Below are 57,671 nucleotides of genomic sequence, written 5' to 3'. Positions count from 1 at the left end.
AAAACTTCTCCGTAATATTGTGTCTGTGTGAATTTAATTTGAGCTTGAGCAAATCCCAATGTCTCTTAAGCAAACAAATTTGATTTGGGGTTAATATCCAAGAAATAAAACTTCAGTAAATTTACTGCTTATTAATCTTGGTTTATACGTAGTTTTATAGCTGTTGTCTTACAAATCACCTCCTTGTTAAATCACCCACAATTCTGTGCCGTTAGTCCCGTTCGTAGCAGTGAAGAACAGCCGTGTACCAACGACAGTGAGCTTGGCAGGGTCAGCAATTCCTGTAGTGTAAATATTGCTGAATTTCCGCGTACCAGAAACTGTGCCGTCGCTGCTCCACACTTCCCTGCTGCTACCATCAGAAGCCGCAAAATACAGGGTGCTATTGAAATTGACGAGACTAGTAGGAACACTATTATTAGGCTGGTTATTAGAATCGTTACCAGCCCAAATATCTTTAACTAGTACTGTATTGTTATCAGTACCATCTGTCTTCCAGAGTTCGAGACCACTTGTTGAGCCATAGGTCACGAAGTATAAGGTATTGCCAACGGCAGTTAAATCAGTAGGGCCAGAACCAATATTTGGTGCTTGTGTAGTGTCATTCTTAACCCTAACAGTACCGTTTGTAGTGCCGTCACTCTTCCAAAGTTCTGCCTGAAAGTTATCGTTATATTTGACAAAGTATAAGGTATTGCCAACAGGCGTTAAATATGCTGGTGCTAACTTGTTGTTATTGGGTGTAGCGTCTTTAACTAAACTAGCTGCTCCAGCCTGATACTTCCAGACTTCAAATCCACTCGTACCATCGTTGGCAGCGAAGTAAAGAGTACTGCCTATAGAAGTGAAACTGTTTGGCGATGAGCTAGCTGCTCCTGCCCTGATATCAATAACTTGTGTACCATTCTGGGTTCCATCACTTGACCAAAGCTCAGTTCCATAAGTAGGGTTATTAGCTGTGAAGAACAGCTGACCATTGACATTGGTGAGATTCAATGGGCTGGAACTATTGACACCAAGGTAGATATCTTTAACGAGCGCAAATGTTGTACCGTTATATTGCCATAATTCCTGACCATGCGTGCCATCATCAGCAGTAAAGAAGAGTTTGTTGCCGACAACAGTCAGATTGCTAGGGTTAGAACTGCCAGAATTAGGATTAATATCACTAACTATTTGGGCTTGAGTACCATCGTATACCCAAAGTTCTCTACCTTTGCTTCCATCATTAGCGCTGAAGTACAGCTTGTTGTTAAAGACAGTCAAATTAGCTGGGTTAAAATTGCCAGGATTAATATTAGTCAGCCGGGTAGTATTAGCTACAGTACCATCACTCTTCCACAGTTGAGAGCCAGTGCTACCATCGTTGGCAGTAAAGTACAAAATATTACTTCCGGCTGTTAGATTGCTGGGGTTAGAACTACCAGAACCGGAGTTGAGATCAAGCATGCTAGCTTGAGGAGATCCAGACAAGTCTAAGGTATAGTAAGTGTTGGCACCAGATATGTAAATACGAACGTAATAAGTTCCAGCCCCCAAATTGGCGTTTATAGTTTCATTCGTATTCCCTGATTGAGCAGATGTTTGAATTACACTAGAGTTGCTATTCAACAGTTGCACATCGGCATTGTCAATCAATCCGCTGAGGGTGAGATTGAATGTACTATTGGTAGTACAATTGAAAGTGTAGTAATCAATGGTGTCAATATTACCCACAAAATCGTTGAAATTTTGGGAACCATTTAAAGTACCAATATTTTTCGCTGTAGGTAAAGAATTGGGAGCTTGATCTGCTGCTATGGCTTGAGCAGAGGTAGTAAGAGTGTAGTTTGTTGCTACCCCTGTACCAGGAGTAACTAGAGCATAATAAGTACCTGCATTCAAGCTGCGCCGAATGCTATCTATAGCAGTTCCTGCTTGATTGGAACTTTGAATATTATTACCGTTGCTATCTACTAACTGTAAATCTGCATTTCCTGTTGCTGGCGTTAAGCTGAAGTTAACTAAAGCAGCAGAAGTTAAATCAAAGCGGTAATAATCTTTGTTGTCAGATGAATTAACAAAATCTGAGTAGCTGTTAGTAGTTAATGGATTAATATTGCGAGCGGTTGCTAAAGTGTTACCCGCGTTATCTACTGGGTCTGAAACCAGCGAAATCTGCAAATTATAATTAGTAAAGCCTGATGTTGCTTGAACTACACGAATGTAGTACGTTCCCTGGTTAATATTGGTGTTGATTGACTCTGAAGCAGTGCCAGATTGAACAGAACTGGACAAGGTTGTTCCAGAAGAGGTAAGTAAGTATACATCGGCATTAGCCCCTAAGTTATTTAGGTTAATGCTGAGGTTCCCGTTGTTATTTAATTGAAATTTGTAATAGTCATTATCATCTGCAACTGCACCAGTACTACCTACAAAATCAGCAGTGTTATAACTGGTGATTGTACCAATATCAAATGCGGTTCCAAATGAATTATCAGAGCGGTTACTTTCTAAGATGGTTTCAGATGAGAGACTGAGATTATAGTTTGTATTACTCGGACTGAAATTATTTGAGTAAACTTGGGCATAGTAAGTGCCAGCTGCTAAGTTAGAACGAATTGATTCTGGGGTAGTGCCTGACTTAGTGGAGCTATAAATAGAAGTGCCAGAACTATTGAGCAATTTTAAATCGGCATTACTGCTCAAGCCATCCAAGCCTAAAGTAACAATACTGGAACTATTAATAGTAAATTTATAAGTATCGAGAGTGTCAGAGCTACTAAGAGAGTCTTGAAATATGTCCGTTGCGCTAGTGAGAGAACCACCAATAATATAAGTTGCAGTATTTAAAGCTGTGGCTATTGTACTTCCCGGGTCGGGAAATCCTGAATAAGTTGGCATAGTTATTTATTATTTTTTATAAAGTTCAAGCACATATACTGGCTACAAATTACTCAGAACATTCATCCACACAAGATCTATGTATTAGCTGATGCGATAAAATTTTTAATGTTCTTTGGCATCTCTCCTTTAAACTTCATTGCAAATAGAATTTAACTCTTAGGGAAAAGAGAATGCCTGCGTGAAAGTACTTAATTCAACAAAGCTAATTGTTAAAAAAATAATTTATTTTTGTAGGAAATTTTAGTACAAAAATTTTTTTACTAGATCCTGATTAAGGGTATTTTCAAGGAAAATAATTGGTAATACCATATCTCTTTTATTCTTTGCTAACTCGCTTAACTACAGCATTTTTTGCGGCATTGCAATATGTTTCAAGCTACTCGTCGCCGTCTCGCTCTTTGGTATACTTCTGTCACTGCTGTATTACTACTACTGTTCGCTAGTGGCGTTTATTTATACGTTCGTAGCACACTGGTTGAGCGGATTGATGATACTCTTAACCATGTAGTTGAAATAGTCGAGCGTTGTCTCACCACAAATCCCTGTGCATCTACGCTCATATTTGAGCCAATTAATGCTGATGCAGATAAATTTCGTATTAATTTAGAAGCCAGTTTTCGTGACAATACCTACACCGTAGAAGATGACCACATCGACCTAGAATGGTTTAGTCCCACTGGTAAACTACTTTGGTCAACGCTATCTGAACCCCTAAATGTTCCCATTCATGTCAACCCCACGGGTGAAACTGTGCGCGTCGTCAAGGGAGAAAGTGAAAATTCAAAATTAAAGACGCGATTAATCGCGTCTCTACCGTCACCATTGTTATTACGGCAAATCACCCAACGGGTAGAAGTGGGGCGGCAAGTAGTAGGATATCTGCGTGTTAGTCATCCCTGGTTTGAAGTTACTAAACCTAGTCGTGAGTTAATTTTTGATTTGGCGCTAGGTATTGGGTTAATGTTGCTTTCTGTGGGCGCAAGTGGCTGGTTTCTTTCGGGTAAAGCGATGGAACCCGTAGGCGAGTCTTATCAACGCCTCAAACAATTTACAGCTGATGCTTCCCACGAACTTAGAAGTCCCATTACTTTGATTCAAACAAATGTGCAAGTCGCCCTCGCAGACTTGGAGTTAGCAGAGGCAGAAACTACTACTTCTGTGCAATATCGGCAACAGTTAAAGATAGTAGAACGCTTAACGCAGCGTTTGGGTAGGTTAGTTAATGACTTACTCTTTTTAGCAAGGCAGGATAGCGGTATTAGCAAAGAAACTTTTTCACCTTGTCCGTTAGATGCCTTGCTGATGGAGGTGGTTGAAGAACAACAATTGTTAGCGCCTGAAAAAAAGATCACCCTTTCTCTAGACTTAGTTGATCCTCCTGCTTCTGAAACTAACCCCGAACTACTGGAAAATTGGTTTACCCTTGTGGGCAATTGGGATCAACTGGTGCAGCTATTCACAAATTTAATTGCCAATGCTTTACATTACACTCCAGGCGGTGGACGGGTAAAAGTGGAATTGGCGCGGATTGAAGGAATAAATCGCGTTTCTGGACTACGTTACACCAGTGCCCAATTGCAAGTTAAGGTGAGTGATACCGGAGTTGGCATCCCCGCAGAAGCACTACCACACTTGTTTGATCGGTTTTATCGGGTAGATCCGGCACGGACTCATACAACTGGGAATACAGCTACAGCCAGCGCTACTGGTTCAGGATTGGGATTAGCGATCGCTCAAGCTATTGTCGAACATCATCAGGGTCATATTCAAGTTGAAAGTATTCAAGGCATTGGCACAACCTTTACTGTGACTTTAGCAATAGCTATTGAGTCTTGAAGAACACAATTTGACTGTTACAAAAATGTGGTTGCTAATCACAATGGTTAAAGCCTTTGGGCTTATTTTCTGATTGGGTTTTCAGTCTTGAGAATGAAATATATTTATTTTTTTAGATTATTTCCGCATCCTGAGCTAGATGTGAATAAGAGAATGCGTTGTTAAATTCTATATGTATTCAATTGCCAATAATCTCTAATCTAATTTACTTATTGCTTGAAAAATAATTTATTTAAGAAAGAAAAATTGAACTTTTTCCAGGAGTCAACAAAAAATATGAAGTCTCAAAATTTCCGCAAGTCTGCTCAATTATTTGGTGCTGTTTTTGGGGGATTATTGATTAGTGCGCCAGCAATTCCTCAAGCACTAGCACAAGAATCTACTCCCAAAGTTAATCCTTGTCCCAGAATTTTTTACGAAGAACCACATAATAGTCAGGTTGTAGTGCCGGCGGGATGTCCTCCCAATGCGCTAACACAAAGATTAGCTGCTCAAGGGCTTCTTCCTGCGTCTGCTAACCCATCACCAGAGCAAACAAGATTGGGTGTCGGTGGTGACGCTCCAGAAGCAGGCGCTAGACTTCCTGGCAATCAAACTCAACAGTCCTCACCAGGAGCGGTTTCCAACGATCAGCAACGACTGCTACAACCACGACAAACCCCCAGTGCAACGATCGCACTGGCAAATGGTAAAGTTAATGTCAGGTTAGTAAATGACACTGCGGCTAATGTAACCTATCAAGTGATTGGCGATACAGCACCGCGATCGCTACAAGGTAAGTCAGATGTAACACTGCAAGCTTTAGATGCACCAGTCACGGTGACATTTGAGCGAGAGGATGGCGGACAGTTGATAGTGACTCCACAAGCTTCTTCAGAGCCAGGAAGTTTGGAAGTTAGATTTAACGAAGCCACCAATGCAACCCAGGGTAGAAGCGCTATGAGAATTGAACGAAATGGTTCAGTCTTTTTGAATTAATCAAAGAGAGACGCGATTTATCGCGTCTCTACAAAAGGTGGGAGATGTGACTTATCGCCTCTGTAGAGGTAGGAATTTTGGATTTCAGATTTCTCTTTGAATCCAAAATCTAAAATTGAATAACTCCCAATACGGTTCGGTTAAGGTTAGTTGATGAAAATAATACGATTCTAAAGACGCGATAAATCGCCGTCTCTACAAAGGAGTGATTATTGTAAAGACGGCGATTTATCGCGTCTCTTAACTGAACAGTATTGGAATAACTTCTACTTTTTCTGAAGCATTTGAGTTAACTGATCCAGCAATTGCACTTCTTCCTTGCTGTCTTCTAATGTTCGCGCCAGTATAATTGCCCTTTCGTAAAAATTACGAGCAGTGAGGTAATTACCTTGTTGCTTGTATAACTGAGCGTAAGACTCAAAAGATTTTAATTCTTCTCGCAAATTTTGCAATTCTTTAGCGAGTGCTAAACGTTGCTCTAGTAAATCAAAAGCGCGTTCGTAGCGTCCAACAGCAGTGTGAGCCGTAACTAAACCGTCAATTGCGCGTAATTCATTGGTGCGATCGCGGTTAGTTTTAGCTGTCCGCATCGCTTCACCATAACTAGCAATGGTATCCTGATAATTTCCCGATGCTAAATAAGCATCACCTAAATTATTCAGGGTATTTGCTTCACCGATGGCATCTCCAGTCTGACGGCGGAAAAGTAAAGCATTTTCATACAATTTAATCGCCTTGTTATAATCTCCCAACCTGGCACTTACCAAACCCAAATTACTCAGAGATAGTCCTTCCCCTTCAATGTTTTTGACACCGTGAGCAATTGTGAGTGCATCTGCAACTGTTTTACCAGCATCAGCAAATTCTCCTTGTTGTAGGAGAAATGTACCAATATTATTTAGCACAAAAATCTGAGTTTGGAAGTCTTTGGTATCACGAGCGATCGCTAATGCCCGTCGTAAAGCATCCTCCGCCTCTTTTGAACTACCAAGCTGGATATATGCCTTTGCAAGTAAATTGTAAGTCAGACCTTGTGCTTTTAAGTCGCCAATTGAGTGATAGAGTTCTAGTGCTTGCAAGCAAGATGCAACTGTTTTATCGGCATATCCGGAAGCGTATTGTTGTTTACCGATACTCAGCAAGCTATCTGCTTCATCTCTTGATTGTCGCCCAACAGAACTATTTAAAGGACGGTGGAGTTGTTGCGTAATGTCAACCGCACCCGCAGCGATGGGATTCAGCAAAAAAGTAAATACTAAAAAGCTTTGTAAAAGTAGCTGGGGACGAGAAATCACACCTACACAAACTAATTGCCTTGGAAATGCAAGCCGTTGTTTCATAAAAATTACCCGTAAAGCTGCGGGTTTAAGTAAAAGGTCTAAGAAGAAGTTTTAAGTTTTAAAATGAAGACAAACAATATACGCATTTACACTTAAGTTAGGATTAAGTAAAATCTTCCCCAAAGTATATAGAGCGGATATCTGTGGGTAATTTGTCCTCTAGCATACGATAGCCTTCCTGGAGAAAATTGGCTACTTCGTTAGGAGCGATCGCTTCTCCTTCGGCTTGCAGATAGGCAGCGATTCTTGTTTCGCTCCAGTGGAAAGTTTGAGACATTAAGACGATTAATCGTAAAACAGGTGGTAGTTGGTCTAATGCCTGTTGTACATAGCACCATAGCGGTGGCGAAGTCGCTTGCAAAGAATAATGAATTGCTTCTGTGGGTGGTAGCTTAATTTCGTTAATACAGAAAGCTGTCATATTAATTAACCAATTTTGCATGGTTAAAGCTGGCTCACCAGATTCAGGGGCAGTTAAATTTAGTCCACCAAGTTCGTAATAGATATGCCGCCAGGTGAGAGCGAACAGATAATCTGCTTGCACAGGCGATCGCGCCGAATGCCGAATTAAGGTATACACTATGGGGCTATAGCGGCAAAAAATCACCGTAAAATACTTTCCGGCATCTGGATTACGCTGAAACAAAGTCAGTAGTTCTTCATCGCTGTGATGAAATAGCGACTTTACCAGAGGGTGATTAGCTTCAGGAAAATGAGGAATTTGCACAAGTCTTTGAGTTGATAGTTGTTAAAATAATTTTGGGAATTGCACTCCCGTAGTTAATCGCATAATATCTTGGTGTTGCCCAGTTTGTAGCCGAGACTCAGACAACTTGAGTTATTGATAAACTAGAAACAAGGACTTAATTTTAGTCTTAATCGACAATTATAAAATCGCTTCCTTTATAGAATCCTTATTTATTCATGGTTATAGCAGTTAGTGTGATGTCGTTTCTCCTCAGTCCCCTTACTTTAGGCTCCTTCCTCCCTTCCTTGCCTTTAGATAGCCTGTTTTCCACCCAAGGCATTATGGTAATGCTGCTAGCAGCTTACGCTGGTGCGATGTGGATGTTCCTCACCAGTGCCCCAAAAGTACACACTGTAATGGTGTCAGATTTAGAAATTGCCCGACAGTTGTATGAAGGGCTGCTAGATTTGCCAGCAGCTGAAGTGCCATTGCACTATTACTACAACTACGAACAAACTATAGGCGCAACTGGGATCGATCCGCTATATATGTCTACAGGCCCGAGTTTGTCAAGCAAAATGATGAATAATGCTACTGAAGGGCTGTGGTATCAATTGAAGAAAAACACCCAGCTACACGTTATTACTGGTGCGAGTTTAGGTAGCAAAAATCAGCAACGCCACGTTTGTTTTGACCACGACTGCCTGGAAATGATTTTAATGCGAGTCGAAACGCGCGGTTTGAAATTCAAGATTCGTAACCAGAAGCCACTGAACTTTTTGGTCAAAGACTATGAAGGGCGAGTGATTGAGGTGGCTGAGGTAGCGAATTAATCGTTAGATTTTAGATGATTTTATATTGTGGGTGCGTAGTTTGCCGTCGTAGGCATCGCGCCACACAATATTTTTTTAAGTAGTTAGGCGTAAATAAATTAAAGTTTGTAGTAAGGATTTTAGCCCTGATAAACCTTGCTATGAGCAATGAATCGCTCACTACGAATAGTCATTATAGGGTTTTGCTAGGTAGAAACTTATGACCCTTGAAAAGATTTACGTATCTCAGCTGTATGAAACAGATTTCTATAGTTGGACTCAAGAGCAGGTTAGCTTGCTCAAAACTCAACAGTGGAATCAATTAGATACAGTCAACCTAATTGAAGAAATTGAAACTTTGGGCAGAAGAGAACGACAAGAATTGAGAAATCGGCTCGGAGTATTGCTAGGACACTTACTCAAATGGTATTTTCAACCAGAAAAACGTAGCAATAGCTGGTTGAGTACAATTCGAGAGCAACGTATTCAAATTAAGCTGCTTCTGCAAGATAGCCCTAGTTTGAAACCCTATCTTGATGAAGTTTTCGTGAGTGTTTATGAACTAGGTTTAGCTTTAGCGATTCGAGAAACTGAGTTAGGCGAACAAGTTTTTCCAGAAGTATGTCCTTACACTTTAGGCGAAACTCTAAATCCTGAATTCTTACCAAATCCGAATCAGCTTAATGAGCAGAGCGAGTAATTTCTCAATCCTATTTTATCGTAAATAAAAGGGTTTAAGACCCCTACCTCTACAGGTAGCCCCAGTTTCAGTCGAGGTTTAAATCCCCCGGAGTTGCTCAAGAATGGGGAGACCCCTTGACGCTAGCCTCTCCCTTTGGGAGAAGACCGCACTCCTCTTCGTCTGAAATTGTCGTACATCATCTGACTATTTTTGTAACTTAGCAAATGCGATCGCCTACAGTGTGCGGTTCGCCTTCCCACTCAGCCTCAATGATTATTAGTAAATGCGATCGCCTACGGTGTGCGGTTACGCCTTCGCACTCAGTCTCAAGTCTCTAACTACTCATGCTTGATTATTAGTAAATGCGATCGCAACGTCCTTTTAACTTTTCCATCCCCGTGAGGGGTAATAGATTTAAAACTATTTTCGTTTGGTAGCCCTAATAAAGCATTTCCAAGGTTTCCATCCCCGTGAGGGATAAGAGATTTAAAACAAGTGATAGTTTTTGCTAACGTCAGACAAACTAGTTTGACGTTTCCATCCCCGTGAGGGGTAAGAGATTTAAAACCTTATCGAAGTATTGATGCGACCCAAGCACCTAATCCAAATCGTTTCCATCCCCGTGAGGGGTAAGAGATTTAAAACTGAATCAGCACAAAATAGGACGCATAAAACTTTGTCAGATGTTTCCATCCCCGTGAGGGGTAAGAGATTTAAAACCCATACTAATCCAGCCGCAACCGGTCTTACAGTAATGTTTCCATCTCCGTGAGGGGTAAGAGATTTAAAACAATTATGGTCTGATGGATTTCCACATCCGCAAAGAACACTGGTTTCCATCCCCGTGAGGGGTAAGAGATTTAAAACTTCTACCGTGTATGCTTTCATGGCTGCATTGAGAGTTTCCATCCCCGTGAGGGGTAAGAGATTTAAAACTGCTTTTTTGGATAGCTCCGGCGCAAAAGTGATTGTGTTTCCATCCCCGTGAGGGGTAAGAGATTTAAAACCTTGGGTAACGATCACCTTTTTGGTGATTCGGGCAAGTTTCCATCCCCGTGAGGGGTAAGAGATTTAAAACAGCTACTGCAATTCAGGCAGTTAAAGAGTATCTTCAGTTTCCATCCCCGTGAGGGGTAAGAGATTTAAAACCGCTAACAATAAAACCTATTAAGGTTCCTGCACCGAAATGTTTCCATCCCCGTGAGGGGTAAGAGATTTAAAACTGACAATCCTGTTTGTGGTTACCGCTTATATTTGTGTAAAGTTTCCATCCCCGTGAGGGGTAAGAGATTTAAAACTTTGTTGGCACGGGTATTATCGCAGCAACATCCTTGTTTGGTTTCCATCCCCGTGAGGGGTAAGAGATTTAAAACAGTGGAGCTGGAAAATTTTTAATGGGTTTAATATTAGTTTCCATCCCCGTGAGGGGTAAGAGATTTAAAACTTATATCTCTTCTCAAAACACCCGAAGAAATAGCAGCAGGTTTCCATCCCCGTGAGGGGTAAGAGATTTAAAACAGTTAGTCAACTTAGTCAGAACCAAAAGCAACAACAAAGGTTTCCATCCCCGTGAGGGGTAAGAGATTTAAAACTCAAATTTGCAAAAAATTATCAAAATGTTTTTTCCCGTTTCCATCCCCGTGAGGGGTAAGAGATTTAAAACTTTACCTATTGGCTAAGCGTTCAATCAGCTGCTCAAAGTTTCCATCCCCGTGAGGGGTAAGAGATTTAAAACAAGCAATTCCAGAAGCAAAAGCTAATGGTCATTTGATTGTTTCCATCCCCGTGAGGGGTAAGAGATTTAAAACATTGGTACCTGGAATGTTCCATACAGGGTTACGAAGTTTCCATCCCCGTGAGGGGTAAGAGATTTAAAACGGTTTTTCTTCGGACATTAGCAACTCTGTTGCTAATTGTTTCCATCCCCGTGAGGGGTAAGAGATTTAAAACCCTACTGTTACAGAAAGCTTACCAAATAAGCCTTACAGAAGTGCAAAACTGAGGGGGGTCTATTTTACCTGTCAACAGAGCATAGTTATTGAGAATAACTACAGTCTCCAGGTAACTCAAACCCTTATACAGTAAGTCATCTGAGGGGGTCTACGAAACAATCAGCCTTTGAGCCTTTGTCTGACCTCCTCAGTTTACATTTCTTAACAAAATGGCTTCAGGAAACTAACTATTAAGTTATACGTAAAAAATATGTACTTATTAAATTTTCAAGGTGCATATATTGGTATAAACCATACCATAGCGACCGACTAAATGCAATCTCTCTATTAAGGTTTCCACATCATTGGTCGATACATCTTAACCTCTCCCATTAGACAAGCTACATACTCCCGCACTTGTAACTCTAAACACTTACGAAAGCTAACTTTATATCCTGTATTTGGGTGTGTTATACCAATTCCCGAAAAGAATGATACAGATACGTAGGTTGGGTTGAACGAAGTGAAACCCAACAATGACAAGGCTTTGAGGTGTTGGGTTTCGTTCCTCAACCCAACCTACATCCGCATCAAATTTTTAGTGAAATGGTATTAACTCAGATTGCAGCTTTTCTTCCCAGTGCTTAAGAAACTTTTTCAACGCATGAGGTTGAAGATATACACCTCCTTTTTCGTCAGGAAGAGTAAAATCATCTTCTGTGAAAACATTTGACTTAATCAAATAAATGAAAAGGAGTCAGAAGTCAGAATGGGCTAAACGCCCCGCTACCGCTAACAGGAGTCAGAATACCCCATGTACTAGGTAGGGGGTTTCAAGCAAGGAATACTTTTCTTCTCCTCCACGACTGTTCGCGCAGCGTCTCGTAGAGAAGTCGGGGGCAATATACCATGATTCATCCACTTTTTCGCACAGAATTCAATTCTGAATTCTGGCTCCAGAAGGACTGAATTCTTCTTCGGTAACTATAGTGCCTTGGGAAAGCCATAACGCACCCGACTGTTGAATGCGATTAACTCAACTTAATTGTTCAAACTTAAATTTCCCTTTAATAAATTTGTTAAAGTATTGACCTTTGGATGGGGCATTGTCTAAGTCTTCCTTGACACTGGGAGGTACTTTGAAATACTCGTAAACACTTCCACTATCAAATTCAATAGTCAGTGTTTGAGTTTTTGGCTCATAGGTAAATTGCTTAATAACGCTGCCTTCAGGCTTAAGTAGCGGGAAGGCGATCGCATCCCGAATACTGGCACAATCAGTTAATAACATTACCAACCGATCGATCCCAATTCCTAAACCACCTGTAGGCGGCATACCGTATTCAAGGGCTGTCAAAAAGTCTTCATCTACACCTTGGGCTTCTAAGTCACCAGCAGCTTTCCTTTCAGCTTGGGCTTCTAGGCGTTCTCTTTGATCGATGGGATCTGTAAGTTCTGAGAAGCTGTTTCCAGTTTCTCGCCCGACGATAAATAACTCAAATCTTTCCACCAAACCAGGTTGAGAACGGTGGGGTTTTGCTAGAGGTGAAATTTCTACTGGGTAATCAATTACAAAGGTAGGTTGAATTAAATTAGCTTCTACCTTTTCTTCAAAGGCTAAATTTAATAACTTACCAATTGATTTGGCTTCATCTATACCAGGAATACCAGCATTTTTACTCGCTGTTTTTGCTTCTTCTAATGTTTGGAAAGAATTGAAATCTAAGCCTGTAAATTCTTTAACTAAATCGTGCATTGTTACCCGCCGCCAAGGTGGTGTTAAATCTATAGATTCCCCTTGGTAGGTAATTTGCAATGTGCCGAGTACATCTTGGGCGACAGTGGTAATAATCCCCTCAGTCAACGCCATCATATCGTTATAGTCGGCGTAGGCTTGGTAAATTTCAATCGTCGTAAATTCGGGATTATGTCGAGTCGAAATTCCCTCATTACGGAAAATCCTTCCCAATTCAAACACCTTTTCAAAACCACCTACAATCAACCGCTTGAGATGGAGTTCTGTGGCAATTCGCAGATACAACTCCATTTCTAAAGTGTTGTGGTGGGTGATAAATGGACGCGCATCTGCACCCCCAGCTTCACTTTGCAAAACTGGCGTTTCAATTTCGAGAAAATCTCGCTGTTCCAAATAACGGCGAATCCCAGCAGTAATTTGGGCGCGACGGCGGAAAGTTTGCCGTACTTCTGGGTTAACAATCAAGTCAACGTAGCGCTGACGGTAGCGCTTGGCAACATCCGTTAATCCATGCCACTTGTCGGGTAGGGGCAACAGGGATTTAGTCAGGATAGTATATTGTTTAACGTAGACAGATAATTCGCCCTTTTCAGTCCGTTTAATAGTACCTTTAACTCCCAGAATGTCGCCTGCATCTGTAAGTTGTTTTAAATGATTGAAAGCATCAGCATCAATATCTGCCATGCTTTCTTGGATGCGATTTTTATCCAAATAAAGCTGAATTGTGCCAGTTTCATCTTGCAAAGTGAAGAAAGCCAGTTTACCGAAAACGCGACGCGCCATAATGCGCCCAGCGATCGCAACTTCTAAGTCAACTTCTTCACCACTGGCTAAATCGGCAAATTGCTCTTGCAACTGCGCTGCATGATGGGTAGATTCCCAATGATAGGCATAAGGGTTAGTCCCTAGCTGCTTGAGTTGTTCTACTTTCTCCAGCCTGGCGGCTCGGATATCTTCTTCCGACATGGTAACGAACTAAATAGGGCAAGATTAATTATAGATGCTGCAAAAGTTGAGAGGAAGAGATATTTGAGCTTTACAGATGATGATGTCGCCTAAAAGTGATGTGCAATCGAAGCAAGGAAATACACAATGATACAAACTAGAGTTCGCCTGTGGACTGTAAACGAATATCACCGGATGTTTGAAACGGGTATTATTACAGAGGATGAACGGGTAGAACTGATTGATGGGCAAGTTATCCCTATGAGTGCCAAAAATCCCCCTCATGCAGCGACAACCCTATGTGCATCAGATTATCTGAAGCGAATGCTAGCAGAAGTTGCCTTAGTTAGGGTGCAAGATCCCATTCAGTTGAGCCAATACTCGCAACCTGAGCCAGATATTGCGGTTGTCCGCATTGATGCGCGAAAGTACATTGCTCATCATCCTGCACCAAATGAAATCTTTTTACTAATTGAGGTAGCGGATACGACGCTAGACACGGATCGAAAACAGAAAGCACCTTTATATGCTAAGGCAGGAATTATTGATTACTGGATTTTGGATGTGAATCAGCGTCAGGTTTATGTTTTCCGTCAGCCTGGTTTGGAAGGCTACAATGAAGAATTTATTCTGGATGAAGATGCAACATTATCCTTAATTGCGTTTCCAGAAATTGAAATCCAGATTATTCAAATGTTTCCATAAGTTAGTTAACATTATTTTTAATAAAATTGAGATGAAATAGCTACAGAGAAAAGTGCGATCGCTCGGTCGCATTTTAGCCAAAAGGATGTCAGAGAAAATATTATTGATATCTTTTCTGACAAAAGCTCAAAATTTTCCTCTACAAGTAAAATCTTTATTTCTGTACGATTTTTAGCGAATGCCTAGATGCAATAGCCTTCATTTTCAAGTTAGTAAATTGGACGATCGCCTTTACAAAATCTTGCTGTTCTGGTTGCAAATTCAGCTTTTGTAGGGCTTGATTCATATTATTACCAGCCCGGAGATTGTGATTAAGTTGGACACGTTGCGATGTGTTTAATACTGCCTCAATTTCCCTGTTTCTTCTCTGACGCACAGCCTGAAGTTCTTGGCTTTGCAAGGGAGTCAGGTTAATCTCTGACGAGGTGGAGTAGCTTGCAATTTTGGGAATTTGGGCGAAAATGACACCAGAAGTAACCGGTACAGCTAAGGCAATTCCCGGCATGGAAAGGACAAGAGCTAGAATAGCAGCTAACACAGAGAGCCGTTTTGTCAAGTGAATTGCCATATTCATAAATACCTACATCTCATTTAACGCTCAGATATAGTTAAGCAGTTTTCAAGCCTTTAATTTTGAATATTGAATTTATCCTACCCCCAAAAGTACGTTAATGGAGTAAAACTCACATCTTGTATCAATCTTAAATAGGACAGGCACTATTTACTTATGTTAGTCCCCGCCCTACAGTGATTACTCTTTAATTACGAATTACGAATTATCAGGTCTTCTTATTCTGTCGATTTCACGTTGTAATTCCTCAATTTGACGGCGCAAATTATCTGTTTCATTTGCAGGATATTCTGCTGCAACATTTACTGAGCCGGAAGCAGGCGATCGCTGATAATTTCCTCGGCGAATTTGCTGGTATTCTTCGGATACTGCCCACGCCCGTAAGTAATGCAGGCGTTCCACGGGGAAAGGATGGCTCAACATCGTACCTTGAGCGCCATTGTAAAGCAAGAATTTATATATCTGATTCAGCCCATCTTCATCTAGTGCCTGATAATTTTCTGACTGCTTGATAAATTCTTGTAAACTACATTCATTGGCATATTTGTGACTACCGCCAGAGAGTTTCATCATGGTTGACATGACCGGATTCAAGTCATCCATCACTAGCAATGCGGCGCGATCTGAGGATAACTCGGCTTTGCGCCGCCACTCAAAGAAGGCGTAAATCAAGCCTTGTGTTACAAGATTACCGAGTCCGAAGGTCAATTCTCCCAAGGCGGAAGCAGCACTCATCGCCCACATCGCCATTTGAATTAAAATAGTATGACCACATTTAATATGCCCCAGTTCATGGGCTAGTACCGCCCGAATCTCAGTTTCGTCTAGTAAGTCTAGTATCCCTGTATTTATGACTATGTAAGGATTCTCTTGCCCCAGTGCATAGCTATTTGCTTGCGGATCTTGCGAGACAAACAGTGCAGGTTCTGGGTAAATGTCCAAATCTCGGACGCATTCCCGAAACATCTGATAAATAGTGGAATACTGACGCGGCCCGACTTGGATGCTGTTACCCATTAGATAGACTAATTGAGGGCGTTCGTAGATAAATTCCACAAATTTACGAGCGATTAAATCAAATCCTGGTAAATTTCGTAAAGCTTGCTCGGCTTGACGATCTAGTGGATGCCTGAAGGCTTCGCTGGAAATTCCTGTGTAAGTTGGCATAATTTAGGGGATTGGGAATTGGGAATTGGTCATTGGTCATTGGTCATTGGTCATTGGTTAAAAACAAAGGACAAATACTTTTCTACGAGAGGCTGCGCCCTAAGCGTAGCTATGCCGCAGGCTTTACGGCTTTGCTCAATACAAATGACAAAGGACAAATGACAAATGACAAATGACAAATAACAACATAATAGAAATGGGGCAATTGGAAGTAAAAGTCACTTTGTATGGAATTAAAAGCGTGTGATTGAGGCAGAAGTTCATTTGTCACTACATAACTTTTTGCGATCGCAAGCGGGGTTCCCTTCCTGGCCCCATCATTTGACGATGGCACGGTTGGTAGCACGCGCCTTGCGCCTGGGACGTAGTGCCCTAATTCAAGTAGGAGCGGTTTCTGGCTATCAAGGGCGGTATCGCACAAGTTTCGTAGCATCAGCCCTAATGTGGCATGGCCCTGTAATTATTGTTGCTCAAGAAGCCGTGCAGCAACTTCTGCTGCGGGTGGAAATTCCCCGTTTACAACAATGGCTACCAGCCAATAAATCAATTAGAACAGGTGACGCTTGGCCTGGTGCTGAGTTCCAAGGGCTACTGTTAACCTCTCCAGAAGCTTGGTTAAGAGGACAATTGGCTGGTGGCGATCGCTTTCCCGAAGGCATCCCGACAATTATTGATGGGGTAGACGATCTCGAAGATTGGGTACGCGATCAACTTACCCAAGATATTCAACCCCATGATTGGGATGAACTCATGCTGGCTTGTCCAAATCAAGCTGAGGCAATTAGCGAAGCACGGATACAACTAACGAACGAGCTTTTTCAGCATCCTGTTAATCCATATCAGTGCTATCTAATTTCTCAGCCAGAAATTGAGATTTTAAGCCGTCTTTATGCTGCTTTAGATCCAGCAAATCTCCCAAATAATTGGAAACATTTCTGGCAGCAATTACAAACCCTCGACGAAAATCTTTTCCCCCCTGCTTCCCCTGTCTCCCTTACCTCCCCTGCTCCCCCTCCCCTCTTCTGGGCGACTATTGCCCATCGACAAGGTTTATTTTCTTTGCACTATGCCCCAATGGAATTAAGGGAAATCCTCTCACCCTTGTGGCAACGACAACCAGTAGTTTTAATTGGCAGTGCTATAGAACCGGAAACTGAGGCTCCTCTTTTTCGACAGCGCCTTGGTTTGGACGATTTAACTTGTCTAAAGTTTTCTTCGGAGAGTCAAGCGGAAGCAATTCAACTTTATGTACCCTATAAATTGCCTCTACCTAACACGCCAGAATTTCAAGCGGCATTTATTCACAAAGTTCGCACACTGGTTTGTCTGAGTGCTACAGCACCGGGGTTAACAGTTGTTTTGGTGGGAGATGTCCCACTCAAGGCTCAAGTGGCGACAATTTTGGCTTCAGAGTTTGGTTCGCGGGTGCAGGTAGAAAAAACTTGTTTAGATGAAAATGGTATTTTGATTAGCGGTTGGGAATTTTGGCGAGAACATCAGCGAGTTTTGCCAGCACCCCATCTGTTAATTATTGCTACTTTGCCTTTACCATCTTTAGAAAATCCGCTTGTAGCTGGTAGAGTAGCTCTTTATAAGCGATCGCATCAAGATTGGTTTCGTTTATATTTATTGCCGACAGCCTTAAGTGAATTACAAAGAGCGATCGCGCCTGTTCGAGAAAGTCAAGGTATTGTTGCATTACTTGATAGTCGTGTAGTTAATCGTAGCTACGGCGCTCAAATTCTCACCGCCTTAAGTCCTCTCGCCCGCATTAACTATCTCGATCCCAGTCTATTTTCTAATACCGATGAAGAAAATTCTGCTTAAAGTCAATACCTAATGCCCAATTTACATTTTCTGAAGGTAATGGGATTCATCATAATTCATAATAACCCTGCGAAATTCTCGTGCTAGCTTGCTTATTTCCAGGAGTAAGCAGACTAGCTTTTCGCGTCACTAACATAATTACGAATTACGAATTACGAATTACGAATTATTTAATGATGATTCCTGGCAAGATAAATTTAGAACCTAAGTAAAAATTGAGTTGCCGATTATGGGTGAAGCAAAGCGTCGGAAAGCTACACAAGGGGAAACCTACGGTCAAGAGACTCGAATCTTGTCTTGGCTTCCCATCACAAAAACTCAAGCCGAACAATTTGTCAGTTGGACAACTCGTGGTGCTTGGATAGGCATTATCCTTATGGTTGTAGGATGGGCAACTATCCGTTTTATTGGCCCAGCCTTCGGTTGGTGGCAAGTAGTCTACTAAACCTGCTGTTAATCTAAAAGACTTTGAATCTTACTCCCTTTGCCTTATAGGGCTACGGTGTAAACACAAGTCTCTTGACCATACAATGGCATTGCCTCGGCTGACAATCACATTGCATTGAGTGACAATGCTATTTCTCTCATTCCTATGCTGTATATGAGAATGAGGAAGCCTCATCAAGCTAGGTTTTTAGGACTTGTGTGTACATGGTAGCCTTATAGGGAAGGGCTGGGGGTTAGGTTTTTATTGTGCTTAGTAGTAAACCAACAGCTACTCTTTTCCCTTAAAATTTTCCAGCAGATTTGGTCAGCTTTTGTAGTATGTAAAGAAGTACCTTCGACGTGAGATTATGCCCTCCTCTAAAAAACCCTTTACCTACCCATCTAGCCACAAAAGCAATCAAGTCGATAATTATCACGGTACTTCAGTCGCAGATCCTTATCGTTGGTTAGAAGATCCTGACTCTGAAGAAACAAGGAATTGGATTGAGGCACAAAATCAAATTACTTTTGGCTACTTGAGCGAAATTCCTGCCAGAGAAAAAATTAAACAGCGCCTTACCAAACTCTGGGATTATGAAAAATATGGTATCCCTTTTCAAGAAGGCGAACGTTACTTTTATTTTAAAAACGATGGGCTACAAAACCAAAGTGTCCTCTACACTCTGAAAACTCTCGACAGCGAACCCAAAGTTTTACTTGACCCTAATAAACTCTCTGAAGATGGCACTGTTGCTCTTTCAGGATTATCTATTAGCGAAGATGGTAAACTTTTAGCTTATGGTCTATCTACCTCTGGTTCTGATTGGCAAGAGTGGAAAGTACGCGATGTTGAAACTGGTGAAGACCTACAAGACCATTTAAAGTGGATTAAATTTTCTGGTGCATCGTGGACACACGATCATCAAGGTTTCTTCTACAGTCGCTACGATGAGCCGAATGAGAAAACTCAATTAGAAGATGTTAACTATTATCAAAAGCTGTACTATCATCAATTAGGAACATCTCAGTCAGAAGATGTACTAATTTATCATCGTCCTGACCAAAAAGAATGGGGCTTTGGTGGTGGTGTCACTGAAGATGGTCGCTATTTAATAATTTCTATTTGGCTGGGTACCGACTCTAAAAATTTGGTTTTCTTCAAAGATTTAACTAACCCTAATGCTGAAGTCGTAGAATTAATTAATCAGTTTGAGGCAGATTACAGCTTTATTGACAATTATGATAGCGTCTTTTATTTCCGCACGGATTTAAATGCACCACGGGGAAGAGTTATTGCGATTGACACTAAAAGCCCTGCGCCAGAAAATTGGCAAGAAATCATTCCCCAATCAGCAGAAACTTTAGAAAGTGTAGGCATACTCAATAACCAATTTGTTGCTGATTATCTCAAAGATGCTCATAGCCAAATTAAAATATTTGACCTCAAAGGTGCGTTTATTCGTGAGGTAGAATTACCTGGCCTCGGTTCAGCCGGAGGTTTTGGTGGGAAACGTCATGATACCGAAACATTTTATATTTATACCAGTTTCACTATACCAGGAACTATTTATCGCTACGATATGATAACTGGTAAAAGTACTGTTTTTCGCCAGCCACAGGTAGATTTTAATCCAGATAATTACGAAACAAAACAAGTTTTTTATCAAAGTAAAGATGGTACTAGAGTGCCAATGTTTATTACCCATAAAAAGGGTATTAAATTAGATGGAAATAACCCCACATATCTTTACGCTTATGGTGGTTTTAATAACTCAATGACACCTAGCTTTTCGGTGAGTCTGTTGGTGTGGATGGAAATGGGCGGTATTTATGCTATGCCCAATATCCGCGGCGGTGGAGAATACGGTGAAGAATGGCATCAAGCTGGAATGAAGGATAAAAAGCAGAATGTCTTTGATGACTTTATTGGCGCTGCGGAGTGGTTGATTGCGAATAAGTATACTAAGACACAGAAGCTAGCGATCGCAGGTGGTAGTAATGGTGGCTTATTAGTTGGTGCTTGCATAACTCAACGCCCAGATTTATTTGGTGCAGCAATACCCGCAGTCGGTGTCATGGATATGTTGCGGTTCCACAAATTTACCATCGGTTGGGCTTGGACTTCCGAATATGGTTCAGCAGATAATTCCGAAGAGTTTCCAGCACTGTACGCTTATTCGCCACTCCACAACATCAAACCAGATACAGCTTACCCAGCAACTCTAATTACCACAGCCGATCATGACGATCGCGTTGTCCCTGCTCATAGTTTCAAATTTGCCGCCGCTTTGCAAGAAGCTCACGTAGGTGATGCGCCAACGCTAATTAGAATTGAGACTAATGCAGGACATGGTGCAGGTAAACCCACGGCTAAAATTATCGAAGAAGCCGCAGATAAGTGGGCTTTTTTAGTGCGTACTTTAGATGTGAAATTGTAGTAACTTTGTCGGGTGGGTATTCCTCACCCTACACTCAGTCAACAATGGGCAACTCAATACTAAATTCAGTTCCCCCTGGATCGGATATTACATCAATTCGACCATTATGGCTGGCGATAATTTGGTAACAAATCGATAATCCTAATCCTGTTCCTTTACCGACTGGCTTGGTAGTGAAAAAGGGATTAAATATCTGATGATGAATCTGGGTAGGGATTCCGTTACCGTTATCCTTGATGAAAATTGCAATGTAGCGATCGTTTAGTTTCTGCGTGCGAATCCAGATTCGACTAGAATAATTTTGGATTGATTTTTGTAATCGTATTTGTTCAGCTTCTTCTAAAGCATCGATCGCATTATTCAGGAGATTCATAAACACTTGATTGAGTTGCCCAGCAGAACAATAAATGCAAGGCAATTCTCCATATTCCTTAATCACTTCAATACCAGAATGCCGTTCGCTAGGGTTGAGGCGACTTTGTAAAATCATCAATGCAGCCTCTAAACCCTCATGAATATCAACTACTTTGAATGTTGCTTCGTCTAATCGAGAGAAATTCCGCAAGGATTTAACAATCTCCTCAATGCGTTGGGAACCTGTCTCCATTGACTGGAGTAATTTTTTAATATCCTGTTGAATAAAGTCAAGATCCAAGGCTTTAATTTCTTGCTGAATCACTCGGCTCGGATTAGGATATTCTTGCTGATAAAGTTGAATCAGTTTGAGTAAATCATTGTAATGTTCACGGGCATAGGTCAGATTTCCATGAATAAAGCTTATGGGATTATTAATTTCATGGGCAATTCCTGCTACTAACTGTCCTAGTCCAGACATCTTTTCCGTTTGGACGACTTCAAGGGCATTTTGGAGTTTGAGCAGAGTTTGTTTTAAAGTTTCATTCGATTGTGCCAGTTCTACCTGAATGCGTTGGCGTTGTTGAATTTCTTTACTCAGTGCATGATTTTTTTGGTTAAGCAGAACGAATTGATCGATCGTTCGCTTTTCTAAGCGTAGTAAATTAATGGCTGGGCTTTCTAGCGATCGCGGTTGGATCACAGATCCTTGACTACGACAAGCAATTCCCTCTCCTTCGGCTTGGTGGATAGTTAAAGCTCCCAAAATCATTTGACGACTTTGGGAGCAAGCTCGAAGATAGTCGATCACCTTCTCTGGAGGATCAGTTACAAACTCGGTAATAAGTTGACCAATCAGTGCTTTACTAGTCTTGCTAAAGAGTCTGGCAGCAGGTTGATTAACTGCTAATATTTCACCTGCGCTAGTCACAAGCAGCAGAGGTTCTGGTAAAACCTGGGCAAACGTCAAAAATTGATCGGGTGTCATGAGCTATAGTCTGCAATGTTCTACCTGACGCTGCTACTATGCTTTGAAGTATTCTTGTGTTGCAAACTCGTCTAATACTTCGCTAGGTTTGAGATGAATGACGATTTTGCATTCTTGTGCGCCTCTGGCAATTGTGTCTTGTAACTCGACTCTAGCGTAACCAAGATTGTCGGCTGTGATCGCGCCAAAAATATTAGATGTCATAACACACATGGCTTCGCGCCCTTCTACCTGTTCTGCAAAGGGACATCTGCGATTACCTAAAACGATCTTCTCATCAGTTTCTTCAATTACATAAAAGTCGCCTTGAATCCGACGTTTCCAATCTACAAGGACGGCAGTTACTTGATCGCGAGAAAGATTTGACAGTTGCAAAGCATTCTGATAAAGCTGATTGACATGTTTACCTGTTCGATAGCCGACCACATTCAAAAAGCCTTCTGCCTGTTCAACCCCAACAACATCTTGTAGAGTTCCAGCCAATTCTCGAATCATTGTACGCAGAAATTGATCGCGTTCGATTGGTAATTCTAAGGATTTTATTTGGTTGTCGAGTGAAGAGATGTTAACCATGATGGTATTATTCCCTGGATGTTTAGATAGGACAAGCATCAATAGCACTTAGTTAAGCAAAAGTCAGTGACACACCAAAATCTCTTAATTAAGCACCATGTCTAGTAAGAATAGTTTTCCCTACTTGCCTACAAAACTAACTTCACGGTTGTTAGCGATCGATACTGGCTCTGTACTCAAAATTAACGCTGTGTGCAACTTTACTCTCAGACCTAACCCCCAACCCTTTCCCTACGTTCGCGCAGCGTCTCGTAGAGAAGCTACCGTATATACACAAGTCGAAGTAGGAATCAAATAGACACAAAAGAACGGAAAATTTTTGATAAAATCCTTGATTTTCCGTTATACCTATATCAATAATCTGATCTTATTGATAATCAATTAGCTCAAGCTAAATCCCTGTCTATTAAGGCTTGTATCTTCTAAGCAAAGGATTTTATGACTTGTGTATACACAGTAGCGTAGAGAAGAGAGGGAAGGAAAGCAGGAATCAAAGCCTCTCAACATTATTCTTTTGTACAGTGCATAAGTCCTATAGGAATCATATTTGATTTTTGCACCAAACCCTTGATGCTTGTGCGTTACGCTATCGCTAACACACCCTACGTATCTTTTCTCCAAATCAAATACTAGTCCTATAGTCTATACGCAATACTTTAGTAACGTCTTCCTGTATTCTCTCTAAAACTGCGAATTAGATGGTGACTATCAATATTGATAGATGAGTTAAAATTAAATTAATCACTCTAGGAAAATATTAACTATGAGATGGGAAGAAGTTTGTGAACACAAGCAATTGCAAGATTTACCCTTCAAAATAGAATTAAATAAATGGGGTCAAATCGTCATGAGTCCAGTCAAAATTAAACATTCTTTTTATCAAGGAAGAATCCAACGTTTATTGGAATCTTTATTGAAAACAGGAGAAGTAATGCCAGAATGTGCTGTTAATACATCAGATGGTGTAAAAGTTGCTGATGTTGTCTGGTGTTCAGAAAAAAGATTTTCTCAAATTGAAGATGAAGTATCAGCATCTATTGCACCAGAAATTTGTGTAGAAGTTAAATCCAGTGGTAACACTTTAGAAGAAATGGAATTTAAAATAAATTTATATTTAGAAGCCCAAGCTGTTGAAGTATGGTTATGTAATGAACAAGAAAAAATGAAGTTTTATAATGAACAAGGGGAATTAAAGCAATCTTTGTTAGTTCCTAACTTTCCTAAACACATTAAACGTTAAACTTTCTTAAACTGCGATATTTCCCCTATTTATCGGAGATAAGCAAGTTGGGGCATGAGTTGCCTAACCAGTGCAGCATCAGCCGTCTAAAACTCCGTAGACGTACTTTCAGCACAAGCAAGAAATACCGCATCGTAAGTTAAATTATATAAGTTAGGTGCTTTTTTCTGAAACATGAGACTGTAGTATAAGTATTGCTATTAAAGCTATCTTGTTTGTATATCTCAAAAAGTTATTGCTAGTTTGACGGAGATACCTACCCTGATGGGATGATAATTAGGAATCAAATCAATCGTAAAGGTAGATATTCTAAAAAGCTTGTCAATTGGAACACATTGCAATAGTTGTTAATATAGTGAAAATAATTCTTAATAGTACGTAAAATTACATCTATCTTGAAAATATCAATTAAGTAGTATGGAATATAATTTTTTTATACCATTATTGTGAACTATTCATCGTAAGTGGATTGCATATAGGTAAACTTGAAAACCGACTATTACGGCATTGAGAAAATAAAGCTACCATTAAAAATGGTAAAAAAGGCGAAAATGTAAGTCTTCTGACTTCGACAAACTGGTACTAAGATTTTGTTCGATCAAAACACAATTCAGGAGTCAGAATAGGCTAAACCATAGCTATCCGCTAACAGAATGAATACTGTACAAACTGGCGGATAGCATAGCAGTAGCGATTTCCCTACTAACTAATTCTGACCGGAGCAACGGAAACGTCTCTGGCTTTGCTTCTGAATTCTTCTTCAAAATTAGAAATTTGGCATTTGGCATTGCTTATGAAGCTACGTTCATATATGCTTGTAGGTTTTTTTCTCAGTCTGCTCCTAACTATCGTGCCGTTTTCGGGCAATTTCATCAATGCGGCAACACCAACAGCAGTTGCACCTGTATCTGCTACCTCATTCACCCAAGGGGTAAAAAAAACGGTGTTGGACAACGGCTTAACGGTGCTAACCAAGGAAGTCCATACTGCTCCAGTAGTGAGCGTGCAAGTTTGGTATAAAGTTGGTTCCCGGAACGAGGTTAAGGGAGAAAATGGCATTTCTCACCAGCTAGAACATTTGATGTTTAAGGGTACAACTGCCCGTCCAGTGCAGTTTGGCAGGTTGTTTAGTGCCTTGGGTAGTCAGTTCAATGCTTTTACGAGCTATGACGAAACAGCTTACTTTGGCACTGTACAACGAGACAGACTCGAAGCATTGTTAACACTGGAAGCCGATCGCATGGAAAACTCCTTAGTTGGCCCTGAGCAACTAAAGAGTGAAAAGCGGGTGGTGATCTCTGAGTTACAGGGGTACGAAAATTCACCATCCTACCGTCTAGATCGGGCAGTGATGCGAGATGCTTTCCCTACGAGAGCTTATGGCTTATCTGTGGGAGGCACAAAAGCTGATGTAGAAAAATTCACGGTGGAACAGGTGCGGAATTATTACCAAACCTACTACAGCCCAGACAATGCCACGTTGATAATTACAGGGGATTTTGCCACAGAACCTGTACTCAAAGTTGTTAAGGAAACTTATGGGAAGTTGACAAAACGAGGAAGCGAGGAAAAGAGAACACGGGAAAATGTCGCCCCGTCTTCTCCAGTTGCCTCTACTACTAAAAAAGCACCGATTGTTTTGAAGCAACCTGGAAGTGCGGCACTACTGCAAGCAGTGTATCCTTTACCAGATATCAAGCATCCTGATGTGCCGGCAATTGATGTGATGGATGCCATTCTTACAGGTGGACGTAGCTCTAGACTTTACCAGGCTTTGGTAGAATCTGGACTTGCTAGTTCAGTGAGTGGCGGTGCTGCCGAACTCATCGAACCAGGTTGGTATGACATTAGTGCTACGGCGGCTCCAGGTCAAGAGTTAGGGAAAATTGCCCAGGTGCTTCAAGAATCTTTAGAAAAGTTGCAACAGCAGCCAGTCACCACTGAAGAATTGAACCGGGCGAAGACGCAACTGCAAGCCTCGTATATCTTGGGTAATCAAGACATTACTAGTCAAGCCACCCAACTGGGATATAACGAAACGATCGCAGGTGATTATCGTTTTATTGAACAGTATCTAGCTGCGATCGCGAAAGTCACCCCAGCCCAAGTACAGAAAGTAGCCAAAACTTACCTAAATCCGGCGAAACAAACCATCGGCTTTTTTGAGCCAACTCAACCAGATGGTAAACCAGGGACTTCTAACGCTGGTTCTGGGCGCACTGTGGAAAATTTTAGCCCTGGTAAACCTGTAGATCCAGCAGAACTAGCTAAATATCTTCCACCTGCCACATCAACAACAGATTCGACCAAACAATCACTACCAGAAGAGTTTACCTTAAATAATGGTTTGCGAGTTTTGTTATTGCGCGATCGCAGCCTCCCCACCATTAACCTAAGTGGACAAATTGACGCTGGTACTGAATTTGATGGCAATCAAAAAGCTGGATTAGCGAATCTGACTGCGGCTAACTTGATGAATGGGACAAAGACTAAAAATGCTCTTACCCTAGCAAAAACCTTAGAAGATCGGGGAGCCGGTTTAAGCTTCAGTGCTAGCCGCGAGGGAGTTAGCGTTAGCGGTGAGGGACTTTCTGCTAACCTGCCGATATTGATTCAAACTCTGGCAGATGTGTTAGAAAACGCCACTTTCCCCGCCGAACAGTTAGAACTGAGTCGGCAACGGGCACTGACAAGTCTCAAAGTCAAGTTAGATGACCCCGCAGGTTTAGGACGAGAAGTATTCCAGCAGGCAATTTACCCAGAAAATCATCCATTCCATAGCTTTCCCACAGCCGAGAGCTTAAAGAGCATTACTCGTGATGATTTGCTTGGCTTCTACCAGACACACTACCGACCAGATAGTACAACGATCGCAATAGTTGGAGACTTTGATCCAGTTAAGGTAAAAACTTTGCTAAATCAAGCGTTTGACAAATGGCAAGTCACAGGTAAACCACCTGTACTCAAAATACCAACTGTGCCATTACCGCAAACTTCAACACGTTTAAACAAAGTAATTCCCGGTAAAGCAGAGGCTGTTACCTACATCGGCTATAGCGGCATTGCTCGGAAAGACCCGCGTTATTATGCGGCACTGGTGCTGAATCAAATTTTGGGTGGTGATACCTTAGCGAGTCGCTTAGGTACAGAAGTGCGCGATCGCCAGGGTCTAACCTACGGTATCTATAGTGGTTTTGCCGCCGGAATCAATCCGGGGCCCTTCTTGATTCAGATGCAGACTGCTCCTAGTGATGCCCAAAAAGCGATCGCTAGTACTCTTGCTTTACTTAAACAGTTACGCGAACAAGGAGTAACTGAGGCTGAATTGAACGCAGCAAAACGCTCAATTAGCAATAGCTACCCCGTGGATTTAGCTAATCCTAGTAATGTATCAAGCATCATTTTGGATAATGCTGTCTTAGGACTTTCACGTTCGGAAATTCGAGACTTTCCCCAACAGATTCAAGCAGTCACTATGGCTCAGATGCGACAAGCAATTGAAGATTTAATTAAGCCAGAAAATCTGGTAATTGTCACCGCCGGGCCTGGAGATGCTGTACCCAAGGGCAGTTAATTAATTTAATTAATTTTAGATTTTGGATTGAAGAAAAAATCCAAAATCTAAACCTGAATGGCTTTTGCCATATATTGTTTTACCGAACAGAATTCAGTAGTCAGGAGTCAGAAAACAGACATAAATTTTGACCGAAAAAGCGGATGAATAACCGGGTTGAAGACCACCAAATTTACGATTTGGTGGTCTTCAAGACGCGACGCTCGTTCCTCTCTACCGTTTCGCTTAGAGCGAGTCTTGACTACGGCACGCTCTTGCATTCGAGCGTCTTAATTCTGACTCCTGAATTCTGACTCCTGTTAGCGGTAGCGGGGCGTTTAGCCCATTCTGACTCCTGAATTCTTCTTCAACAATTTTATTCTTCCTCTTTCTTTTCTTGCAAATTGGTTATTTTTGTATTTTGCATTAAGATATAACTTTCTTGACTCTTTTGTTCTTCTTTCTTTTCTTGGACAACTTGAGTAGCATATATTTCCACATCTCGTTGAATAATATCTTCTACATTACCTGCAAAAACATTAAACGCCTGTTCGTGGCTTGTATAATTACTATAAGGCCCTGCTAACTGTGAAAATTGCCACCCTTGGGTTTTCAAAGATTCGACTGTACGGCGATAATGTCGCCAACGTTCTCCATAATGAAAAAATTCCTCAACAGCAGCGCTAATAGCAACTATTTGGCTCAAACCAAAAGTTGACCAGATAATGACATTTTTGACTCTATCGTTAAATGGTTGAGTAGTGCTAATGTTTAGACTTACCAATGCTGGGAGAATTACACCACCAATAATAGTTGTTATCCGCAACCAATAATGGCGATCGCGTGATGAATTCGCCTTACCTTCCATCCAGAGTACTTGCTCTAACCAACGCGATCGCAAGAAATGCCTTTGCACATCGGCTAAGTTCATACTTTCAAATAACTTGTTAAAATCTTCCCTTAAAAATTCTTGATAACTATCTTTTTTTGCCATTATTCACTCCTCATTAGAAAGCAAATCTTTAATTATTTTGCCTAAATTCTTAACTCCCTTCTCTATGTCGATTAAATTAACGTATTGTAATATACCAGATTTCGCTAGCTTTTTAGCTCGCTTATCAGTAGCTTCTCCACCCAAGGCATTTGCAAGGATATCTGCCAATACTTGTCGGGTTTTGGGGAAAAGGGAAAGAAAAAACCTTTAACCCTTCCCCTTTAACCTTTTCCCCAAACCCAATTCTGATTTCATCAAAATCCAAAACCCAAGTAGTATTGGGATATCTGCGGTTCTACCACTAGCAGCAACCACAACAACTAACCTTCCAGTATCAACGCTAGAAAATGCATCTTCAAAGTTAATCTCACCACCGTTTAAAAGTATAGTCAGCGAAGGTGGGTTATTGACCAACACAGTTGCAACGCGAGATATCCAAGGTGACTCATCGCCCTAATTATCGCTAGGAAACAGTACAAAATGAGTATGGTTTGGCTCTAACGGTGTCGAAAGTCGATGGAGAAGCGATGTCTCCGACGGGCTACGCCTACACAAGCAACGTTATGATAATTAATGCATTAATCAAGCTTACGCCTAATAATAAATTAAGTTGGCACAAGCTAAACCTCCAAGTACGGAGACGATTAATCGCCTCTGTAGAACTGTTAGGTGCTGTGCCTAAGCCAAATCGACGTTGTACAAATTTCCATAAGGATAATAGAAGTGACTAGGACTAATTCAGACTTTCTTTCCTCCAGCGATCCAGCGATCGCGGATTTGATCAACGACGAACTCCAGCGTCAGCGAGATCACTTAGAGTTGATTGCTAGTGAAAACTTTACCTCTGCTGCGGTACTGGCGGCTCAAGGTTCGGTACTGACAAATAAATATGCCGAGGGATTACCTGGTAAACGCTACTATGGCGGTTGTGAATTTATCGATAAAATCGAGAAACTAGCGATCGACCGTGCTAAACAGATATTTGGTGCTGCTCATGCCAATGTGCAACCCCATTCTGGCGCACAAGCCAATTTTGCTGTGTTCCTATCGCTGCTGGAACCAGGCGACAAAATTATGGGGATGGATTTGTCTCATGGTGGACATCTTACCCACGGTTCACCTGTAAATGTCTCAGGTAAGTGGTTTCAAGTTAGCCACTACGGTGTCAGTCAACAAACAGAACAACTTGACTACGATCAAATTCGAGAACTGGCGCTGAGGGAGCGTCCTAAGCTCTTAATTTGTGGTTATTCCGCTTATCCCCGGATAATTGATTTTGAAAAATTCCGTAGTATTGCGGATGAAATTGGCGCTTACTTACTTGCCGATATTGCTCATATCGCTGGCTTAGTTGCTAGCGGTCTTCATCCCGATCCCATTCCTCATTGTCATGTAGTAACAACAACTACACACAAAACTCTCCGCGGCCCTAGAGGTGGTTTAATCTTGACCAACGACGCAGAACTAGGTAAAAAGCTAGATAAATCTGTTTTTCCTGGCAGCCAGGGCGGGCCATTAGAACACGTCATTGCTGGGAAAGCAGTGGCTTTTGGAGAAGCCTTAAAGCCGGAGTTTAAAACCTATTCTGCCCAAGTAATTGAAAATGCTCGTGCTTTGGCAGAACAACTACAAAATCGGGGATTAAAATTAGTGTCAAATGGCACTGATAACCATTTACTCCTCGTGGATTTACGCTCTGTAAATCTAACTGGTAAGCAAGCAGATCAGCTAGTCAGTACTGTAAATATTACTGCTAACAAGAATACTATTCCCTTCGATCCGCAATCGCCATTTGTTACCAGTGGTCTGAGATTAGGTTCGCCAGCGATGACCACACGAGGCTTAGGAGTAGCAGAATTTACCGAGATTGCAAATATTATTAGCGATCGCCTACTTTCTCCAGATTCCGACATAGTAACCCAAGATTGTAGAAGACGGGTAGCATCATTGTGCGATCGCTTCCCCTTATATGCTCACCTGGAAATTCCTATACCAGCGCTAGCATAATTGGGCATAGAAAAGAGGCAGAGGGGCGGGGTACGGGGGGCAGAGGGGAAAAATCTTCTCCCTTGCTCCCTGCCCCAATTCCCAATTCCCAATTCCCAATTCCTAATTCCTAATTCCTAATTCCCAATTCCAATGAGTGCAGAAATTATTTGTGTTGGTACTGAACTGTTGTTAGGAGATATCCTCAACGGCAATGCTCAATTTTTAGCGCAACAATTAGCGCAGCTAGGTATTCCCCACTACTATCAAACAGTCGTTGGGGATAATCCAGAACGGTTAAAGCAAGTTATAGAGATTGCTATTTCCAGAGCGCAAATTCTCATTTTCACTGGTGGACTCGGCCCCACACCAGACGATCTTACCTGCGAAACTATCGCCGATTTTTTTAAAACCCCTTTGGTAGAAAACCCAGAAATTATCGAAGACATAACCCAAAAATTTGCCCAACGCGGTCGGGTGATGTCACCAAGTAACCGCAAGCAAGCTTTGATTCCCCAAGGTGCAGAAATTCTCCCCAACCCCACTGGAACAGCACCGGGTATTATTTGGCAACCCCGTCCTGAAATCACGATTTTTACCTTTCCTGGTGTTCCTAGTGAAATGTACCCGATGTGGGAAGAAACAGCCGTGCCGTTTCTCAAAAGTCAAGGTTGGGGTAAAGAAATTATTTACAGCCGGAGTTTAAAATTTTGGGGTATTGGTGAATCTGCTTTGGCGGAAAAAGTTTCTTCTTATTTGAAGTTGCCAAATCCTACGGTAGCCCCTTATGCAGGTAAGGGGGAAGTAAGATTGCGAGTTTCTGCTAAAGCCACTTCAGAAGCAGCCGCAGAAGACTTAATTGCGCCCATTGAGAAACAACTTAAAGAAATTGCCGGACTAGATTTTTACGGCGTTAATAATGATACCCTTGCTTCCGTTGTCGGTGAGTTATTGCGGGCATCAAAAGAAACGCTTTCGGTGGCAGAATCTTGCACCGGCGGCGGTTTAGGGCAAATGTTGACAGAGATTTCTGGGAGTTCTGATTACTTTTGGGGTGGAGTAATTTCTTATGATAATTCGGTGAAGGTTCGGCTGCTGGGGGTTAACCAGGAAGATTTAGATAAATTTGGGGCAGTAAGCGCAACTGTTGCAGAGCAAATGGCAATTGGTGTAAAAACCCGCCTCGCAACAACTTGGGGATTGAGTATCACTGGTATTGCTGGCCCAACCGGAGGAACAGATACCAAGCCAGTGGGTTTAGTTTACGTTGGTTTAGCTGGCCCAAAGGATGAAGTGGCAAGTTTTGAGTATCAGTTTGGCACAGTGCGAGGACGCGCTCTAATTCGTCATGTCAGTGCTAATGCAGCTTTGGATAATCTGCGGCGGAAGTTGTTAACGAGGTAGGAGAAAGTTCTTTCTGGTTATAAAAATATTAAATTTAATGAACTGGTGATTTTGGTTGAGGCGTTTGGATTTTCTCTATCACGCGTTAATAGCAGTCACCATATATTTACTCATCCAGATATTACTGAGCTTGTTAATCTGCAAAATCGAAACGGCGAAGCTGTTCCTTATCAAGTCCGTCAATTTGTGATTTTGGTTGAAGAATATGCACTCACTTTGGAGGATTAAGGATGAAAAACTATCATATTAATATCTTCTACAGTCAAGAAGATGAGGGCTATATCGCTGACATTCCTGATTTGAAGTACTGTTCAGCGTTTGGTTCAACAGAAGAAGCACTTCGTGAAGTTTTGAAAGCAAAAGAAGCATGGTTAGATGCGGCTAAAATCGAGGAAAAACCAATTCCTGAACCGAGATATCGATCGGCAATTTACCAGATAGCTTCATGATTATGAAGGAGGCGATCGCACTTTTGTGTAGAGCCTCACTCCACATAAATAGAGATTTTATAGTTAGAGTAACTAAAGATTTTCTGGAAATAAAACATAAAGATAGTGCTAGATAAAAGTGTGGGATTGGTAGACTCGGAAAAATATGAGTTCTGAAACAAGCTACGTCTCGCGTAAGCCTTTTAATAAAATTTGTATCCTCTATAATTTAATTATTTCACCTTGAGATTTATATATTTCAATAGCTTTATGATAATCTTTTAATACTGCTTGTATGTCTACTAAAGAAAATGAGTAGTACACTTATTAACAGTAATATTTAATACATAAGTTCATCAACCATCAGGTATCCAACTCTTACCCATCAGCACAATTAATCACGGGATCGCTTGCTGTATTCTTCATAGTTTGTTACAAAAGTACAAAGAACTTCTAGAGACTAAAAACCACATGTTCGGCGGACTTACTGGTTTACAAGATCCTAAAGGCACTGATTGGGGAGAGCGGATGCTCAATACGGTCGCCAGCCAAACGATTCGCCACCTGTTTACGCAAAGCGAGTCAGTAGAAGTCTTTGTGCGCTGCTACCCCTCCAGCAAACTGTTGCAAGGCAGCATTGATAGCTTCAAAATGAGCGGTCGTGGCTTGGTGATTCGGAAAGATTTCGCAGTAGAAGAGATGTCTTTTGAAACCGATGCGGTTGCCATTGACTTCGGCTCGGTTTTAAAGGGCAAGCTCAGTCTTAAGCAACCTACTCAAGCGATCGCTCAAGTAATTTTATCAGAAGCAGGCATCAACCAAGCCTTTAATGCAGAACTAGTGAAAAAGCGTCTGCTTAACCTCACCGTACCATCACTGACGGCATTATCTGGCGGTGAACCAGTCTCCTTTACGGAAGTTCAGGTACAGCTATTGCCAGGAAATCGCTTACAGCTTGTAGCAAAAGCGGATTTAAACAATGGCGAACTCGTTCCCCTGAACATGAGCCTAACTTTAGGGATTGAAAGGCGGCGGCGAGTTTCTTTTAAAGATCCAAAAATCGAACTAGAGCAAGTACCAGAAGCACAACGGGAAATCTCGCAAACTCTGAGCGTGGCGCTGGTAGAAATTTTAGATAATATGGTTGATTTGGATCGTTTTGACCTTGATGGAGTGAAAATGCGACTCAACCGATTAGAAACTGAAGGTCAAAAACTTATTTTCAGTGGATATGCTGAAATTGAACGTATTCCAAATAGCGCTTGATATGAAATAAAAACGTAAAACGCAAAGAAAAATTCTTCCTGAACAGCTTTGCTTGAAGCTTTATACAAGTTAATTCCCGTCTAGAGATTCTAGGCGGTAACACTGTTTATTTAAGGTTGAAACTCTTCGCTAAAGTCAATTTTTGAACGAACCGCAAAGGACGCGAAGGACGCGAAGAAAAGAAAGAAATCTTTAACCCAAGCGTATTGATCTAGGCGGTAGTTTTAATATTTGTTTCAATCCCTAATAGGGATTTTAGTTAATTGCAATCTTTTTTGCCTTGGTGGTTGCCCTTGGTTATTTTGTTTCAATCCCTAATAGGGATTTTAGTTAATTGCAATTTTAGCTCGCTGCCTTGAATGCGATCGCCAAGTTTCAATCCCTAATAGGGATTTTAGTTAATTGCAATCAGCCTTTTTTTAAAAACTAAATTCCCAATTCATCGTTTCAATCCCTAATAGGGATTTTAGTTAATTGCAATTTTGGTCAAGTGAAGTGCGAGTGTCATAAAACCAGTTTCAATCCCTAATAGGGATTTTAGTTAATTGCAATTCCAGGAAAGTTTTCCTGGATGTTCTAATATAAAAGTTTCAATCCCTAATAGGGATTTTAGTTAATTGCAATTTTCCTTGCACCTGATAATTACTTTCATTGTTTTTGTTTCAATCCCTAATAGGGATTTTAGTTAATTGCAATTAATCCTGGTGTCATTTTGATGCAATTGGTCAGATCGTTTCAATCCCTAATAGGGATTTTAGTTAATTGCAATACCTATCACAAAGCGTATCAGGGTAAGTGGAAAAGTTTCAATCCCTAATAGGGATTTTAGTTAATTGCAATTTGGGGGAATCGGGTTATTCCAGGTTTGCTCTAAGTTTCAATCCCTAATAGGGATTTTAGTTAATTGCAATCTTGGGCGCAAATCCACAACAGAGCCAGAAATGGCGCCGCTGTTTCAATCCCTAATAGGGATTTTAGTTAATTGCAATCCTACAAGTATTTGTTTAAATCTTCTTCTTCCCAGTTTCAATCCCTAATAGGGATTTTAGTTAATTGCAATGTATGTTTGGGGAATGCGCGATGTAGCTCCTGTAAGTTTCAATCCCTAATAGGGATTTTAGTTAATTGCAATTGGCGCAAGCCCGATAATCATCGAAAGGGAAGGATCGGTTTCAATCCCTAATAGGGATTTTAGTTAATTGCAATTTTGGGGTCTTCCAGTGTTAAACAAAGTATCAAGTGCTGTTTCAATCCCTAATAGGGATTTTAGTTAATTGCAATTATTAGCCTTGATGCCCTGAATATCACGATGTGCGTTTCAATCCCTAATAGGGATTTTAGTTAATTGCAATTACGAATCTGATGCTAGGCGCAGGGTATTGCCCCGTTTCAATCCCTAATAGGGATTTTAGTTAATTGCAATTCGCCCAACGCTCTGATTCAGTTCCTTTTCTGTTTCAATCCCTAATAGGGATTTTAGTTAATTGCAATATCCGTGTCATTATTGCTTACCACTTGAGTACTATAGAGTTTCAATCCCTAATAGGGATTTTAGTTAATTGCAATTAAATGCAGGGAGCGCAATCTTAGCCCAATAGGTTTCAATCCCTAATAGGGATTTTAGTTAATTGCAATGCTTTTTCTTTTTTGCCAAATCCTAATGATTCAGCGTTTCAATCCCTAATAGGGATTTTAGTTAATTGCAATAGTGGTTTGACAGACTCTACCAACCCATACGGAAATGTTTCAATCCCTAATAGGGATTTTAGTTAATTGCAATTATCGTCGGTGAATTCTGTAAGGTCTACAGATAACTCGTTTCAATCCCTAATAGGGATTTTAGTTAATTGCAATTGTGTATAAAGTTGGTTTTGCTACTAGGTTGCTTGTTTCAATCCCTAATAGGGATTTTAGTTAATTGCAATTGGGATAGGAATGCTGAAAAGTATGCCGAATACATTAGTTTCAATCCCTAATAGGGATTTTAGTTAATTGCAATTAAAAATATCTTATGTTCAAGCTCAAGATCGCTTGGTTTCAATCCCTAATAGGGATTTTAGTTAATTGCAATACCAGTAATGCGTAAATTTGCAGGCTTTGGATCTGTTTCAATCCCTAATAGGGATTTTAGTTAATTGCAATTACGGTGCTTACACCCATATAAAAACGTTCAACGGTAGCGTTTCAATCCCTAATAGGGATTTTAGTTAATTGCAATAAGCTAGTACCTATGAATAAAGAGGGATTGATCAACGTTTCAATCCCTAATAGGGATTTTAGTTAATTGCAATCTTGCTCAATCTCAAGGGGGAATAGGGTTAAGATTATGGTTTCAATCCCTAATAGGGATTTTAGTTAATTGCAATGATCGCGTCTCTATTGCTTCAAAAATTATTTGATGGTTTCAATCCCTAATAGGGATTTTAGTTAATTGCAATAGAATGCGATCGCTATGAATGCTAAACAGGGTGAGTTTCAATCCCTAATAGGGATTTTAGTTAATTGCAATCTCATTCTCGGCAAAGACATCCGCAAGTCGTGTGGTTTCAATCCCTAATAGGGATTTTAGTTAATTGCAATATGTGACCCTAAAGACAAGAATGGCAAACTTCAGTTGTTTCAATCCCTAATAGGGATTTTAGTTAATTGCAATTGTGTTGATTGATGCTCTTGGATCTTCATTTGGTTTCAATCCCTAATAGGGATTTTAGTTAATTGCAATCTCCCGAAACCAACCAGCAAGTAAAAGAATTATTGGGTTTCAATCCCTAATAGGGATTTTAGTTAATTGCAATTTCATCGCGTGTAAAATTCGTAAGTTCTAGTTTCAAATCAGTTTCAATCCCTAATAGGGATTTTAGTTAATTGCAATGTCTTCGGTTGTAGAATACCCCGGAAACTTTCTAGTTTCAATCCCTAATAGGGATTTTAGTTAATTGCAATGGAGTTCTATGGGTCGCCAATATGTTAGATGGTTCTGTTTCAATCCCTAATAGGGATTTTAGTTAATTGCAATTTTACCGTCTAGTCGTTCAGGAGTTGCTGAAAATCCGTTTCAATCCCTAATAGGGATTTTAGTTAATTGCAATGATAGTTGTGATAAATTACTAGTATGCCAGTCTAAGTTTCAATCCCTAATAGGGATTTTAGTTAATTGCAATCTTACTAACTTCTGATGTCTATCGAGTTTATCCGTTTCAATCCCTAATAGGGATTTTAGTTAATTGCAATTATTCAACCAGGGGACTTTGTTAGAGAGTTTGATGTTTCAATCCCTAATAGGGATTTTAGTTAATTGCAATCTAGTAATCGCCTTCGTTCAAGCAAATCTGAACCAGTTTCAATCCCTAATAGGGATTTTAGTTAATTGCAATAAGTTCATCAAAATCATTCACTGGGGTAAAAACGTGTTTCAATCCCTAATAGGGATTTTAGTTAATTGCAATAAGGATGGATGAATTCTGTAATTTGTACAGTAATAGTTTCAATCCCTAATAGGGATTTTAGTTAATTGCAATCTATGGTTGAAAGAAAACCAGTAAAGACTTTAAGTTTCAATCCCTAATAGGGATTTTAGTTAATTGCAATTTTACCATACATATAAAAGGTAAAGTATAATAGTTTATGTTTCAATCCCTAATAGGGATTTTAGTTAATTGCAATTTTAGGTTTAATCGGATTGTTATTAAATGCTGCGTTTCAATCCCTAATAGGGATTTTAGTTAATTGCAATATAAGCTTTTCTGCTTTGTATGTCATATACTAAAAGTTTCAATCCCTAATAGGGATTTTAGTTAATTGCAATCATATAGAAGGAAGGATACGTACTAACTAAACTTGTTTCAATCCCTAATAGGGATTTTAGTTAATTGCAATCTTGCTGCCCACCTTTTATGGTCTTCTTTTGCCTAACTAAACTTGTTTCAATCCCTAATAGGGATTTTAGTTAATTGCAATCGCTTGCGTCTGAAAGCTTTGTGTTATTTGGTTTTCAAGGTTCAATAGCGCGAATGCAAGAATCATAACACGACGGTTTGTAATTTGGCTAGATGTAAATTGCTGAAATGCAGTCTAGATAAGGTGCGCGGATGCTTAGAGAATGTATTCGCTCTCAAGTGCTTACATATAAAGTAATACAGCTATTTTTCTACCCACCCTCTCGTTAACACCTACCTATCCGCGCTTTTTTGCGAAAAACTAGTCTGATTACAAAACCTGCTTTAGTCGGATGATAGCTAGTTTTCTACTTCAAAGCGATCGCTCCAAATCTTACACGAAGCGATCGCCTAGCAACTTGAATTATTTAGATTTTTAAGGAAATCAGGAGTTATTGATTATAAATTGTAATTAATTTTCACCCATAACTCCCAACTCCTAACTTTCTACCTTCCCACACCTACATATTGGAATCCAGCGCGGATCATTGCTTCAGGATCGAGGAAGTTACGACCATCGATGATAACAGGGTGTGCCATCAATTTTGCCATTTTCACATAGTCGAGAGTGCTGAACTGCTGCCATTCAGTAACGAGTACTAAGGCATCGCAGCCATCAGCTAGTCTTTCGGCATCGGTTTCTACTAACACACCAGAAAGCCCATGACGCATACCTGTTTGGGAAATAATAGGATCGTAAGCTTTAACTTTGGCTCCTAATCTGTTTAGCTGCTCGATTAAAATAAGGGCTGGTGCGTCGCGTAAGTCGTCGGTATCTGGCTTAAAGGTCAGTCCGAGTAGTCCGACTGTTTTGCCTTTGAGGATTTTCAGAACTTGTTGGAGTTTTTCCAAAGCAATCAATCGCTGACGTTCGTTGACACTGACAGCAGCTTTCATTAGCTGGGCTTCATAGCCATAATCATCAGCAGTGTGAATCAGAGCGGAGACATCTTTGGGAAAGCAGGAACCACCCCAACCGATACCAGCTTGTAAAAACTTGTTACCAATGCGGGAGTCTAGACCGATACCTCTAGCTACTTGGGTGACATCAGCACCGACGCGATCGCAAATATTAGCAACTTCGTTAATAAAACTAATCTTAGTGGCTAAGAAGGCATTCGCGGCGTATTTAATCATCTCCGCCGAACTCAGGTCTGTTGCGAGAATTGGTACTGGGGGTAAAGATTGATCTTCAGCGTACTTGCGTTCCACAATTGGGGCATAGAGTTGTCGCATTAAAGCTACTGCTCTTTGACTATTGCCTCCGAGTACAATGCGATCGGGGTTGAAGGTGTCGTGAACTGCTGAACCTTCGCGCAAAAATTCTGGATTGCTGATGACATCAAACTCGGCTACAAACTCAGGTAATTTATCATCACTTGGCACACCACCTGCGGGTACTAGTGCTTTTTGCCGCTCTGCAACACCATCTAGAACCAGCATCCGCACCCAGTCACCAGAGCCGATGGGAACTGTAGATTTATTTACTATGACTTTATAACCACCGTTGAGATTTTCCCCAATTCCACGGGCTACAGCTTCGACGTAACGAGTATCACTTTCACCAGTGGGTAAAGGTGGTGTTCCCACTGCAATAAACAGAATTTCTCCGTGGGCAACTCCAGCAGCCAGATCGCTTGTAAAATGAATCTTCTCTGTTTGAATGGCAGACTGCATAATTTCTGAGAGTCCCGGCTCAAAAATTGGCGACTGTCCAGACTTCATTAACTTAACTTTTTCTTCGTTGTTGTCTACGCAAATTACATCATGCCCAATATGAGCCAAGCAAGCACCTGTAACTAAACCAACGTAACCAGTACCAATCACGCAAACACGCATTCTTTAACTCCCTAACTTAATTTGGGTGTAGTTTTCAAAAAGAAGTTATCAATAAGACACTTAACACATGGTTAGTAAATTCAGCAACTAAGCATACTAGCTACCCTTCGGGTAAGCCTGCATGAAAATTCAGAGCAACGCTAGGCCCTGCTTAGTTGATTGAATTATTGACATCGCCTTGAATGCGATCGCGGAAATCTTCTATTGTCAGTTTTAACCCCTCTTGCAGAGGAATGGTAGGTTCCCAATTTAACCAAGTCTTTGCCTTGGTAATATCAGGCTGACGACGGCGGGGATCGTCCGAGGGTAGTGGCTCGTATTTAATCTGCGCGTCTGGGTTGATCATATTTTGCACAGCTTGCGCTAATTGCAAAATTGTGTATTCGCCAGGATTGCCCAAATTGACTGGGCCAATATAGTCACTATTCATCAAGCGGATGAATCCTTCTACCAAATCGGAAACGTAGCAGAAACTACGAGTTTGCGAACCATCCCCGTACACGGTTAAAGGATTACCCCGCAAGGCTTGAACTATAAAGTTGCTCACCACCCGACCATCGTTTTCTAACATTCTTGGGCCGTAGGTGTTAAATATCCGAACAACTCGAATATCAACTTTATTTTGTCTGTAGTAATCAAATGCTAAAGTCTCAGCAATTCTTTTACCTTCGTCGTAGCATGAACGTATCCCAATCGGATTAACGCTACCCCTATACTCTTCAGTTTGGGGATGAACTTCTGGATCTCCGTATACTTCACTGGTTGAAGCCAAGAAAAACCTAGCTTTCACACGTTTAGCCAGCCCCAACATATTCAGGGTTCCCATAACGTTAGTTTTAACAGTTTTAACTGGGTTGTACTGGTAATGTACTGGTGAAGCAGGACAAGCTAAATGATAAATTTGATCCACTTCTAACCGAATTGGTTCGGTAATATCGTGACGGATTAGTTCAAAGTACGGATGACCTAACCATTTAAGGATGTTGCGTTTATGACCTGTGTAAAAATTATCCAAGCATATTAATTCATGCCCATCATTCATTAGTCGGTCGATGAGATGGGAACCAATAAACCCAGCACCGCCCGTCACCAAAATTCTCATAGTTTCCTAGTTACTTACAAATATTTTCAGTAGCTATTGCGCTTACTTTTAGATTACCCAGCTTGGGGACAAAAATACAGAACTCAAAAAAGAACAAGGTTTAATCAAAAGTGTTGTTGAACTTACTTATTTTTTACAGTTATAGTTTTGTGATGTTTTTACCTGCTTTTTTAATAATTTAACTAGCAAAATAACAAACTTAGCCTCAATATTGTCAGTGTTCTAGTTAAAGTTCATCAAATCTTCAATAATATAAAGTGTTTATGGTTACTGCTGTTCTTAGCTGGATGCAAAGCAGCAAAAAACGGACTATAGGAATGTACAAATATTCCTACAGTCGATCCAGTTCACTCAGATGGACTGAAATCTGCCCAGTATTATACAGCAGACGTAATGCTAGTAACTGTGTTAGAGATAACTACATTTGTGGTTTGAGTGCGTTGCGGTTCTCCAAGCATGACAATGGAGCAGGTGAGTTGTCTGGCTAACTGGGTTGTAACATCGCTAATGGCTAACCCTCCAGGACTGGTACGATTGCGTATAAAAGGTAAAACTACTAAATCATATAATCGTGCTGCCTGCAAAATGGCTTGGGCAACATTTTCATGAGCGATAATTTGAATTTCTGGGGCATTAGCCAAAGCTAAATTAGATACCATTAGGGAGAGATGCGATCGCCTCCAAGCAATTTTACTGGAACTAGTGCGGCGATCGCACACATTTAGCACAGTAATGTGGCTCTGATTAGCCTCCGCCAGCATTTGGGCAAATTGTACAGGTTGTAATATGGGTGCTGTTAAGTTTTCTACTGGTACTAAGATGCGCTGAATTTTTTTCGGTGATTCTACTAAACGTGTCACCGCTACTGGACAATGGGATGCCCAAAGCACACCATCAATCACATTTCCAAATAAACGCGCTCGTAACCCAGTCCGTTTACCCCAACCCATAACAATTAAATTAGCCTTTTGTTCGCGGGCGGCTCGGCTAATTCCTTGAGCAAAGGCATCATCAATTCGCAGCATTGGTTCTGCGGTAACACCTAATAATCGACTGTGTGCCGTAGCTTTGGTCAATAACTGCTCGCTGCGTTGCAGAGAAGCTTCTAACTGCGGTGCATCCATGTGAGCAGCAGCATTAGCGATCGCCAGTGGTATAATTTTCCCCTGAGACTGATGTGCTAATAATGCTGCCATTTCAATCAAATGCTGTTCAGTATGAGGATTATAAACAGGTACAACTATCGTAAAAGCACTATCTGTATCTGGTGCATTCTGTTCAGGTAAAGGTGTTGCTGGATCTTGAGTTGGTAAGGAATTCAAACCAATAGCTATTCGACTGGTGATCAACGGCCCCAAGGTTGATGTGACAAGCATTAAAAGAATGACACTGTGTAATACTTCAAGTGGCAGCAACCCAGTCCGATATCCCACCAACGTACCTGCTAAAGTTGTACTAACTTGGGGAAGTGATAGCGACCAAATGGTTAGCGTTTCTTGCCATTTATAGCGGTAAACGAGTTTTGTCAATAAAGCTGCAATCAATTTACTGATAATCAAACCAACTATCATCAACAGTGTTAACTTGAGCGTGTCCAAGTTGTTCACAAAGGCGGATAGATCGATCAGTAAACCAAGGTCAACAAAGAAAATGGGAATAAACAGCACACTCCCAATAAATACTACCTTTTCTTTGACTGGGCCTTCACCCACGGCTTCATTTACTGCCAAACCTGCTAAAAAAGCGCCAACAATTTTTTCTACTCCAATCAATTGAGCGCCCACAGCCGCCAGAAATAGAGAAAGTAATACAAACAAAAATTTGTTTCCTTCGTCATCTCTAGACCGCTTGAAAAATTCCTTACCTGCCCAATCAAAGCCTGTAACAACGGCAACAGAGTAAATAGTTAACCGCCCGGAAAAGGTGAGTAGTTCAGCAAAGCTGAATACCCCATCATCAGCGATGCCTACACAAATGGCTAATATCAGTACTGCGCCAATATCTGTAAAAATCTTAGCTCCAATGGTGACAGTAACAGCTTCATTGTTTACCACTCCCAAACGGCTGATTATGGGATATGCCAAAAGGGTATAGGAAGCGAATAAAGAGCCAATTAAGATTGAGGTATTCCAGCCATAGCCTAAAATCAACCCTAATAAGGTTCCCATTACTAGGGGGACAATAAAAGTCAAGGTAGCAAACCCAAAAGCACGACTTTTTTGCCGACGAAACTTTTCGAGATCGACTTCTAGCCCTGCGACAAACAGCAAATAAATTAACCCAATATCTGATAGCAGGTTAATCATCGGTGAGTCAGACTGAAATAGATGCCAGCCTGAAGGCCCAAGTACTAGCCCTGAGAAAACCAAACCCACTAATCCTGGTAATCTTAGCCGCTCAAACATGATGGGGATAACTAAGATAACCACCAGCAAAATAGCAAAGGGAACAATTGGTTCCTTGCCAAGAACTTGGGAATTTAGTTCCAAAACAAGAACTTGTGATATGAGTTCCATCATGTAGGAATTGAAGGGGCTATGGTAAAAGTGCGATTACCTTGGGGCGATCGCCTGATGGATATAAAATTGGGAAGCCACCTGACGAAAAATTAAAAATATTAATTTACACTAACTAGGTAATTGTTTAAGAACTAACTACCTACGGATGGATTTGACTTAAAATAAACCGCAAGCGATCGTAGTCGTCTTTAAGTAGCACGCTCAGATTACGTCCAGCTTTAATTAGCCATTCTCGGTCAGCTTTGCGTAACTGGTATACATCTCGAATGGCTGCTGCGGTTAAAGACTCGACTGGCGCACCGTTAATACAAAGCAGTGTCCGCAAAAAATCTAGTTCTTCAGTAAATTTAACGATCGCTTCTGGTTCACACCGATAAACAGCTTGATGAATTTGCGGGGGGCGGGGTGGTAGATACTGATATATTCTTTGGTTATAACCTCGATTCTGGGAAGATTGCTCAAATCCCACGATCGCAGCGCGAAATTCTGTTCTCAACATGGCAAATATTTGGGGTTGTTCCTCGCGTAAGTCTTGCAATGACAACCCCAAAGCCCTAGCCCGGTGTACAGAATCTATAGGCATAGTAGTAGCATAATATACTACAGCATAGACTTGATTGCCAGATTCTTCATCTACAGAACAAACCCAACTACCAAAGGGTGGCATTGAGGGAAAGCTTAAATCTTCTGGTTCTAGACACTGAGCTAAAAATTCGGTACTAGTAGTTTCAATCACCTCCGCAATGTGGTTGGGATGGCGATCGCCAGTGGCAAACTGTGGTAAGGGGAGGCGCATAGTAATTTAGTCATTAGTCATTGGTCATTAGTCACTTGTACTAAGCTTTGCCTCTGGCGCAGCCTAAGAAGATAAGTATTAGTTTTTGCCAAATGACAAAGGACAAATGACTAATGACTAATCTTATTTGGCTTTTTTCCGTCCGGCTATGGTTTCTATGAGTTCCAATTCGCTTAGACGAAAGGTAACTAATTTATCCCAGTTACCACCTTCAAATAATACGGCTATTTTGCCATCACTCACCCGTTGCACGAGTCCTTCGTAACGATAATAGGTATCTGCGGGATTCTTGACGCGAACAGTTGCTCCAGGCAGAATCATATTTTTAGCCTCGTTTGTTTCCTTTTAATAGCTTAATACTTGTTAATAGTCATTTGTCATTGGTCATTGGTTATTAGCAAAGGACAACTGACAAATGACTAATGACAACTGACGAATCAATAATACTTCTGCTTTTGGCGAAAATTTGCTACCGATTCTACTATTCCCAAGGAAATGAAGTTAGTCAGCATAGCAGAACGCCCATAACTCATCCAAGGTAGGGGAATTCCTGCCACAGGCGCTAAACCTACAGTCATACCAACGTTCACAATAACTTGAAACACGATCATGGATAAAACCCCAATAGCCAACAAGGAACCAAAGTTATCTTTGGCGGTTTGGGCAACATGCAGCAGACGGAGGCAAATTAAGCAAAAGACAAACAGCACTACCAAACAACCAACAAAACCGAATTCTTCCCCGACTGCGGAGAAAATAAAGTCTGTATGCTGTTCGGGTACGAAATTCAGTTGTGTCATTGGCCCCTTAAATAAACCCCATCCCCAAATTTCACCAGCACCAATGGCAATACGAGATTGAATTAAGTGATACCCAGCACCGAGTGGATCGTGATCGGGATCCATGAATACAGTTAGCCGAGCTTTTTGATAGGGTTTTAAAATATGGTTCCAAGCGAAAACTCCTAATTCACCACCCAGTATATTGAGAGTCCACGCACCGATTGCACCACAACCAAATCTACGCCAAGGCAGAGTTTGCCAGCCCAAAATCGCCATCGCAAACGACCAAACTATTCCTAATGGCCCAAAAGATAGTTCTTTGAATAAAACTATCGGCTCTGATAAAGGCCAAGAAATACTAAACAAAATGGCAGCAACGACAGGAGATATTAGCAGAATTAACCAGCCTGGGTTAGCATTTGCCCAGTAAAGCATTCCTAAGACGATCGCACCAAATACCAGTGATGTTGCTAAATCTGGTTGCAAAAACACTAATCCCCAAGGTATAGCGGTAATTGCCAGAACCCGGAAAACACCTTCAAGGCTAGAAGCAGTACGTCTGTGTAACAACGCTGCTAAGGTGATAATCATGCCAACTTTGGCAAATTCTGAGGGTTGCACGTTAAAGCCGGCAATACTAATCCACCTCTGTGCCCCTTTAGCGCTAGTACCAGCAATCATCACAGCGACTAAGCTGAAATTCGTAAGTGAGTATGTTACCCAGTGCCACTGCATCAAAAGTTCGTAGCGGATGCGAGATAAAAACAGGGCTATAAGTACACCAATACCCGCTACCATCCAGTGCCACCACCAATCAGTTACTGGCTGCTTCAGTTCCGTGCTGAGGATCATGAGTCCACCAAAGATACTCACAGCAACAGGCAAACAAAATAGTAGCCAATCTACATTCTGCCAGGGCTTAACCCAAGACTTCCAGCGAATTTTGGGGAGCGATCGTTTTAATAACATTGTGCCAATTTAGACTTTTTTTTAGTGTTGGAGATTGGGGATTGGGAATTGGGGATTGGGGATTGGGGATTGGGAATGGGACATTGGGCATTGGGAATAGTTATTCTCCTTGCTCCCCTGCTCCCCTGCTCCCCTGCTCCCTGCCCCATTCCCCATTCCCCATTCCCAATCAATCTTTAGTATTCCCAAGACATAGCCCAGGAAGCAGATAGAAATTAAAATTAATTATGTCAATGCAGCAACTGATACTTTACCAGCAATGGTAAGAGCGATCGCTGTCAATGCTTTTGCTGAAGCTGAATCTGGATCGCCAACAACTATCGGCACACCACTGTCACCGCCAACTCGTGTGGAAATCTCTAGCGGTACGCACCCTAAAAGTGGCACTTCCAATTCGGCAGCAGTTTTGGAGCCTCCACCCGAACCAAAGATGTCATACTGCCTATCTGGTTGATCGGGAGGGATAAAATAGCTCATATTTTCCACGATTCCCAATACCGGGACATTCATCTGCTGGAACATCCGCAATCCCTTGCGAGAATCTAACAACGCTACATTTTGCGGTGTGGTGACAATTACCGCCCCTGCCATCGGCACTGCTTGAGTTAAAGTTAACTGAGCATCTCCAGTTCCCGGTGGCATATCTACAATCAAATAATCTAGTTCTCCCCACTGCACTTGATAGAGAAATTGGCGAATTACGCCATTGAGCATAGGCCCCCGCCAAATTACTGGTTGATCTCGGTCAATCAAAAAGCCCATTGAAACTAATTTGACACCGTGATTAAAAGCAGGTTCCAAGATTTCACCTGTTTCAGTAGAACGCACTACAATTTGGGCATCGGCTAGACCCAGCATCGTCGGATCATTGGGGCCGTAAATATCAGCATCTAACAAGCCGACTTTCGCCCCAGTTTGGGCTAGAGCCACTGCTACATTCACTGCTACCGTACTTTTACCAACGCCACCTTTGCCACTGGAAACAGCAATAATATTTTTGACACCAGAAATACCAGTACGGTCTGGCAAACTTTTTTGTTGCGGTGTTTCTGCGGTTACTTCTATGCTGACATCTGTAACACCTGGTAGCTTTTTGACAGCTTTTTGACAATCTTCAACGATAAATTCACGTAAAGGACAAGCAGGAGTTGTCAACACCAAAGTGAAACTCACTTTCCCATCGTCAATTTTGACGTTACGAATCATATTCAGTTCCACCAGACTTTTGCGGAGTTCTGGATCTTCCACAGGGCGCAAAATTTCTAAGACTGAGCGAGAATCAAGGACATCGTACATAAAAATTTAAAATTCAATTAATGAATAGATACACTTGTGGCGAACATCTTAGCTATTAACTCGATACTTTCTTGAGTAAGGTCAGCTTAGTGTTTTCACTGTCAATGCCGTAATAAAACTTAGTAAATAGCATTATTACCTAATAGAATCTTAACTTTGTTTGGGCATTGGGAATTGGGCATTGGGAATTGGGTATAGTTATTCTCCTTGTCTCCTTGTCTCTCTTATCCCTTACCTAAAAATCAAAACAACTATCATTAATGGATTTTTTCTTACCAGATACCGTTGGTAATGCCGTCTTTTCGGCTGCTTCTACTAAAGCTCGTGCTACGCGGTCTGCATAAGGACGGGATAAAGACCAAATCAGAGGCGAGAACCAACCCCGTAGGGTTACAGAATAAGACAAACAAGTACCACAAACCGTTGACTCTACTTGATAAGTCACTCGTTCTTCTATCCCCGGAATCGCTAGCACTCGGATAGTCAGCATCTCTCTAGGATTGACGCGCTCAACAAAAATACGGATAGGAATCGGCGAAAAACGTGTTACTGCGTGAAAAATTAATCCTGGTTTGGGTACTAATCCGTAGGGTACATTAGTACTTTTAAGTAATGGATGCCAGGAAACATCTGTTAAGTCAGCGACTTTTTGCCACAATTCATCTACAGAAGCAGAGCTAATTTCTCGATACGTCCGCACCAGAGAAGCGCAAAACCGACGACGTTTGCGGTGGATGAATTTGGATAACCAATCTTGCATTTTCCTAATCCTCCCCCTCTCTAGACACTTTCTGGTAACTCTGGTATCGTGTGCAACTACGTTCAGTTCCTGAAATACCAAATGAGCGAAATAGTAAAAATTAACAAAAAAAACTCAGTCAATATACAAGCCTATACGCATTTGAGGGAAAATAACTCTAGTGATGCCTATCAATCGTATAAATGTTTAACCAGTAAGAAAAAAGCGGGTTATGCAAATAGAACTTGATTGTTGGCACGTGTTTCCCCCAAATTCTAAAATAAGAAATTTGTGGCTTTCTGGAAATAAATTGTAATTTAGGTTCGGGAATCTATGTTGACCAACTCGCAAACACCAACTGTAGCAGCAGAATCATCCAAGTCTTTGCCAGCACCTGACGCTCAGATTAGAGTCAGTCAGTTTATGAAACAACTGCAAGACGAAATTGCCGAATCATTGGCAAAACTAGATGGTGTGGCTAAGTTTAATGAAGATAGTTGGGAACGCCCTGAAGGAGGCGGAGGGCGATCGCGCGTGCTGCGAGAAGGTAGAATATTTGAACAAGCAGGTGTAAACTTTTCTGAAGTTTGGGGTTCCCATTTGCCAGCCTCAATTTTAACCCAACGCCCTGAAGCCGCAGGTCATGGCTTTTATGCCACGGGAACTTCAATGGTGTTACATCCTCACAATCCTTATGTACCTACAGTTCATCTAAATTATCGCTACTTTGAAGCAGGGCCAGTGTGGTGGTTCGGTGGTGGTCTTGACTTGACACCTTATTACCCCTTTGCTGAAGATGCCGCACATTTACATAAAACATTAAAACAGGCTTGTGACAGACACCACCCAGACTATTACTCTGTATTTAAGCCGTGGTGTGATGAATATTTTTACCTCAAGCATCGTGATGAGACACGGGGCGTAGGTGGTCTGTTTTTTGATTACCAAGATGGTCAAGGTGCTTTATATCGGGGGCCAAATCCCAATGGGGAAGCGGCTATTCATAGCAATCAGGTAGGAATACCAGCAACCCGTAATTGGGAAGATTTGTTTGCCTTTGTCCAAGACTGTGGCAGATCATTTTTACCAGCCTACGTACCAATTGTAGAACGGCGGCATGGGATGGAGTATGGCGATCGCCAACGGAATTTTCAACTCTATCGCCGGGGACGGTATGTAGAATTTAATTTAGTTTACGACCGAGGCACCATTTTTGGACTACAAACCAACGGGCGCACCGAATCAATTCTCATGTCCCTACCGCCCTTAGTGCGCTGGGAATACGGCTATCAACCAGAACCCAATTCCCCCGAAGCTGAGTTGTATGAAACCTTCCTTAAGCCTCAAGATTGGATCAACTGGACACCCAAATAGTGCTGAGTAATGAGTGCTGAGTAATGAGTAATGAGTGCTGAGTAATGAGTGCTGAGTGCTGAGTTAGGAATTCTTCCCTATCTCCCTCATCCTCATCTCCCCCACTCTCCACTTTAAATTGCTACTCAGTATTTGTTTAGTAAGTTAAACTACTAAAGTTAAGCACTTAGCAGAAAAAGGTGACAATTTTAGCTATAGCTTGTTAATCTCGAGTGACAGCATTAGAGAATTCTGTAACTAGCTAATCTTAAGATAAATGCCAAGGGGAGGGCTTTAGTGATTCATATAGACCAAAAAACTTATACAACCCAAGACGGAAACACCGTTATTGTCCTGACACCAGCAGGTCGCCTCGACATTACCACTGCTTGGCAATTTCGCCTGAAATTACAAGAGTGTATTTCCAAACTCAGCCGCCATGTAGTTGTAAATTTGGCTCAGGTAAATTTTATTGATAGTTCTGGTCTTACGTCTTTGGTAGCGGGAATGCGTGATGCTGATAAAGTCAAGGGCAGTTTCCGTATCTGTAATGTACATCCAGAAGCCAAACTCGTGTTTGAAGTGACGATGATGGATACTGTCTTTGAAATCTTTGAAACAGAAGAGGAAGCTTTAGAAGGTGTACCTCGTAGCATCGCTAGCTAAAAAAGAGTTAGGAGTTAATTGAAACTTCATAACTCGTAACTAATGAATCATAACTTTATCTTATTGAATACTGATTCCGCTTGGTGTAGCGATAAGGGCCCATAATCGCTCCCCAAGTTGCTTTTCCAGTTGCTGGGTCGATTCCTTTGTCGTAGCTGTGAAATGCTGTCGCAGTGGTTTCAAACCCCAAGGAAACATAGATGCTATTGCCAAGATAAGTAAAGCTGCAAAGAGTCTCTGGTTGTGGAGTGGCGGTGAACTTATAGCGATCGCCAGCTAGTGTTTCCTGAGTTACTGTTAGGATACAACCTGGTAGTAAATCTAATTGTTCGGGTGTCAGTGTGTTCAGTAGAGTAGGGTTATTGCCTGCGCCTCTTAATACATCTGGATCTTGAGGCATATAATATTGTACTTCCAAAGATTTGTCATTGTTGCCCTGACGCAACCGCATAATTCTTTGGCGGTAAGGTTTATCTAGGTTGAGCGCGTTAGCTTGTTCAGCGAACAGGGTAATGCTATCTTCTGTAAAAAGATTAATTGGTCTTTGCCACATTCGGAGATGGACATACCAAATAGGTTCTCCTATAGCTTGTTCTTGATTATCAAATTCACCAGCTAGGTACTCACCTAAAGCAATTAACTGTGGCGAAAAGTTCATAAATGCGATAAATAAATCATTAAGGATAAATATTTTTGGCTAGTTTTTTAGAAAAAAGGGTCTTAATCCCCTATGGCTACTAGCTTATAAAATACTTGTGATTTTTTATATTGTAAATGAAACCGTCACCAGTCAAAAGCTCAACTTGGCAAAGTAGCCTTTAAGCGAGAAAATAAAGATACGTCGCCCTTAACATTTTCTTTGTGAATAACGTCCGTACTGTCTCTGATACAAAAAGAACTTTTTACAATCTTCACACCCGTCCGATTAACACTATTTATCGTCGGGTGGTAGAAGAGTTGATGGTAGAAATGCATCTACTGTCAGTAAATATCGATTTTAGCTACAATCCAATTTATGCCTTGGGCGTCGTCACTACTTTTGACCGCTTCATGCAAGGCTATCAACCAGAAAGGGATCAAGAATCAATTTTTAACGCCCTATGTCGGGCTATAGAACAAGATCCGCAACACTATCGGCAGGATGCTGAAAGATTGCAAGCTGTAGCTAAAGGCTTGCCAGTTAAAGATTTAATTGGGTGGCTAGGCCAAACTACTTACTTAGATCGAGATACTGACTTGCAAGCACAACTGCAAGCGATCGCCAATAATCCTAACTTTAAATACAACCGTTTGTTCGCAATTGGTTTATTTTCGTTATTGGAACAGTCAGATCCTGAATTAGTCAAAGATCAAAAGCAACTCACTGAGGCGCTAAAAGCGATCGCTGCCGGCTTGCATATATCTGATGACAAACTCAACAAGGATTTGGAGTTATACCGTTCTAACCTAGAGAAAATGGCGCAAGCGCTAGTGGTGATGGCAGATATGCTCTCAGCCGATCGCAAAAAACGCGAACAACGCAAACAACAATCAAGCACACCCGTTGCTCCCCCAAGTTCCAACGAATAGTTAGGAAATGCTAGAGACACGATTAATCGCGTCTGTACAGGAGTTAGGAGTTAGGAGTGATGAGTTGTTAATAACTCCTAATTCCTCACTCCTTACTATTGATTTTAAACGCCCAATATTTTGTAGATCAAGCTGTTAATTATAGTCAGCGTAAATGCTCCAATAACAGCACTCCAAATCCCGTAACGTAAGCGAAAGCCTTCTACTAACCAAGCAGCAATACTAAAACAAACCACGGCAATCATAAATGTAAAAATGCCGGATAGTAAGTCCAGTGTAAGTAAATTTGGGACTGCAAAAATGAGGCTTAAAATCGGTCTGACTATTGCCGTCACAATACCAAGCACTGCGGCAGAAAGAAAAGCTTTCCCAGGAGTATCAATTTCAACTCCTAAAGGTAATTTACTAATTATCAACAGGCTGATAGCTGTTACTACCCAAACAATTAAAAGCGTAACGATATTCATGCCACAACCCCTGATATTAATTCGTAATTCGTAATTCGTAATTCGTAATTATGACACAGTGAAAAATGCTTGTTCCAAGCGTTTTCCAATCTGTTAACCCATCTAGTTAAACAAAACATCCTTCCCCAATTTGGTATGAAATGTGGATGGTAATTGGTGAGAAATTACTTAGTTTATACAATGGGAAATCTTTAAAGCTCAACCAATTATTTGTAAATTAGCAGGTTTTTTTTCTCTAGCCGAGATTTATTCTAGATATCTTTAGGTTTAGGAAAAGGTTTGAAGGGAGAGGCACGGGAGAAATAAGCAATGCCCCATGCCCCACGATCCCTATTTCATCTTTTAAGAGGAGGTTGGGTTTGTTTCGGTGCTACAGGCGCTTGTGATGCTGGTGGGTTAGAAATGCCAGGATTGATAGGACTGATACCTTGCCCGCTTGGAGGCTGACTTACGCCAGGTAAGGGTGCGGAATTAGGTGCTAAGGGAAATTTAGGGCTAAGATTGCCTTCAGGATTGATGCCTGGAAATGGTGCTGTACTAGGATTAATTGGCAAAGAGGGAATATTCGGCTGATTGAGTGAGTTAATGGGTGGTTGAGATGGGCCAGGAATAATTCCTAAAGAAACGCGATCGCCTCCTACTTGCCGTAGCAAATCTAATGTCTCAATCACATCATTGTAAGTTGCTGTCCGCGAAGCATTTAGCACCACAACAGCACTGGGATTTGCTTGGAGATACTGTTTTAACCTTGCTCCCAAATCGTCCCGTTTTACAGCCTGTTTTTCGATATAAGTGTTGCCAACAGCATCGATAGTTACAATCAAACTTCCACTCTGGGATGTTATTCCAGATACTGTACTGGGACTGGCTTTGGGCAAATCAACATTTATTGCTTGTTGTCGCGTAAATTGTAATGCCGCTAACAAAAAAAATGTCAGGATACAAAAAACAACATCAATTAAAGGGATGATTTGAATTTGGACTTCTTCAATTGGGGTATGTAGATTAACTTTCATTTTCTCAATTTAAACGCCTGATTTGGGGGTTGAATTATAGACTAATTAGGTAGACTCGGTGGTTCAGGAGGTTCAGGCAACCTAGTCTTTCCTGGCTTGCGGGGTGGAGTAAAATTTTCCCGTACAATTGCTGATGTACTATTACTAAAATCAGGGGGGGACTGGCGGTAGAGCAATTCCATCTCATTCCCTGCCTTCCGAAAAACTTTGACTTGGTTAACTACAAAACTTTGAAATAGGCGGTAAAATACCAAACTAATAATGGCAACTATTAGCCCAGTTGCCGTACTAATTAAGGATTCCCCAATACCAGTAGTCACTCCGGCGGTAGATTCAGTTCCCAAATCACCAATCCGAATTGAGCGCAGAGAATGGATTAGACCTAAAACTGTACCTAATAATCCCAGAAGCGGGGCGAGCGCAATCACGGCTTCTAAAAGTTTTTCGCCCCGCCGCATTCCAGCCAATTCATCTTCGGCTGTAGCCTCAAGTGCTAGTCGAAAGGTTTCCGCATCAGTTTTTGGGAAACGTAAGGGTGCGTAGAGAAAACGCCCGACAGGTTGATGGCTTGCACCTCTTGCAATATCCGCAGCTGCTTGCCAATTATCCTGGGCTGCATCCAGAATGCGATCTACTATTTGCTTTTCCTGAGTCAAAATTCGCACCCAGAACCACAGGCGCTCAAAAATGACACTCAAAGATAGAATCGACAGAATAAGCAAAGGCCACATCGCTGGCCCGCCCTTATAAAACAAATCTAAAATATCCACTGTTTAAGTTTCCTCCCTCCACGACTAGAGCAAATGTGCTAAAGCATTTTAATTCTAGAGATTAATGCAAAATGAGGGACTTCCAAAATATAAATTTATCGAAAACTTAAAAAGTCGGTATAAGCACAATAAAACTCTTGCAATACCAGACTTTTGTACAAAATTACAAAGCAGGTATTTGGTAAGAAATGACGAGTAGCGTCTACCAGACTAACTAGGACGGTTATTCCCACCGGGAGTTTTTAGCATAATTTGTCAAAATTAAAGATAACTGGAGGTTCAAAATATGAAATTTTCAATCCAATCACTTTACACCTGGTATGGCAATTTGCTTCGTAACCCCAAGTATCGTTGGTGGGTAGTTTTAGGAACATTAGTTTATTTGGTCAGCCCAGTTGATTTTCTTCCTGACGTTTTCCCCATAATCGGACAGGTTGATGATGTTTTCCTTTTGACTCTCCTGGTTAGTGAGGTGTCTGGGCTAGTAATTGAGGGCTGGAAAGCTCGTAAGGGTGATGTAGGAACTGAAGCTGAAGCAGTTAATACTACTGAGACTTCTACTACTGCTGCAAGCACTATTGATGTTGATGCTGTTTCGGTTAAGTAGTTTTAACAAAACCCCTGCTTTTGGAATCTGAGGTAGGGGATATTTTTTATATATAAAAAAAATGCAGATGTAAGCCCGATACGGTTCGGTTAAAGGGGAAAGGGGAAAGGTGAAAGGTTTTAAATACATCCTTTACCCCTTACCCCAAAACCATTTCCCAGACCAGAAGGAAAGTTCATTGTGCTTATCCAAACCGTATTGGATGTAAGCCCACAAGCAGGGGATGAAAAAGTATGATTCAAGCCCAACTAAGCAGAAATATGGTAATTTATCGAACAGAATTGAAGAGTTAGGAGTCAGAATTCAGAATTAATCTTTGACCGAAAAAGCGGATAGCGCAGCGTTAACGAGTCCGAATCCCCGACTGATGAATTCTGAGCCTTGTTAGCGGTAGCAGGGCGTTTAGCCCATTCTGACTTCTTAATTCTCCTTTAAATAACTATTTAAAATATTTTGCTTTTTTTTGGAAATGTGTATTCATTTTTGACAAATCACAAATTTCAAAACCGACCTAATTGCAAATTGTAATTAATACTGAAGAACCAGCCATCAAAATCAATGTTTTCGACGGTTGAACTACCTAAACTTACCCCAGCCTGTATATTCATATTAGCAGTATCGGATATTCGGTAATTTAAGTGCCCGAACAGCCGATGAAATTCGTCTTCTCGATCGCGCTGTGTAAAGTCCGATAAGTTCATCTGGTAGTTAATACCAACCTGGAGAGGCTTTTGCAAATAGTAGTTCAGAGACACCCAAAAGGAATTAATTATCCGATCGCGACTTTGGGGGTCAGCAAAATTTACACTTAACTCGTAGAAGCTATCTAACGTTAATTTTGAAGTTAAAGGATCTCGCCGTCCCAAAGATAGTTGCAGAGAATTCTCATTTAAAAAGCGATCGCCTGCTTTGAAGCTATTCAAGCGATCGCTGTTGTTTGCATAAAATAACTGTTGATTACTCCAACTGAGTTCACCGTACATTCGTTGGGATAGCTGCTGGTAAATACTGAGATTAAATCTTACCTGGTTGTAATGGTATTGTGACTGATTTATATAACGAATGAGATTGCCATCAATTGAGCCGTTTAAATAAGTCTTAGATCCTAAAGGGAAATATGCAGAGGCTAGCGTCAGTCCAGAAATAATTAAACCATCTTCTATAGGATTATCATCTGAGGAAAAAATATTAGTTGTCTGGAAATAACCAACACGGCCCTGTAGATAGCCTATGGGTTTCGACTTAGGTACAGGTAGGGGTTGGGGTGTCGGTGGAAGAGGAGGTTGTTCTAGGGGTCTTAACCGCACACGCAATCCTAATTCGCGATCGCTATTAGACTCAGTCGGTGATTTTGGCGATCGTAGCAGTCGTGTTAGCCTCTCTAGCCTTTGGGAATAATTTATATTAGGTGCATTTAATAATTCCTCTTTTGAATCTGAAGGAGATGTAGGCAAAACACTTGGTTGCGATTCTAGCTGTGGTGGGTCATTTTGCTTTTGAGTATCCCCAAGTTCTTCGGTTGGGTCTTGGACTTGAGTTGTTTCGGGTGGTTGCTGTGCCAGATTTAACGGCATTTGTAAGTATAAAAGATGCGATGCACTGGACTGCTTACACAAAGAGTTAGTTACCTCTTTCTGCAACTTTTGACACACTTGATAAGTTACCTGTGTGCTTGCTAAATTTTTATAACGCCAAATCTCTGTATTTACAGATTCTGCCGCATCTACTCTAATGCAACACCAGCTTCCACCATTGGACGTTAACAAAATACAAAAAAATAAATTTTTCCAGTTCTTGAATCGCATCTAGTTAGATCGCGTCAATCGCGTTTGGCAAATGTAGACATACAAGCTAAATCAGGATTTTAGATTCAGAATATAGGGACTTCCAGTTAAAAAATATCCCATTCTAGGGGCGCAATGCCTTGCACCCTTACAAATATGCAGATAATTTGGGATAATTGATTTTCTGCAAGCCCCCTACAATTGAATGCATCTATTCTAGCTTTGTAGGTATATACTAAAACTACAAACGGAAATTGCCGTTTTTCAGATTTTCTCCCACTTTTTCAAAAATAATCTAGAATCTTTCGATATAATTTATGCTCACCTTTAATGAGATACAGCCATTCAGTCATTTCATAGATAGATTTATAAAAACTTTTTTCCCATATCATTGATAATGCTGTAGCTGCTGATTCCGATTCTGATTAAAATGTTTCGGAAGAAAAACTTAAATAAATTAAACATATAGTGTATTGTGTAGTTCATTTATTAATTTTTATGTACTTGATTTAAAATAAAAACTCAAAAAGTTTAACTAAGAAAACTTTCCTATAAAAATGAGCAGAACTTAAATATTGAAGTTTTTTGATACTAGTTGAAGTTCACAAATTATCCAACTATGTTTTATAAATCATTTCCATTATTAGTGATTAGTCTATGGGGAATTATGGTACTACCTTTGTCAAATAGGGTAAGTGCCATAACACCTCTAACGCGAGCGGAGATTCAAAGCCTCCGCAACATAGTACAACTTATACCCAAAGATAGACATAAAAAGCGTCCTGCACGCAAATCAGATGCAATGACTCCTGGGGATGGGTTGTCAACTGGTCGAGCTTCCCTAGCAGACTTGCGCTTTAACGATGGTTCTTTAGCACGAGTTGGGGAACAGGCCATATTTCAATTTTTACCAAAAACTCGTAGTTTTAGATTGTCAAATGGAACCGCATTGCTGCTTATCCCACCTGGAAGGGGGCAAACACGTATACAAACGCCAAGTGCAGCAGCAGCAATTCGTGGTTCAGCATTATTTGTCCGCTACAACAAACAAACTGACACCACAATTGTGGGTGCGCTGACAAATAGCGGCATTGAAGTTTTTAATAAGGAAGCTTCTCAAAGTCAGGTGCTGCAAGCAGGACAGATGATGGTTATAGTGAAAGGCAAATTTCAGGGTTTATACGATTTTGATTTGAGAAATTTTTATGAAACGAGCGATATGGTTCGGGGGCTTGATTTAACTAGACAAAATCTTACACCTACAGCAGACCCAGCGATCGCAAGCGTTCAAGCTGAAACTGCTGCGGCTTTGAATGCACAGTCGCCAATTATCGGCGAGGGAGTAGTTGAAAACCCATCTTTTGTAAAGCTAACCACTAGTCCTTCAACTTCTTCCACCAACGACATTATTACAGACAATTCCCCTGTAGAAGCCATTACAGATGATTCTCCATTAAATTCCTTTCAGGACATAGGGCAAGTCCTGTCAAATACTAAGCGGCAATCTGTGATAAATGGTAATAACAATGTAAACACTCAAAATAATAAGGTAGGTGTTGATTTTAATAGAACCCTAACAACACCTCAAAATCCCTCAGTTCAATCAACAGGCGGTGGGTCGGGGACAACTACTCCAGAACCGACAGGCGGTGGGTCGGGGACAACTACTCCAGAACCGACAGGCGGTG

At 41.1% G+C, this 57,671-nt stretch carries 44 protein-coding genes, 2 pseudogenes and 2 CRISPR repeat arrays; of the genes and pseudogenes, 21 read left to right on the top strand and 25 right to left on the bottom strand.

The window, feature by feature from the left end; translation table 11 throughout:
- Positions 1 to 186 precede the first annotated feature (186 nt).
- Positions 187 to 2,883, bottom strand: a complete 2,697-nt coding sequence (locus RMZ41_RS23160) for an ELWxxDGT repeat protein (RefSeq protein WP_322644733.1) — start codon at positions 2,881 to 2,883, stop codon at positions 187 to 189.
- 369 nt (positions 2,884 to 3,252) lie between these two features.
- Between RMZ41_RS23160 and RMZ41_RS23155 the strand changes: the two genes are divergently transcribed.
- A complete protein-coding gene (locus RMZ41_RS23155) occupies positions 3,253 to 4,722 on the top strand; it encodes a HAMP domain-containing sensor histidine kinase (protein WP_322644734.1) in 1,470 nt (489 codons plus the stop codon).
- A 276-nt stretch (positions 4,723 to 4,998) separates the two neighbouring features.
- Positions 4,999 to 5,700: a hypothetical protein gene (locus tag RMZ41_RS23150; protein ID WP_322644735.1), complete on the top strand. Its 702-nt coding sequence runs from the start codon at positions 4,999 to 5,001 to the stop codon at positions 5,698 to 5,700.
- A gap of 266 nt (positions 5,701 to 5,966) precedes the next feature.
- On the opposite strand, the gene RMZ41_RS23145 is transcribed toward RMZ41_RS23150, so the two are convergent.
- Both RMZ41_RS23145 and RMZ41_RS23140 read right to left on the bottom strand, forming a co-directional pair.
- Positions 5,967 to 7,040, bottom strand: coding sequence for a tetratricopeptide repeat protein (locus RMZ41_RS23145; protein WP_322644736.1), 1,074 nt, complete (start codon positions 7,038 to 7,040; stop codon positions 5,967 to 5,969).
- Between the two features lie 103 nt (positions 7,041 to 7,143).
- A complete protein-coding gene (locus RMZ41_RS23140; protein ID WP_322644737.1) occupies positions 7,144 to 7,767 on the bottom strand; it encodes a sigma-70 family RNA polymerase sigma factor in 624 nt (207 codons plus the stop codon).
- Between the two features lie 197 nt (positions 7,768 to 7,964).
- Here RMZ41_RS23140 and RMZ41_RS23135 point away from each other — a divergent pair, with 197 nt between their 5' ends.
- Both RMZ41_RS23135 and RMZ41_RS23130 read left to right on the top strand, forming a co-directional pair.
- On the top strand, positions 7,965 to 8,561 hold the full coding sequence (locus tag RMZ41_RS23135) for a hypothetical protein (RefSeq protein ID WP_012411481.1): 597 nt from the start codon (positions 7,965 to 7,967) through the stop codon (positions 8,559 to 8,561).
- Between the two features lie 199 nt (positions 8,562 to 8,760).
- Entirely contained in the window at positions 8,761 to 9,240 is a 480-nt protein-coding gene (locus RMZ41_RS23130) for a DUF29 domain-containing protein (RefSeq protein WP_322644738.1), read from the top strand.
- A 368-nt stretch (positions 9,241 to 9,608) separates the two neighbouring features.
- Positions 9,609 to 11,172: a CRISPR direct-repeat array (repeat unit 35 nt; unit sequence GTTTCCATCCCCGTGAGGGGTAAGAGATTTAAAAC).
- A gap of 597 nt (positions 11,173 to 11,769) precedes the next feature.
- On the opposite strand, the pseudogene RMZ41_RS23125 reads toward RMZ41_RS23130, so the two are convergent.
- A pseudogene (locus tag RMZ41_RS23125) lies at positions 11,770 to 11,907 on the bottom strand (CRISPR-associated endonuclease Cas1); the annotation flags it as partial.
- 282 nt (positions 11,908 to 12,189) lie between these two features.
- Positions 12,190 to 13,875, bottom strand: a complete 1,686-nt coding sequence (gene lysS / locus RMZ41_RS23120) for a lysine--tRNA ligase (RefSeq protein WP_322644739.1) — start codon at positions 13,873 to 13,875, stop codon at positions 12,190 to 12,192.
- 126 nt (positions 13,876 to 14,001) lie between these two features.
- Here lysS and RMZ41_RS23115 point away from each other — a divergent pair, with 126 nt between their 5' ends.
- The gene (locus RMZ41_RS23115) at positions 14,002 to 14,559 is read left to right on the top strand and encodes a Uma2 family endonuclease (RefSeq protein WP_322644740.1); all 558 of its coding nucleotides are present in this window, start codon (positions 14,002 to 14,004) and stop codon (positions 14,557 to 14,559) included.
- 154 nt (positions 14,560 to 14,713) lie between these two features.
- On the opposite strand, the gene RMZ41_RS23110 is transcribed toward RMZ41_RS23115, so the two are convergent.
- Both RMZ41_RS23110 and RMZ41_RS23105 read right to left on the bottom strand, forming a co-directional pair.
- Positions 14,714 to 15,133: a hypothetical protein gene (locus tag RMZ41_RS23110; protein WP_322734448.1), complete on the bottom strand. Its 420-nt coding sequence runs from the start codon at positions 15,131 to 15,133 to the stop codon at positions 14,714 to 14,716.
- Positions 15,134 to 15,328: 195 nt separating this feature from the next.
- Positions 15,329 to 16,297, bottom strand: coding sequence for a M48 family metallopeptidase (locus RMZ41_RS23105; protein WP_322734447.1), 969 nt, complete (start codon positions 16,295 to 16,297; stop codon positions 15,329 to 15,331).
- A 243-nt stretch (positions 16,298 to 16,540) separates the two neighbouring features.
- On the opposite strand from RMZ41_RS23105, the gene RMZ41_RS23100 reads away from it, so the two are divergent.
- From RMZ41_RS23100 to RMZ41_RS23090, 3 genes are all read left to right on the top strand, one after another.
- On the top strand, positions 16,541 to 18,124 hold the full coding sequence (locus RMZ41_RS23100) for an ATP-dependent DNA helicase (RefSeq protein ID WP_322644743.1): 1,584 nt from the start codon (positions 16,541 to 16,543) through the stop codon (positions 18,122 to 18,124).
- A gap of 229 nt (positions 18,125 to 18,353) precedes the next feature.
- Positions 18,354 to 18,569, top strand: coding sequence for a DUF2839 domain-containing protein (locus tag RMZ41_RS23095; protein ID WP_322644744.1), 216 nt, complete (start codon positions 18,354 to 18,356; stop codon positions 18,567 to 18,569).
- 349 nt (positions 18,570 to 18,918) lie between these two features.
- Positions 18,919 to 20,988: a prolyl oligopeptidase family protein gene (locus RMZ41_RS23090; protein ID WP_322644745.1), complete on the top strand. Its 2,070-nt coding sequence runs from the start codon at positions 18,919 to 18,921 to the stop codon at positions 20,986 to 20,988.
- 34 nt (positions 20,989 to 21,022) lie between these two features.
- On the opposite strand, the gene RMZ41_RS23085 is transcribed toward RMZ41_RS23090, so the two are convergent.
- On the bottom strand, positions 21,023 to 22,330 hold the full coding sequence (locus tag RMZ41_RS23085; RefSeq protein ID WP_322644746.1) for an ATP-binding protein: 1,308 nt from the start codon (positions 22,328 to 22,330) through the stop codon (positions 21,023 to 21,025).
- 36 nt (positions 22,331 to 22,366) lie between these two features.
- Positions 22,367 to 22,903 (bottom strand): methanogen output domain 1-containing protein, encoded by a 537-nt coding sequence (locus RMZ41_RS23080; RefSeq protein ID WP_322644747.1) that lies wholly within the window; start codon positions 22,901 to 22,903, stop codon positions 22,367 to 22,369.
- Between the two features lie 97 nt (positions 22,904 to 23,000).
- Here RMZ41_RS23080 and RMZ41_RS23075 point away from each other — a divergent pair, with 97 nt between their 5' ends.
- From RMZ41_RS23075 to RMZ41_RS23065, 3 genes are all read left to right on the top strand, one after another.
- Positions 23,001 to 23,201, top strand: coding sequence for a hypothetical protein (locus RMZ41_RS23075; RefSeq protein ID WP_322644748.1), 201 nt, complete (start codon positions 23,001 to 23,003; stop codon positions 23,199 to 23,201).
- 465 nt (positions 23,202 to 23,666) lie between these two features.
- Positions 23,667 to 24,143, top strand: coding sequence for a Uma2 family endonuclease (locus RMZ41_RS23070; protein ID WP_322644749.1), 477 nt, complete (start codon positions 23,667 to 23,669; stop codon positions 24,141 to 24,143).
- Positions 24,144 to 24,936: 793 nt separating this feature from the next.
- The gene (locus RMZ41_RS23065; protein ID WP_322644750.1) at positions 24,937 to 27,717 is read left to right on the top strand and encodes a pitrilysin family protein; all 2,781 of its coding nucleotides are present in this window, start codon (positions 24,937 to 24,939) and stop codon (positions 27,715 to 27,717) included.
- Positions 27,718 to 28,072: 355 nt separating this feature from the next.
- Here RMZ41_RS23065 and RMZ41_RS23060 read toward each other — a convergent pair whose 3' ends face one another.
- From RMZ41_RS23060 to RMZ41_RS23050, 3 genes and pseudogenes are all read right to left on the bottom strand, one after another.
- On the bottom strand, positions 28,073 to 28,690 hold the full coding sequence (locus RMZ41_RS23060) for a DUF4231 domain-containing protein (protein ID WP_322644751.1): 618 nt from the start codon (positions 28,688 to 28,690) through the stop codon (positions 28,073 to 28,075).
- A 3-nt stretch (positions 28,691 to 28,693) separates the two neighbouring features.
- Positions 28,694 to 28,858: a hypothetical protein gene (locus RMZ41_RS23055; protein ID WP_322644752.1), complete on the bottom strand. Its 165-nt coding sequence runs from the start codon at positions 28,856 to 28,858 to the stop codon at positions 28,694 to 28,696.
- 39 nt (positions 28,859 to 28,897) lie between these two features.
- A pseudogene (locus tag RMZ41_RS23050) lies at positions 28,898 to 29,131 on the bottom strand (hypothetical protein); the annotation flags it as partial.
- Positions 29,132 to 29,413: 282 nt separating this feature from the next.
- Here RMZ41_RS23050 and glyA point away from each other — a divergent pair.
- The 5 genes from glyA (at position 29,414) to RMZ41_RS23025 (ending at position 33,774) form a co-directional block, all read left to right on the top strand.
- Positions 29,414 to 30,697, top strand: coding sequence for a serine hydroxymethyltransferase (gene glyA, locus RMZ41_RS23045; protein WP_322644753.1), 1,284 nt, complete (start codon positions 29,414 to 29,416; stop codon positions 30,695 to 30,697).
- Between the two features lie 132 nt (positions 30,698 to 30,829).
- Positions 30,830 to 32,080: a competence/damage-inducible protein A gene (locus tag RMZ41_RS23040; RefSeq protein ID WP_322644754.1), complete on the top strand. Its 1,251-nt coding sequence runs from the start codon at positions 30,830 to 30,832 to the stop codon at positions 32,078 to 32,080.
- Positions 32,081 to 32,125: 45 nt separating this feature from the next.
- Positions 32,126 to 32,308 carry a type II toxin-antitoxin system HicA family toxin gene (locus tag RMZ41_RS23035; protein ID WP_322644755.1) on the top strand — a complete coding sequence of 61 codons (183 nt, stop codon included), beginning with the start codon at positions 32,126 to 32,128 and terminating at the stop codon, positions 32,306 to 32,308.
- Positions 32,309 to 32,310: 2 nt separating this feature from the next.
- Positions 32,311 to 32,529, top strand: coding sequence for a type II toxin-antitoxin system HicB family antitoxin (locus tag RMZ41_RS23030; protein WP_322644756.1), 219 nt, complete (start codon positions 32,311 to 32,313; stop codon positions 32,527 to 32,529).
- A gap of 450 nt (positions 32,530 to 32,979) precedes the next feature.
- Complete coding sequence (locus RMZ41_RS23025; protein ID WP_322644757.1) at positions 32,980 to 33,774, top strand: DUF2993 domain-containing protein; 795 nt, start codon at positions 32,980 to 32,982, stop codon at positions 33,772 to 33,774.
- A gap of 233 nt (positions 33,775 to 34,007) precedes the next feature.
- A CRISPR array of direct repeats spans positions 34,008 to 37,731; the repeat unit is 37 nt; unit sequence GTTTCAATCCCTAATAGGGATTTTAGTTAATTGCAAT.
- A gap of 425 nt (positions 37,732 to 38,156) precedes the next feature.
- Here RMZ41_RS23025 and RMZ41_RS23020 read toward each other — a convergent pair.
- The 8 genes from RMZ41_RS23020 to RMZ41_RS22985 all read right to left on the bottom strand — a co-directional run bounded on the left by RMZ41_RS23020 (position 38,157) and on the right by RMZ41_RS22985 (position 47,772).
- Positions 38,157 to 39,548: a UDP-glucose/GDP-mannose dehydrogenase family protein gene (locus tag RMZ41_RS23020; RefSeq protein WP_322644758.1), complete on the bottom strand. Its 1,392-nt coding sequence runs from the start codon at positions 39,546 to 39,548 to the stop codon at positions 38,157 to 38,159.
- A gap of 151 nt (positions 39,549 to 39,699) precedes the next feature.
- A complete protein-coding gene (locus RMZ41_RS23015; protein ID WP_322644759.1) occupies positions 39,700 to 40,650 on the bottom strand; it encodes a UDP-glucuronic acid decarboxylase family protein in 951 nt (316 codons plus the stop codon).
- Between the two features lie 377 nt (positions 40,651 to 41,027).
- Positions 41,028 to 43,166 carry a cation:proton antiporter gene (locus RMZ41_RS23010; protein WP_322644772.1) on the bottom strand — a complete coding sequence of 713 codons (2,139 nt, stop codon included), beginning with the start codon at positions 43,164 to 43,166 and terminating at the stop codon, positions 41,028 to 41,030.
- Positions 43,167 to 43,308: 142 nt separating this feature from the next.
- Positions 43,309 to 43,965, bottom strand: a complete 657-nt coding sequence (locus RMZ41_RS23005; RefSeq protein ID WP_194142285.1) for an HAS-barrel domain-containing protein — start codon at positions 43,963 to 43,965, stop codon at positions 43,309 to 43,311.
- 123 nt (positions 43,966 to 44,088) lie between these two features.
- A complete protein-coding gene (locus RMZ41_RS23000; RefSeq protein ID WP_322644760.1) occupies positions 44,089 to 44,286 on the bottom strand; it encodes an NAD(P)H dehydrogenase subunit NdhS in 198 nt (65 codons plus the stop codon).
- A 116-nt stretch (positions 44,287 to 44,402) separates the two neighbouring features.
- Positions 44,403 to 45,716 (bottom strand): rod shape-determining protein RodA, encoded by a 1,314-nt coding sequence (rodA, locus tag RMZ41_RS22995; RefSeq protein WP_322644761.1) that lies wholly within the window; start codon positions 45,714 to 45,716, stop codon positions 44,403 to 44,405.
- Between the two features lie 225 nt (positions 45,717 to 45,941).
- Positions 45,942 to 47,012, bottom strand: coding sequence for an Mrp/NBP35 family ATP-binding protein (locus RMZ41_RS22990; protein WP_322644762.1), 1,071 nt, complete (start codon positions 47,010 to 47,012; stop codon positions 45,942 to 45,944).
- A 235-nt stretch (positions 47,013 to 47,247) separates the two neighbouring features.
- Positions 47,248 to 47,772, bottom strand: coding sequence for an SRPBCC family protein (locus RMZ41_RS22985; protein WP_322644763.1), 525 nt, complete (start codon positions 47,770 to 47,772; stop codon positions 47,248 to 47,250).
- 312 nt (positions 47,773 to 48,084) lie between these two features.
- Between RMZ41_RS22985 and hemF the strand changes: the two genes are divergently transcribed.
- Together hemF and RMZ41_RS22975 are read left to right on the top strand one after the other, a co-directional pair.
- On the top strand, positions 48,085 to 49,125 hold the full coding sequence (hemF, locus tag RMZ41_RS22980) for an oxygen-dependent coproporphyrinogen oxidase (RefSeq protein WP_322644764.1): 1,041 nt from the start codon (positions 48,085 to 48,087) through the stop codon (positions 49,123 to 49,125).
- 276 nt (positions 49,126 to 49,401) lie between these two features.
- A complete protein-coding gene (locus tag RMZ41_RS22975; RefSeq protein ID WP_012411454.1) occupies positions 49,402 to 49,770 on the top strand; it encodes an STAS domain-containing protein in 369 nt (122 codons plus the stop codon).
- A 55-nt stretch (positions 49,771 to 49,825) separates the two neighbouring features.
- On the opposite strand, the gene RMZ41_RS22970 is transcribed toward RMZ41_RS22975, so the two are convergent.
- A complete protein-coding gene (locus RMZ41_RS22970) occupies positions 49,826 to 50,428 on the bottom strand; it encodes a chromophore lyase CpcT/CpeT (protein WP_322644765.1) in 603 nt (200 codons plus the stop codon).
- Positions 50,429 to 50,631: 203 nt separating this feature from the next.
- Here RMZ41_RS22970 and psb29 point away from each other — a divergent pair, with 203 nt between their 5' ends.
- Positions 50,632 to 51,339 carry a photosystem II biogenesis protein Psp29 gene (gene psb29, locus RMZ41_RS22965; protein ID WP_322644766.1) on the top strand — a complete coding sequence of 236 codons (708 nt, stop codon included), beginning with the start codon at positions 50,632 to 50,634 and terminating at the stop codon, positions 51,337 to 51,339.
- A 104-nt stretch (positions 51,340 to 51,443) separates the two neighbouring features.
- Here psb29 and RMZ41_RS22960 read toward each other — a convergent pair whose 3' ends face one another.
- The 3 genes from RMZ41_RS22960 to RMZ41_RS22950 all read right to left on the bottom strand — a co-directional run bounded on the left by RMZ41_RS22960 (position 51,444) and on the right by RMZ41_RS22950 (position 53,592).
- Positions 51,444 to 51,806, bottom strand: coding sequence for a phage holin family protein (locus RMZ41_RS22960; protein ID WP_289798955.1), 363 nt, complete (start codon positions 51,804 to 51,806; stop codon positions 51,444 to 51,446).
- A 335-nt stretch (positions 51,807 to 52,141) separates the two neighbouring features.
- Complete coding sequence (locus RMZ41_RS22955) at positions 52,142 to 52,822, bottom strand: ExbD/TolR family protein (RefSeq protein ID WP_322644767.1); 681 nt, start codon at positions 52,820 to 52,822, stop codon at positions 52,142 to 52,144.
- A 41-nt stretch (positions 52,823 to 52,863) separates the two neighbouring features.
- The gene (locus tag RMZ41_RS22950; RefSeq protein WP_322644768.1) at positions 52,864 to 53,592 is read right to left on the bottom strand and encodes a MotA/TolQ/ExbB proton channel family protein; all 729 of its coding nucleotides are present in this window, start codon (positions 53,590 to 53,592) and stop codon (positions 52,864 to 52,866) included.
- A 286-nt stretch (positions 53,593 to 53,878) separates the two neighbouring features.
- On the opposite strand from RMZ41_RS22950, the gene RMZ41_RS22945 reads away from it, so the two are divergent.
- Positions 53,879 to 54,199 carry a YkvA family protein gene (locus RMZ41_RS22945; protein WP_322644769.1) on the top strand — a complete coding sequence of 107 codons (321 nt, stop codon included), beginning with the start codon at positions 53,879 to 53,881 and terminating at the stop codon, positions 54,197 to 54,199.
- A 500-nt stretch (positions 54,200 to 54,699) separates the two neighbouring features.
- Here the strand turns inward: RMZ41_RS22945 and RMZ41_RS22940 are convergent, their stop codons facing one another.
- The gene (locus tag RMZ41_RS22940) at positions 54,700 to 56,004 is read right to left on the bottom strand and encodes a hypothetical protein (RefSeq protein WP_322644770.1); all 1,305 of its coding nucleotides are present in this window, start codon (positions 56,002 to 56,004) and stop codon (positions 54,700 to 54,702) included.
- 598 nt (positions 56,005 to 56,602) lie between these two features.
- Between RMZ41_RS22940 and RMZ41_RS22935 the strand changes: the two genes are divergently transcribed.
- Positions 56,603 to 57,671, top strand: a 1,069-nt coding sequence (locus RMZ41_RS22935) for a FecR domain-containing protein (RefSeq protein WP_409875809.1), incomplete at its 3' end; no start/stop codon positions are given.

This window comes from Nostoc sp. DedVER02 (assembly GCF_034530675.2).
GTDB lineage: Bacteria > Cyanobacteriota > Cyanobacteriia > Cyanobacteriales > Nostocaceae > Nostoc.
Note: the sequence above shows the minus strand (reverse complement) of the source record. Positions and strands in the feature narration are given on the sequence as shown.

Coding starts and splice junctions, on each gene's coding strand:
- RMZ41_RS22945 (WP_322644769.1), top strand. CDS start 53,879: ATGAAATTTTCAATCCAATCACTTTACACCTGGTATGGCAATTTGCTT.
- RMZ41_RS23025 (WP_322644757.1), top strand. CDS start 32,980: ATGTTCGGCGGACTTACTGGTTTACAAGATCCTAAAGGCACTGATTGG.
- RMZ41_RS23000 (WP_322644760.1), bottom strand. CDS start 44,286: ATGATTCTGCCTGGAGCAACTGTTCGCGTCAAGAATCCCGCAGATACC.
- RMZ41_RS23155 (WP_322644734.1), top strand. CDS start 3,253: ATGTTTCAAGCTACTCGTCGCCGTCTCGCTCTTTGGTATACTTCTGTC.
- lysS (WP_322644739.1), bottom strand. CDS start 13,875: ATGTCGGAAGAAGATATCCGAGCCGCCAGGCTGGAGAAAGTAGAACAA.
- RMZ41_RS23110 (WP_322734448.1), bottom strand. CDS start 15,133: ATGAATATGGCAATTCACTTGACAAAACGGCTCTCTGTGTTAGCTGCT.
- RMZ41_RS23070 (WP_322644749.1), top strand. CDS start 23,667: ATGAGATGGGAAGAAGTTTGTGAACACAAGCAATTGCAAGATTTACCC.
- RMZ41_RS23095 (WP_322644744.1), top strand. CDS start 18,354: ATGGGTGAAGCAAAGCGTCGGAAAGCTACACAAGGGGAAACCTACGGT.
- RMZ41_RS22955 (WP_322644767.1), bottom strand. CDS start 52,822: ATGAAAGTTAATCTACATACCCCAATTGAAGAAGTCCAAATTCAAATC.
- RMZ41_RS23150 (WP_322644735.1), top strand. CDS start 4,999: ATGAAGTCTCAAAATTTCCGCAAGTCTGCTCAATTATTTGGTGCTGTT.
- RMZ41_RS23130 (WP_322644738.1), top strand. CDS start 8,761: ATGACCCTTGAAAAGATTTACGTATCTCAGCTGTATGAAACAGATTTC.
- RMZ41_RS23115 (WP_322644740.1), top strand. CDS start 14,002: ATGATACAAACTAGAGTTCGCCTGTGGACTGTAAACGAATATCACCGG.
- hemF (WP_322644764.1), top strand. CDS start 48,085: ATGTTGACCAACTCGCAAACACCAACTGTAGCAGCAGAATCATCCAAG.
- RMZ41_RS22985 (WP_322644763.1), bottom strand. CDS start 47,772: ATGCAAGATTGGTTATCCAAATTCATCCACCGCAAACGTCGTCGGTTT.
- RMZ41_RS23105 (WP_322734447.1), bottom strand. CDS start 16,297: ATGCCAACTTACACAGGAATTTCCAGCGAAGCCTTCAGGCATCCACTA.
- RMZ41_RS23065 (WP_322644750.1), top strand. CDS start 24,937: ATGAAGCTACGTTCATATATGCTTGTAGGTTTTTTTCTCAGTCTGCTC.
- RMZ41_RS22970 (WP_322644765.1), bottom strand. CDS start 50,428: ATGAACTTTTCGCCACAGTTAATTGCTTTAGGTGAGTACCTAGCTGGT.
- RMZ41_RS23080 (WP_322644747.1), bottom strand. CDS start 22,903: ATGGTTAACATCTCTTCACTCGACAACCAAATAAAATCCTTAGAATTA.
- RMZ41_RS23005 (WP_194142285.1), bottom strand. CDS start 43,965: ATGCGCCTCCCCTTACCACAGTTTGCCACTGGCGATCGCCATCCCAAC.
- RMZ41_RS23015 (WP_322644759.1), bottom strand. CDS start 40,650: ATGAGAATTTTGGTGACGGGCGGTGCTGGGTTTATTGGTTCCCATCTC.
- RMZ41_RS23060 (WP_322644751.1), bottom strand. CDS start 28,690: ATGGCAAAAAAAGATAGTTATCAAGAATTTTTAAGGGAAGATTTTAAC.
- RMZ41_RS23030 (WP_322644756.1), top strand. CDS start 32,311: ATGAAAAACTATCATATTAATATCTTCTACAGTCAAGAAGATGAGGGC.
- RMZ41_RS22960 (WP_289798955.1), bottom strand. CDS start 51,806: ATGAATATCGTTACGCTTTTAATTGTTTGGGTAGTAACAGCTATCAGC.
- RMZ41_RS23075 (WP_322644748.1), top strand. CDS start 23,001: ATGTCTAGTAAGAATAGTTTTCCCTACTTGCCTACAAAACTAACTTCA.
- RMZ41_RS23010 (WP_322644772.1), bottom strand. CDS start 43,166: ATGGAACTCATATCACAAGTTCTTGTTTTGGAACTAAATTCCCAAGTT.
- rodA (WP_322644761.1), bottom strand. CDS start 45,716: ATGTTATTAAAACGATCGCTCCCCAAAATTCGCTGGAAGTCTTGGGTT.
- RMZ41_RS23145 (WP_322644736.1), bottom strand. CDS start 7,040: ATGAAACAACGGCTTGCATTTCCAAGGCAATTAGTTTGTGTAGGTGTG.
- RMZ41_RS23085 (WP_322644746.1), bottom strand. CDS start 22,330: ATGACACCCGATCAATTTTTGACGTTTGCCCAGGTTTTACCAGAACCT.
- RMZ41_RS23135 (WP_012411481.1), top strand. CDS start 7,965: ATGGTTATAGCAGTTAGTGTGATGTCGTTTCTCCTCAGTCCCCTTACT.
- RMZ41_RS22990 (WP_322644762.1), bottom strand. CDS start 47,012: ATGTACGATGTCCTTGATTCTCGCTCAGTCTTAGAAATTTTGCGCCCT.
- RMZ41_RS23090 (WP_322644745.1), top strand. CDS start 18,919: ATGCCCTCCTCTAAAAAACCCTTTACCTACCCATCTAGCCACAAAAGC.
- RMZ41_RS23040 (WP_322644754.1), top strand. CDS start 30,830: ATGAGTGCAGAAATTATTTGTGTTGGTACTGAACTGTTGTTAGGAGAT.
- RMZ41_RS23160 (WP_322644733.1), bottom strand. CDS start 2,883: ATGCCAACTTATTCAGGATTTCCCGACCCGGGAAGTACAATAGCCACA.
- RMZ41_RS23020 (WP_322644758.1), bottom strand. CDS start 39,548: ATGCGTGTTTGCGTGATTGGTACTGGTTACGTTGGTTTAGTTACAGGT.
- RMZ41_RS22940 (WP_322644770.1), bottom strand. CDS start 56,004: ATGCGATTCAAGAACTGGAAAAATTTATTTTTTTGTATTTTGTTAACG.